Source organism: Arthrobacter sp. FW306-06-A (assembly GCF_021870055.1).
Lineage (GTDB): Bacteria > Actinomycetota > Actinomycetes > Actinomycetales > Micrococcaceae > Arthrobacter.
The window spans coordinates 4,262,995-4,320,665 of sequence record NZ_CP084552.1 but is presented as its reverse complement, the minus strand read 5'-3'; the positions used below and the strand labels follow the sequence as shown (position 1 = coordinate 4,320,665).

The window sequence follows — 57,671 nt, the reverse complement described above, 5'->3', positions numbered from 1 at the left end:
CGCATCCAGGGACGCAAGGTCGCCCGCGGCCGCCAGGTGCGCATCCACCGCTTCCCGGGCGATCAGCAGCCGCATGATTTCGGAAGAGCCTTCGAAAATCCTGTTGATACGCAGGTCCCGCAACTGCTGCTCGGCCGGCACCGCACGTTCGCCGCGCGCAGCGAGCGACTCCGCGGTCTCAAAGCCCCGCCCGCCACGGATCTGGACCAGCTCATCCGCGATGGTGCAGCTGATCTCCGTGGCCCACAGCTTTGCAAGCGCCGCTTCGATCCGCACGTCCTTCTGTCCGGCATCCGCGAGCTCGGCCGAGAGTTCAAAGACCGCGTCCAGGGCAAAGGCCGAGGCCGCGATGAAAGCGATCTTCTTGCCTACGGCTTCGTGTTCGCCCACGGGCCGGCCCCACTGCGTGCGGGCGTTGGACCATTCGCGGGCAATCTTCAGGCTCCACCGCCCGGAGGCCACACAGAGGGCGGGCAGCGCCAGACGGCCGGTATTAAGCGTAGTGAGCGCGATCTTCAGGCCCTGCCCTTCGCGGCCCAATCGATTGGTGGCCGGCACCCGCACCTGGTGGAAGCGGGTCACCCCGTTCTCGATGCCGCGCAGGCCCATGAACGCGTTGCGGTTTTCCACCGTGATGCCCGGCGAGTCCATTTCCACTACGAACGCGCTGATGCCGCCCTTGTGCCTGGTGCCGTCCGGGTCGGTGTGCGCCGGCACCACCGCCATCACCACCACCAGTTCAGCGATCACCCCGTTGGTGGTCCAAAGTTTCACGCCGTCCAAAAGGTACGCGTCGCCGTCGTCCGTTGGCGTTGCGGTGCTGCCCAGGCGGGCGGGATCGCTGCCCACGTCCGGTTCGGTGAGGAGGAACGCGGTGACGGCGCCGGCGGCACAGCGCGGCAGGTACTCGCGCTTCTGTTCCGGCGTACCAAAGACTTTTACCGGCTCCGGCACGCCAATGGACTGGTGGGCAGAGATGAGGGCGCCCAGGCTGGGGTGCACGCTGCCCAGCAGGGCAAGGGCGCGGCCGTAGTACACCAGCGAGAGCCCAAGCCCGCCGTATTCCTCCGGGATCTTCATGCCAAAGACGCCCAGATCCGCCAGGCCCTTGATGTAGTCGTCGGGAATCTTCGCTTCCCGCTCAATGACGCGGCCGGACATCGTTTTGGCGAATTCCGTGAGGCGGCCCATGAACTCCTCGCCCCGTTCCACGGACGCAGGGTCAGCGGCGGGCCAGGGGTGGACCAGATCCAGGTCGAAGCTGCCAAGGTAGAGGCCCTTGGCGAAGCTTGGACGGTCCCAGCCGGATTCACGGGCGGCTTCGGCGACGGCCCGTGCATCTTCAGCGGTGGCCCCGGCGCCGATCTTGCCGGTCGGGACGGGTGTCTCATCAGCCGGGGCGTCCTTGGCCTGGCTGTCAGTGGCGGAGGTCATGGGTCATCTCCTTGGCCGGATGGCCGGTGTAGCCATGGATCCGCCGGGGTTGGAGAACCCTTCAGCTGTCCCTCAAGATTACCCGCGGGTAGGTTCCGGTACTAGGGGACGTTTGGCCCTGGAAATCTCCCGGAAGCTCGACGGCGGAAGCGCGGTGGACCAGCTTGTCCCACCCTGCATTAATCCCGTGGACCAATGCCATGAGCGTATTGATAACCACCATCCAGGTGAGCTTGCCCGCGCCCAGCACCACCAGGGCGATCAGTCCTGCGGTGAGCACGAATGCGGCCAGAATTGCGCCAAACACCAGTGTCCCGATGAAGACCAAAGTGGCTGTTTCCACGGAGCTTAGATCGAACTGCATGAATCCCCCTGCTGCGACGTTGCTTTGCGAAAGACTGCTGTGGCGAGAACCAGTAGCAGAAGCGTAGGGGGACGGGTGCGCGCCCAGCCAGAGCCGGTGGGGCCTATGTGACTCTTGATACGGGATTGAAACACTACCGGCAGGTAGGTCACGGAGCGGTAGCGGCGGCCTGCGTTAACCTTGTAGTTGGCAGTTTTCCGGTCCGTTCTGTTCGGAGCGCCCTGCCCAGACCCCGAACAACTACCAGCCAACAGCCCAAGGAGAGTGTGTGCCCCGCTCCGCCAGGTCATCTGCTGACGCCATCAGCGCCCGGCTCCGGGACCTCGAACTCCTCACAAAGGGACCTGCCTGGGCCCTGACGCGCTCGGCCCCGTGGGTGATCGCGGTACTGCAGGCTTCCTTCACCCGCACACGTCCGCAGGTGCCGCTCGAGGAATTCCATGCCGACGTCGACACCTTCCTTGAGGAGCTCCGGCGCCAGGATCCCGGCCTGGGAGGAGGTGCCAATGGCAAGGCTTTTGGCGATGAGTGGACCCGGCGGCAGTTCCTGACGCGCCGGAACCAGTCCGGCCAGATCGTTTACGAGGCCACCGAGCCTGCCGCCCGTGTGCTCGCCTTCCTCGACAGCCTCTCCAGTGAACGGTCCACTTTGAACGGTTCCCGCCTGGGCACCCTGCTGGGGGACGTGGAAAAGCTCGCCAACGAAACCAACCCGGACCAAAGCGCCCGCCTCGAAGCCTTGGAAGAGGAGATCGAAGAGCGGCAGCAGCTGATCCAGGACATCAGCACCGGCGAGTTCGACGGCCTGCTCGACGACGACGAAGCCCTGGAAGCCGCCGGGAACATTCTGGACCTCGCTGCCAGCCTGCCGGCGGACTACAAGAAGATGCGCGACCGGATCGAGGAACTGGTGGGCGAGCTCCGCAACCAGATCATCGAGGAGTCATTGACCAAGGGCGCCACCATGGCCCAGGTCCTTGAAGCCGACAAGCGGCTGCGCCAGAGCCCCGAGGGCAGGACGTTCCGGTCCTTCACCGCGTTCCTAGAGGACCCGCAGCAGCAGCTTCGCTTCCGCTCCGCAATCGGCGAGGTCCTGAGCCGGCAGTTCGCGGACGACCTCTCACCCGAGGACCGGGAGACCCTGAAGAGCCTGGTGGCCGAGCTCCGCCAGCAGCATAGCCAGATCCAGCGCATCTACGGCAAGCTCAGCGAAAGCCTCAACACGTACGTGCAGAGCGACGACTTCCGCCAGTCGGTCCGGCTGCGGCAGGTCCTGCGCGAAGCCGAGCAGGCCATCCGCTCCCTCCCGTACGAGCGGGAACGCCCCGGCCTTGTTCCGGGGCCGGTCCTGTACAACGCCGGGTTCGAGTCCCTGTCCATGGTCAAGCTCTTCGACCCGGACGAGTTCGCGGCGCCGCCCCGCCTGGCGGACCCCATCGCCTTCACCGACTCGGACCGGGTGCGCTCGCCGCGGACGGGCAAGGCCAAACCGGCGGTGGTCCGGGCGGCCATGGCAGGAGCTGCCACGCTCGCCGATGCCTGGCAGCAGCTGCCGCCCGGGGAGCAGCACATCAATTCCATCCGGGCCCTGTTGTCCGAAGCCCTGCACGCCGGGGCTGACTTTGACCGCGGCGCCTGGGACGGCCTGGACTTCGAACAGATAGACGGCTCCACCCGCAGGGCCTACCTGCCGGTGGTCACGCTCGCAAAGGATTCAGATGACTGAGGTTTCACACGACAACGGGCTCGATGAGGCGGAGGACATCCAGCCAGACGCCGAGCAGGTGCCGGCGGCCGAGCGCCCGTTTACCGTTTCCCCGCGCGACACCTTCGTCGACGGCGCTGCGCTGTTCCCCGGCGACACCGGCGTCCTGTCCATGAAGGTGCGCCAGGCCCTGGTGAAGCTGCTCAAGGGACCGTACATCGACGGCGGCCGGGACGAGAAGCTGTGGACGGTGCTCCTGGACAACCAGGTGATCCTGCGCAGCCGCCTCTCCGAGCTGTTCCTGACCCTGCAGCTGGACCACGAGCGGAAAATCGCGGTTCTTCGCCCCGTTGATCCGGAGGTGATCGGCGGCAGCACCCGGTCCAGCATCCTGCGCCAGCAGCGCGCCCTGAGCCGGGTGGAAACCATCGTGCTGCTCCGCCTGCGCCTGCTGCTGGACCGGCACGTCACCGCCCAGACAGACCCCACGATCACCCGCGAGGAAATCACGGACCTTGTGGCGCACTACCAGCCCGCCGGTCAGCAGGACGCCCTCCGCGACTCCGACGTGGTGACCCGCGCCATCACCAAGCTCCTGGCCCGCCAACTCCTGCTCCCCACGGGCCTGGACGACGTGTACACCATCTCGAACGCCCTGCCCCTGGCCTTGCCGTTCGAAAACATCGGCGACATCCCGGCCCATATCGAAGCCCTGGTAGCCGCCTCGGCCGACCCCACTGGCACAGAAGCGATGCTCGACCTTGAGCCAGATCCTGCGGTTGAGCCTGCCGAAACCGGGGACGACAACGACGACACGGAGGACGCCAAGTGAGCATCGCGAGCATGCTTCCGTTGGGGGATGTCACGAACCCCGGCCAGATGCGCCTTGCGTTGGTGCAGGTGGTCAACTGGGGGACGTTCCATGGGGCCCACACGATGCACGTGGACCGGAACGGGACGCTGCTGACGGGTAATTCGGGCGTGGGTAAGTCCACGCTGTTCGATGCGATGCTGCGGGTTTTCGATGCGCGGCCGCGGTCGAATGAGGCGGCAGCGCAGCGGTCGGGCGGTGCCGTGGAGGACAAGCGGACCACGTTCACGTACATGCGCGGCAAGGTGGGCGACAAGGCCGTGGGCGAGGGGTCGGCGAGTGCCTTCCAGCGCCCCGGTGCCACATGGTCCGCCGTCGCGCTGACGTTCGATAACGCTGCCGGCACGCGGGTGACGGTGTCGGCGCTGTTCGACCTGCCCAAGAACGGCACGGAATCGAGCGTGGGCCGGTTCTACCTGGTGGACAACGTGCCCCTGGACCTGGAGGCGCTGGAGGGCATCGCCGACAAGCGGTTCACCAAGGGTGCGCTGGAGGCGATCTTCCCGCACGCCCAGGTTTTCGACGTGCACAAGGCGTTCGCAGAGCGGTTCCGCCGGCTGCTGGGCATCAACTCGGACCAGGCCCTGCCCCTCCTGCGCGTGATCCAGGCCGGCAAGGGCTTGGGCGGCAGCGTCAACACGTTCTTCCGCGACCAGGTCCTGGACGCGCCCGCAACATTGGCCGCCGCGGATGATGTGGTGGAGGAGTTCAGCAACCTGATGTCCATCCGCCAGCGGCTGGAGGACGTCCGGCAGCAGCGCGACCAGCTGGCGCCGGTGCCGGGGCTGAACCGGGAGTACGCGCAGTCGCTGCTGGACGCGAACCGGCTTCGGGAGCTGGTGGGCGAGGAATTCGAGGCCTACAGGCAGCAGCTCGCCGTCACGGTCCACCAGAAGACCCTGCTCCGCTTCCGCGAGCTCGCCCAGGCGAAAGCCAAGGAACTGGGCGCCGAGCGTACGGTCCGGGACGGACTGGCCAAGGAACTGCGGCAGCTGGAAACCGACTACAACAACCAGGGCGGCAACGCGATCTCGGCGATCGAGCAGTCGCTGGAGAACGCCCGGGTGGGGCTGAAGCTCCGCCAACAGGTGGAGGAGGCGGCCCAGCAGGCACTGGCCGACGCCGGGCTGCAGCTTGAGTGGAGCGCATCCGGCTGGGAGCAGGCCCACGAGCAGGCGGCCGCCCGGTCCGCCGAGCTGAAGGATGATTCGCAGGCCCTGCAGGAACTGCGGTTTGAGGCGTTCGATGCGCACGCCGGCCGGAAACGTGAGCTGGCGGCAGCCGAGCAGGAGCTCGTCTCGCTGAAGACGCGCAAGTCCCTGCTGCCGCCGTCGAGCATTGAAAACCGCGCCGCCATTGCCGCCGCAACAGGCATCCCCGAGGACCGCATGCCGTTCGCCGGCGAGCTCATGGACCTCGCTGAAGGTGAGGAACGGTGGCGCCCCGCGGCCGAGCGCGCGCTCCGCAGCCTGGCCACCACCCTGCTGGTGCCGGGTGAGCACTTCGGCGCCGTGACCCGCTACCTCAACGACCACAATGTGCGCGGCGCCTTGCGTGCAGTGGATGTCTCCAAGCCGCTCGCCGGCGGCGCGCTGGCCGTGGAGGACGCGCGCGACGGCGACCTGCTCAACAAGCTGGACATCCTCGCCTCGGGCACGGCTGCCGAAGCCGGCGAATGGGTGCGCGAACGCATCGCGCTGGACTTCGCTTTCCCCTGCGTGGAGGACCCCGACGAGCTGGCGGCGCTGGACAAGGGCCTGAGCCTGGGCGGGGTGGTCAAGCGCAACCGGCACACGGTGGAGAAGGACGACCGCTTCACCAGCCGCCAGGACTACGTCCTCGGCTTCGACAACGCCGCCAAGCTGGAACTCGTGGCAGCCCAGGTGGAGGACCTTCGGCAGGAAGTGGCCAAGGCCGCCGAGCTGGCGCAGAGCCGCGAGGACTCACACCAGGGCATGAGCCGGCAGCTCGATGCGCTGCGACGGATCGCCGAAGACGACCGCCCCTGGGAACAGGTCTCCGCTGCGGTTGCGGCCGACGAGCTCGCCCGGATCGAGCAGCGGCTCAAGGACGCCCTCGCCGCGCAGGCGGACCTGGAGCCACTCCGCGCCACCATCGAGGAGGTCCGGCAGAAGCACCAGTCCAGCACCGAGTCCGCTGCTGTGCTGCAGAGCGAATACAAGGCACTCGACCGCCAGCTGACGGCTGCGGACACCCTGCTGGAAGCTGCACGCGACCGCCTTGCCCAGGCGCCGCCGTCGGACGCCACCGTCAAGGCCCTGGAACCGTACTTCGCGGAATTCGGCGACGTCACCGAGATGCACGAGCTGGACAACCTGGCCAACCGGGTCCGGACCGCCCTGCTGGGTGAGCTGCACACCGCGGAGTCCCGCGGACAGGCGACGGCCGAGCGGCTCACCCGCATTTTCGAAGGCTTCGTGCGCGAGTGGGGCAGTGCCATTTCGGCGGACCATGGCACCAGCATCGGCGCCGCCAGCGAATTCGAGGCCCGTTACCACGCGATCGTGAACGACGGGCTGCCCGCGCAGGAGGCGGAGTTCCGGCAGTTCTTCAACCAGCGCACGCACGAGTCCTTCAGCACCCTGCTGCACCTGCTGGACGAGGAACGCCGCTCCATCACCAGCCGCATCCTGCCCCTGAACGGCATCCTGTCGCAGGTGAACTTCCACGAGGGCAGCTACCTGGAACTGGACATCAAGCAGACGCTGCCGCCCACGGCCAAGCAGTTCAAGGACGCCATCCAGAACGCCTTGAAGGCGCGTCATACCCGCCCTGCAAAGTCGGAAGCTGGCCGTGCAGAGGGTTCCGGCCCGGAGAGGGACGACGACGGCGAGCTCACCGCCCGCTACAAGACCCTGGAAACCCTGGTCAAGAGGCTCGGCTCGCAGGCGCCCGAGGACCGTCGGTGGCGCGCCGAGGTGCTCGATGTCCGCGGGCACCTGTTCATCCAGTGCAAGGAGCACCGGGAGGTCACCGGCCCGGCCGCCGGAAAGAAGGGCGGCGTCAGGAAGACCGAGGTGTTCATGCACGCCGACACAGGATCCATGTCCGGCGGCGAGCGGCAGCGGTTTACGGCCTTCATCATGGCCGCGGCCCTCAGCTACCAGCTGGGCATCGCGGAGCAGGGCTTCACCACCTACGGCACGGTGATGATGGACGAGGCGTTCGTCCTCGCCTCGGAGGAGTTCGCAGGCGCCGGGATCAAGGCCCTGCACGAATTCGGGTTCCAGCTGCTGCTGGCTGCGCCTGAAAACGTGATCGACCTGTCCCGGCACCTGGGCTCGGTCACGGAGATCCTCCGCGACCGCCGCACCAACCGCTCGGGCATCCTCACCGCGCCGGTGATCCGGCCCCGTCCGGGGGAGGAAGGGGCCTGGCGGTCCGAGGCGAACCCGGTGGACATCGTCCTGCGTTAGCTGCTGCCGGCGCCCGTACTTTATAACAAATCAATGGATATTATCGTTCGGGTGCTGTTGAACGGTGCTGTCCTGGTGCCATCCTGTGGGCGTTAACCACTTGCCTTCATGAAAGGCAGCGCAAATGCGCCCAGCACATCGCGCCTCCACCTTCATGGCGCTCGCCGCGGCTGGGGCCCTCGGCCTCACGGGCTGTGCGGACGGCACGGCCGGCGGCGGAGGTGCCTCGACGGGGTCTGCCGCCGGGACGAGTGCAGCAGGTCCGCCTGCATCAATCATTCCCGCCGCCACCTCGTCTCCCGCTCCCGCCGGGCCGGTGATCTTCACATTCGCAGACGGCCGCCTGTCCTTTGCGCGGCCGGAGGGCTGGGACGTGAAGCATGAACAGGTATCGGCGTCCCCGGCAGTGGAAATCGCGACGGTCTCCGATGCCGGCGGCAAGGAGCAGGTGGCCATCTACTACAGCCAGGTGGGTGACGTCACGGCCGGCAACGTCTCCAGGTTCGTACTCGATACTGACCCGGTGCCGGGGTTGATCGGGGCTGCTGTTCCCACGCCCAGTTCATCGTTCTTTGTTGATCACGCTTTCGGCACTGCCACTTACCACATGGGGCTAACGGCGGGACCGCCGGTGTCGCCGGACGGCAAGGTGCAATATGGCCTCGTGATGCTCGGCGACCGCATCCTGACCGCAGATGTGTTGTTCGCCGGTGCCCCGTTCCCTGACGATGAGGCGGCAAAAGCCTGGTACTGGAGCGGCGAAGGCCAAATGCTGAAGGCCCTGCTGATGAGTTTCTCCTACCGGTGAGCGGCAAGCGGGGAAGCCCTCCCCCTCCCAAGCGTGGGGGAGGGCTCCCATATGACTGCCTACTTGCCCGGCACTCCTATTTCGACTGGACGCGGGCCAGGAACTGCGCGGTGCGGTCCTGCAGGCCCCGGATCTGGCGTTCCACGACGACGGCCGGGTCCGGATTGATCTCGTTGGCCGGCGGTTCCTTGCGGACATTGCCGCAGCACAGGAATTCGGCGCAGATCAGCGTTCCCACGGTGTTGCCGTCACGACCCGACTGGCCGGCGCGCTTGGCGACCCAGAGGAGCACATCCTCCTTTGAGAACACGTCGCGGCAGAGCTCGCACAACACGGAGCGCTTCTTCCGGGCCCCTCCTTCAGGCGCCCGGAGCATGATTCCGGTGAGGCCTTTGGGTCCGGGAACCACCAGGTAGCCGCGCAGCGGCATCTTCTCATCGCGCCAGCCCAGGAACTCCAGGCTGTCCCAGGCGAGGGAGTCAAAGTTCTTGGGCAGCGTGAGCTTTGCAGCTTCCGAGCGGCTGGCGTTGACGAAGGATGAGCGGATCTGTTGAGGCGTGACTGATTGCATGGCTGAACTTTCGTAAAGGGTGGGCGGCCCGGAGCCGGGCCAGGGGTAACGGGGGAGTCAGTCAGTCTCCGCGGTGCAGGCCAAAGCGGCCACCCCGCTTTCCACGGCAGCGGCGGTCCAAGTGACCATCTGCGTGCGCATTGTTCCCGTTGTCCTGTTCCTGTTCAGCATCCCGGTGTCTCTGCCGCCGGTCCGGCAAGGACATCCTGCCAGTTCAGTGGCTTCCTGTCCAAGGACCTGCGCTGGTTTGTGCTCTCCATCACCTTCCCTGCATTAGGCAATGAAAGTGTTGCGTAATAGCCATTTAGATAGGTTAGCCTTACTTAAGTTTTCGTCAGCCTGATTCAAGGAGTCCCGTGACCAGCCCCTCATTCCCCGGCCCCGCACCCACCCGCCGGACGCTCTTCTCTTCCGCCGGCAAGGCTGCGGCGGTGTTAGCCGCCGCAGCCTTCACGCTTTCCGCCTGCAGCACGGGGCCAACCTCCTCAGTTGCGGATGCAGGCAACGCAACCAGCAGCACCGCATTCCCGGTCACCATCAAGCACGTCTACGGCGAGACCACCATCGAGAAGCAGCCCACCCGCGTTGCCACTGTCTCCTGGGTGAACGACGACGTCGCCATCGCCCTGGGTGTTGTCCCGGTGGGCGTTCCAAAAAATGACTGGGGCGGCAACTCCCAGGGCTCGACACCCTGGAAGGACGCGGCCCTCGAAAAGCTGGGCGCCGGCTTCGGCTCGGACAAGGCGCCGGTCCAGTACTCGGAGGCCGACGGCATCAACTTCACTGAGATCGCCAAGCTCAGCCCCGACGTCATCCTCGCCGCCTACTCCGGTCTCACCGAAGAGGACTACAAGAAACTCAGCGGGATTGCCCCCGTGGTGGCCCATCCGGACGTGGCCTATGGAACCTCCTGGCAGGACGCAACCACCATTATCGGCAAGGCACTGGGGAAGGACACCGAGGCTGCCAAGCTCGTCGCCGACACCGAGGCCACTGTCAAGGACAAGGTCTCCGAGTTCCCGCAGCTCCAGGGCAAGAGCTTCATTTACGGAAACCTGGAACCCGCCAAGGGTGATGGCGTCAACGTCTACACCGCCAACGACAACCGCCCCCGCTTCCTCACGGAAATCGGCATGACCCTGGCCCCGGTGGTTGCGGACAAGTCCCAAGGCTCCAAGGAGTTCTACATTCCGTGGTCGGCTGAGAAGGCGAACGAACTCAAGTCGGACATCTTCGTCACCTGGGTTCCCGACGCGTCCACCGCGGACGCCATCAAGGCCGACCCGCTGCTCGGCCAGATTCCTGCCATCAAAAATGGCGCCCTGGTGGCCGATTCGGACAACACCCTCACCCTGTCCATTTCGGCTTCGTCGCCGCTGAGCCTGCCCTGGTCGCTGGATGCGTTCCTGCCACGGCTGGCGGCAGCCGCAGATGCCGTGAAGTAGGGGAATTCCCATGAGTACGACGACGGCGCGCGCCGAAGGGGGAGCGGGAACCCGGGTGCCGGCCCGGGTATCCAGTGGTTCCCTCCGCGGTGATCTTTCGAGAGGGAAACGGACCGCCTGGCTGGGTGCCGCCGTCGTCGTGCTGGTGCTGCTGGCCGGCACATCGCTGGCCGTGGGTGCCCGTGACGTTCCGCTCGGCAGCGTATGGCGTGCCCTCACCGCATTCGACCCCGCCAATGGTGACCATGCCGTGGTCCACGCCCGCATTCCGCGGACTGTCCTGGGCCTGCTGGCCGGCGGCGCGCTGGGCCTGGCCGGGGCCGCGATGCAGGGCGTGGCCCGCAATCCGCTGGCCGACCCCGGCATCATCGGCGTCAATGCCGGCGCCGCCCTGGCAGTGGTCACCGGCATCTACCTCTTTGGTGTCACCACCTTCTCCGGCTACATCTGGTTCGCCTTTCTCGGGGCCTCCGCAGCCGCCGTCGTGGTGTACCTCATCGCCTCATTGGGGAGGGACGGTGCCACACCCGTGAAACTCGCGTTGGCGGGTGCGGCACTCAGCGCCGGGCTGTCCTCGCTCATGAACGTCATCCTGGTCTCCAGCCAGGACACCCTGGACAGGTTCCGCTTCTGGCAAGTGGGCGGCATCGCGGGCCGGGACTGGTCCGTCCTCCTGCCTGGCCTGCCTTTCCTGGCCGCCGGTGCGCTCATCGTGCTGTTGGCCGGGCGCAGCCTCAACAGCCTGGCCCTGGGGGACGATGTGGCCCGCGGACTGGGGCAGCGGGTTGGCCTGTCCCGTGCCGTAACCGCCCTGGGAATCGTCCTGCTGTGCGGCACGGCAACAGCGCTGGCGGGGCCCATCGGGTTCGTGGGTCTGGTAGTGCCCCACGCGGTACGGTTCCTCACCGGCCCGGATTACCGCTGGATCCTGCCCTTCTCCCTGGTCGCCGCCCCCGTGCTGCTCCTGGGCGCGGACGTCATCGGCCGGGTGGTGCTGCTGCCGGGCGAAGTCCCGGCCGGGATCATGACGGCCCTGGTCGGTGCCCCGGTGTTCGTGTGGCTGATCCGCCGCGGGAAAGGAGCCGGGCTGTGAGCCTCACCAAACCCCGCGAGATGGCACTTAACGGCAGTCCTGCGCGCAGACATTGGGGTTATCTGCCATCTCGCGGAGGAAACCGGACCGCGATCCTGGCCGCCGGGGTGATGCTGATGTTTTTCGCATCGGTCCTGCTGGGCAGCTACACGGTGACCATTCCGGATGTCTTCACCATCGTCACCAACCACCTGACCGGCGGACCGAGGATGCCAGGCGCCAGCTTCATCGTGATGGAGAGCAAGCTGCCCCGGGCCGTGATCGGCACCCTGATCGGGATTGCCTTCGGCCTGGCGGGCGCTCTCTTCCAGACCATGCTGCGCAACCCCCTGGCCAGCCCGGATGTCATCGGCATCAGCTCCGGCGCCAGTGCCGCCGCCGTGGTTGCCATCGTCGTATTTGGGGCAGCCGGCGCCGCGGTGTCCGGGGCGGCGCTGGCGGGGGCCCTGGCCGTTGCTGCCCTGATTCACGCAATCTCGAACGGCGGGAAGCGCCGCGGAACCGGTCGGGGCAGCGCTGCGGGAAACCGGCTGGTGCTGGCCGGGGTGGGCATCGCCGCTGCCCTGCAGGCTGTGGTCAGCTTCCTGATGACCCGCGCCGACATCCGCACCGCCGCCGACGCCCTCGTATGGCTCAACGGATCCCTGAACTCCGCCAACTGGGAACGCGCAGGCATCCTGATCCTCGCGCTCGCGGCGCTGGTCCCCGCCGTCGCGCTCATCGCCGGGCCGCTGCGAATCCTTGAGCTCGGTGACGACGCCGCTGCGGGCCTCGGCGTCCGGGTGAACACAGCGCGGCTGGTCTTGGTGTTCGTTGCGGTGTCACTGGCAGCAGTGGCGACGGCGGCAGCCGGGCCGGTCTCATTCGTCGCCTTCCTGGCGGGGCCCATCGCCCGCCGCTTGACCGGGAAAGCCAGCCTGCCGGCGTCGGCCCTTGTGGGTGCACTGATTGTCCTGGCCGCGGACTACTTCGCTGCCAACCTGGCGCCCCTGCTGCTGGACGGCACCGTCCTGCCGGTGGGCGTCATTACCGGTGCGCTCGGCGCCCCGTTCCTGCTGTGGCTCCTGGTCACGGCCAACCGAAAGGATGCCTGACGTGGCAGTTCTCGAAGCCCAGGACCTGACCCTCAAATACGACCAGCGCTGCGTCGTGGACGGGCTCAGCGTCCGGATCCCCGAAGGAAAGGTGACCATGATCGTGGGCGCCAACGCCTGCGGAAAATCCACTCTGCTCCGCGGCCTGTCCCGGCTCCTGAAGCCCGCTGCCGGCACGGTGGCCCTGGACGGCAAGGACATCCACACCCGCCCGGCCCGGGAGCTGGCCCGTACCTTGGGCCTCTTGCCCCAGCACCCCACCGCTCCGGACGGCATCACCGTGCGCGACTTGGTGGGCCGGGGCCGCTACCCGCACCAGGGCTTCTTCCGCAGCTGGAGCGAAAAGGACGACGCCGCGGTGCAGCGCGCGCTGGAAACCACCGGAACGCTGGAGCTTGCCGGGCGCGACGTGGACGAGCTCTCCGGCGGGCAGCGGCAGCGGGCCTGGATCGCGATGGCGCTGGCGCAGGAAACCGAGGTCCTGCTGCTGGACGAGCCCACCACCTACCTCGACCTGGCTCACCAGGTGGAGGTCCTGGACCTGGTGACGGACCTGAACCGCACCCGCGGCACCACAGTGGCCATCGTCCTGCACGACCTCAACCTCGCTGCACGGTACGCGGACAATGTCATCGCCATGAAGGACGGTGCGGTAGTGGCCATGGGTTTACCGGCTGAGGTGGTGACCGAAGGCCTGGTCCGTGACGTGTTCGGTTTGGACAGCAGTGTCATCCCCGATCCCGTTTCCGGTACCCCACTCATCATTCCCATTGGCCGCCACCACGCCACGGCCAACGAACTGGAGCTCATCCCGTGAGAACCCGCGAAACCGCAGCAGCCCAGCCAATCGCCGCGCAGCCGGTGTCGGCCCAGCCCATGAGCCTGGCTTTCGAGGTCACAGTCTCCGCCGTCCGGCAGCTCAGCCCCACGTTCCGGAGGATCACGTTCGGCGGCTACTCGTTGCGGGACTTCGGCGTTCATGGGGAGACGCGGGACCTGCGGATCAAGCTCGTGATTCCGTCGCTGGCCGCGGACGGCACACCCCTGCCGCTCCCAGCCTTCCAGACGAGTGATGCCGGCTGGTACCGGAACTGGCTGGCGATGGATCCGGATCTGCGCGGCTCGATGCGCACCTACACCGTCCGGGAAGCCCGGCTGGACGGGGTGTACCCGGAGATCGACGTCGACTTCGTGATGCACGTGGACGGGGACGAGCTGGCCGGGCCGGCCGCGGGTTGGGCATGGAACGCCCAGCCCGGCGACGCACTGACCATCATCGGCCCCAACAACCGGGCCGCGCACTGCATCACGGCGGAAACCTACTCCGGCATCGAGTGGCGCCCGGGCCTGGCCCAGCGCATCCTGCTCGCCGGCGACGAAACAGCCGTCCCGGCCATCTCCGCCATCCTCGAAACCCTCCCGTCATACATGAGCGGCCACGCGTTCCTGGAGGTTCCACAGGCGGGCGACTTCCTGGAACTCAGCTCTCCGGCCGACATCGAGATCACGTGGCTGGCCCGCGGTGCCGCTATCGGCAGGTCCCGGCCGCACGGTCAGCTGCTGCAGGAGGCGGTCCGCAAAGCCGTCCCCGTGCCCGGCTGGGTGGGCATCAAAGTGGACGACGGCGGCGCAGGGCCCGAGCCCGAAGACGTCAACGTCGATGAAGACATCCTGTGGGAGACACCCGCCCGCCTGGGCACCGAGGGGATCAGCGCCACCAGGAACCCCCACCTGCCGGCCGGCGCACTGCCCTTCTACGCCTGGATCGCGGGCGAAGCCGCCGTCATCAAGGACCTCCGCCGGTACCTTGTCCGGGACGTAGGGATTGACCGAAAGCAGGTGGCGTTCATGGGTTACTGGCGGCAGGGCAAGGCCGAGGGGTAGCCTGTGCCTCCCGCTTGGTGCGGCGGGAGGCACATCCTCTGCGTGCTCGCTCGTTCCTCGCTTAGACGCACGCTGCCGGATGTCCCTCCCGCCGCCCTGGCCGGAACGTTCCCTTACCCTCGGTCTTCCCTGCGACGCCCGCTCACTTTTGGTGGGCCAAACCGAAACGCCCGCTCACTTACTGTTCATCCCGGCGTCGTACTTCCTTTTCCTTCCGCCGTTACGTTGGGGCGGTGCCTGAATCCTTGCTTCCTGATTCCGGGCGGCGGGTGTTTGTTGCCCTTGGGGACTCGTTTACCGAAGGGGTGGGGGACCGGGATGAGCGGTTGCCCAACGGGGTGCGGGGCTGGGCCGACCGGGTGGCCGAGAAACTTGCCAAGGCGCAGCCCGGGTGGAGATACGCCAACCTGGCCATCAGGAGCAAGCGCCTGCGGCACATCATCGTTGAGCAGCTGGAACCCGCACTGCGGATGCGGCCCACACTGGTCACCCTGTACGCCGGCGGCAATGACATCCTGGACCTGAAAACGGACATGCCCGCGCTCATGGAGGCGTACGAGCAGCTGGTCGCGAGACTCGCCGGCACGGGTGCGGTTCTTGTCCTCTTCACCGGTTTCGACGTCAAGGTGTCCGCGCTGCTGGAGCCGCTGAAGAAGCGCAACACCTACTACAACCAGCGGGTTCGGGAGATTGCGGAGAAATACGGGGCCGTACTGGTGGACTACTGGTGCCTGGACGCGTTCCACGACCGCCGGATGTGGGATTCGGACCGGCTCCACATGTCCAGAGCCGGGCACAAATACCTGGCGGGCCAAGTTCTGGACCAGTTGGGCGTTCCGCACAAGATCAAGCCCAAGGACTGGGAACCGCCGCCCAGGCTGGGGCTGCGCGAATGGGAGCGGCGGCAACGGCGCTGGGTCCACGACTGGGTCCTGCCGCTCTTTGGCCGCAAGCTCCGCGGCGTCACGCTGGGGGACACGCTCACCCCGCGCTGGCCGCAGCCGGTGAGGGTGCCGCGGAAAGGCGGACTGAAGAAGCTGGCCGCAGAAGAATACGACGGCGGGACGGCGCCTTAGGCGGTAGGCGCGGGCGGGGTGTCCAGCAGGATTTCGTACCCGGAGGCCACCCGGCCGGCGTGGAACTCCATCACTTCGAAGTCGGCAACACCGTTGGTGTAAAACGGATCCTGCGCCAGGCTCGCATCGAGGGTTTCCCGTTCGGCCTGCGAGAGGAGCAGCCCTCCGGTCCGGGGAATCTTTCGGCCGGCGGCGATGAACACGCCGTCGTCGAACGCCTTCTGCAGCCAGGCGATGTGGGCGTCGTTGTGGAAGTCGACAATCTCCTGGGGCACGCGGTAGGTGAGGGAGACAACATACATGCGGCAAGCCTACCGGGGCCGGAGCGGCTGGTTGAAAGATCAATCGTAGAATGGGGACCATGACCGAACCCCGCTGGCTGACCGCTGACGAACGCCGCGCCTGGCTGGCACTGGTGAGCATCAACACCCTGCTGCCGGCGGCCCTGGACACCAGGCTGCACGCTGCGGGGAAGCTGTCCCTCTTCGACTACACCGTGCTGGCCATGCTCTCCGAAGCGGAGGACCGGTTCCTGCCCATGAGCGAACTCGCTGCCCGCAGCAGCGCGTCGCTGTCCCGCCTTTCGCACGTGGTCACCAAGCTGCAGAAGCGGGGCTGGGTGGAACGCCGTCCGCACCCCTCCGATGCCAGGGTGACCACCGCGCACCTCACCGAGGAAGGCATGGCCACTATCGTGGGGCTGGCTCCAACCCACGTGGAGGACGTCCGGGACCTGTTCCTCGACGCCCTGACTGAGCAGGATGTGCTGGACCTGGCCCGCATCGGCGAAAAAGTGGTGGGCCGGCTGGACACGGACCATTGGATTCTTCGCGAAAAGCCGGCCTGACCCGGGCAGACGCCGGTCGATTGGTTGCTTCTGGCAACGGATGGCAAACTAGCCGCATGGATTTCACTTCCCGGTTCGTGGCACTTGGCGACTCCTTCACGGAGGGTGTTGGTGACGACGATCCCACACGCCCCAACGGTGTCCGCGGCTGGGCAGACCGCGTAGCTGAACAGCTCTGCGCCGCCGATCCCAACTTCGGTTACGCCAATCTCGCCATCCGGGGTAGGAAACTCCGCCAAATCCTGGCAGAGCAGGTGGACGCCGCCGTCGAACTTAACCCCACCCTGGTGACCATCTACGCCGGTGCCAACGACATCCTGCGTCCCAAAGTGGACATCGACGACCTCCTGGCGGAATACAACGACGCCGTCGGAAAGTTGTCTGCAACCGGCGCCACCGTGGTGATGTTCACCGGATTCGATGCCCGGGGTTCAAAGGTTTTCGGCACCATGCGCGGCCGCACGGCCATCTACAACGAGCTGGTCCGGGGGATTGCGGGGGACCATGGCGCCCTGTTGGTGGACTACTGGCGCTTCAGCGAGTACTACGACTGGGGCATGTGGGGGCACGACCGGATGCACATGTCCGCCGCCGGCCACGGCAACATGGCCAAGCGCGTCCTTGAGGTCCTCAAATACGACCACTCCATCGACGTCCCGCCCATGACGCCCGTCCCGGAGCTGAGCCGTTCCGAAGCCATCCGCGCCAACGCCCAGTGGTTCCGTGAGTATGCAGCGCCGTGGGTGGTCCGCCGCGTCACCGGCAAGTCATCCGGGGACAACCTGCAGCCCAAGTACCCGCAGTTCACCCGGCTGTAGCGGGAATACCGGCCAACCGCCCAACCCGCGTCAGGAGGGCTGAAAGCCCGGCGTGGCCAGCATGGAGCCGTCGGCCCGGATGGCCATCACAGCAACATCCCACCCGACCGCGGCGCGGTTCAGCATGCGCGTCCCGCCGGCGACGATTGCGGTGGCCAGGACATCGGCGGTAACGATGTCCGCGGCTGCCACGGTGACCTGGACGAATTCGCCGCCGTTTCCCACCCGCCAGATGTGCTCGCCGCGTTCGGCAGAGCCGGATGTGGCTATTGCCGCGTGGCGGCTGTTCCCGCCCAGCGGATAACCGGTGATCAGGGTGCGGCGGTCCGCGGGATCCACGACGCCGGCCTTCCACGGCTGCGTTCTTTCGGGATGCGGCGAGCCGCTCACCAGGACGTCGCCGCCGGCGTTGAGGCACCAGTCCCGCCGGCCCAGGGCCAGCAGCGACGTTCCTGCCTCGCGGATGGCATGGCCCTTGACGATCCCGGACAGGTCCAGCACGCCGTCAGGCCTTTCCGGGGTGAAGGCGCCTTCCGTGCGGAGCCGCCATTCATGCGCCTCGGCGTACCGTTCGCGCATCTGCGCCGGGGCCTGCGGAAGCTTCAGGTCACCCCGGGCCAGTTTGCTGGCCTCCGAATCGGGGCGGTACAGGCTGAACGTTTCGTCCAGGTCCCGGAAAAGGCATTCGACGACGGCGGTGGCGGCGCCCAGCTCATCGAACCCCGGCTGCCCTTCCGCGGGGGAGTCCACGGGCATGGTGAGCCCGATGACGGTTCCCATGCACTGAAAAGTGCGCGCCTTCAATGTGCTGGTCGCCGTCCGGGGGTCAGAGGTTTGCTGCATCGATGGCTGCCTGGAGTGAGGTCAGGTACGCGTCGCTGGTGATGGTGGCGCCGCTGACGGTTTGGACATTTGCCGACTGTGCCGCGAGGACCTTGCTGCGAAGCAGGGGAGCCGCGCGGTTGCTGATCTGGATGGACTTGCCGTCGGTATTGGTGAGCTGGAGGGCTGTGACATCCGTGATTTTCCCGTTGGCCACCGTGATCTGGACCTGCACGGGACCGAACCGGGTCTGCACCGTGTTGCCCTTGTAGGTGCCGGCGGCCGAGGAGTTCGAGGACCCGGAGGAGCCGGACGACCCTGAGGTACCTGAGGAGCTGGACGGGCCGGCGGCTCCGGAAGTGCCGGCGGTGCCCGAAGACCTGGACGTTCCCGGGCCGGACGAGCCTGTACCCGTCGAACCCGTGGTGCCTGCCGCCGTCGTACTCGATGCGACGGTGCTGATGCCGCCTGCCTGCGTGCCCGTCTGCCAACCCGCCAGGAGGATCCCGGCGGAGGCCAGGGCCGCTGCAATTGTTCCGCGTATTTTCACCAGTCAAACCTTTCGTGATGGATCTGTTCCTCGGGGACGCCGGCCTTCCCGGCGTCCGCTATGACGTTGGCCGCCCACACCGCCGGGCCGCAGACGTAGACGTCCGCATCCGCGATGTCCGGCACGTAGGAGGTGAGGCTGTAACCGCTCCGGACGGCGTCCTCGGGAAGCCACGTGGACGTGGTGCGGGAGCGTTGTCCCGTGAGGTGGAAGAGCCGGACGCCGCGGGCCTGGCAGAGGTCGAGGATCTCGCTGCTGAGATACAGCTCCTGGTCTGTACGGCCGCGGAGCAGGACCGTCGCCTCGCCGGGTGCAAAAGGCGTGGTTTCCAGCAATGCCCGCAGGGGCGTGATGCCAATCCCGGCGCCGATCATCACTACCTTGTTCCTGGTCCGGGCAGCTGTGCTGAGCAGGCCGTAAGGGCCCTCCAGTGCCACTTTGGTTCCCTTCCGCAGCCGGAGGAGCTGGGCGGAGCCATTGCCAAGGTTGCGGACCGTCACCCGCAGGGTCCCCTGGCCGTCCGGGCCGTTGAAGACGGGTTCGGCGGACAGGCTGAAGGGGTGGGGATGCCACCACATGCCCGGGGAGAGGAAGCGCCAGATGAAGAAGCGTCCGCCCGTTCCAGCCAGCTGGTCAAGCTTCCGGCCCCGCATCACAATGTTCACCACGCCTGGTGCCACGGGCTCAACGCGGGCCACGGTCAGCTGGTGCCGTGCCGATGCCAGTACCGGCTCCAGGATGCGGAAGTACACCAGGGCCGTACCGGTGTAGATGCAGATGGCAAGCCAGTACCAGCGCTGCCACGTCCCGGCCGCAAAGAGGCCCCCCACGCTGAACTGGTGCGGGATCGAGGTGGCAACGGCCGCGTACGTCAACAGGTGGACCACGTACCAGAACTCGTAGGGGAAGCGGCGGCGGACAGCCACCAGCGACGTCACCACGACGGCGATAAACAGCGCCATGGAGACGAAGGCCAGCCACATGTCGGGCACCTGCAACCACAGGTTGATGGACTCGCTGACCGGATCCAGTCCTTCTGCCATGCCATACCCGATGGCCAGCAGCACGCCGTGTGCCAGCAGCAGGTAGAGGGAGGGTTTCCCCAGTTTTCGGTGGAACTCCAGCGCGCGGTCGTGACCGATGGTGCGGTCAATGAAGGGGACCCTTGCGGCCAGGAGCAGCATGAGCAGGACCAGGTCCATGCCCGCCAGTCCCGCCACGATCCCTGCCGCCGTGAACAAAGAGGCGGGCGACGTGATGTCGGTGGCCCCGCCGTCGGCAAGCCAAAGGGCGATTGCCGCGGCGACGGACGCCCAGGCGATGACAGTCAGGAGATCCGTCCGCAGCATGCGCTGGCGGTGTTGCCGGGAGAACCAGCCGCGGGCGGGGCTCTTTGTGGTCGGTGATAGCTCCGGGCGGCCGGAGCTGCTTGCAGCCGGTGATGCCGGCAGGAGCTGCGTGTTCATGCATCCAACATGCTGGGCGAAGCTATGCCGCTGCTGTGAAAAGGGGCAACCGCGGGCTGTGACCTTGGACGGCGGCGGCGCCCTTATACACCCGATTGGTCTTTAATTGCGTCAACTCGTAGACTTGGTAGGCGCTAAGTGCGCGGAGCGTGCGCAATTGCTCCGGTTGCCCGGTAATTTTCTCCAGGGTGGCCGGTAGTTAGGGGCTCAAGTTGCGTAACTAACCGTTGCCCGTACATTCTGTGGGTCGCCTTAGCAGCATGGTCCAGCAGCAGATATGCGGATCATTACTTTCAATTCTTGAGGAGAAGTCATGGCAGCACACTGCCAAGTGACCGGGGCCGAGCCGGGCTTTGGGCACAGCATTTCGCACTCGCACCGCCGCAACAAGCGTCGGTTCGATCCGAACATTCAGAAGAAGCGCTACTGGGTTCCGTCCCTGCGCCGTAATGTCACGCTGCAGGTTTCTGCAAAGGGCATCAAGACCATCGACGTACGCGGCATCGACGTTGTCGTCGCCGACATTCTGGCTCGCGGGGTGAAGCTCTAGTGGCTAAGGACAAGGACGTACGTCCCATCATCAAGCTCAAGTCGACCGCGGGCACGGGTTACACCTACGTAACCCGCAAGAACCGTCGTAACGATCCTGACCGCATGGTCCTGAAGAAGTACGACCCCAAGATCCGCCAGCACGTCGAATTCCGAGAGGAGCGCTAAACATGGCTAAGAAGTCCAAGATTGCTCGCAACGAGCAGCGCAAGGTCATCGTTGAGCGTTACGCTGCAAAGCGCCTCGAGCTGAAGAAGACCCTGGTTGACGAAAACGCAACCGACGAAGCACGCGAAGCAGCCCGCCTGGGCCTGCAGAAGCTGCCCCGCAACGCGTCCCCGATCCGTCTGCGTAACCGCGACATCATCGACGGCCGCCCCCGTGGCACCTTCCAGAAGTTCGGCATCTCCCGTGTTCGCTTCCGCGACATGGCACACAAGGGCGAACTCCCGGGCATCACCAAGTCATCCTGGTAATCCAGCACCGCTGATACCAGCTGCTTGAGAAGGGCCGGCAACCTTAGGGTTGCCGGCCCTTCTGCGTTTAAGTTCCTCCCCTGCGCGCTGGGAGCGCCACGTTGGCGCTGTGCCGGAGACCACAGACGGGAATCACGACGGCGGCAGGCAGCCTGGGCGGCACAATGGCCCGTCCTGCCGCGCGATTCCGGGGTTTTCACCGCTTCCGGACGACGGTTTGCGGTGGGCCCCGAGTCCGTGTATTGTTTTCTAAGTCGCCGCGGGGGAGACAGTGAAGAACTGATCACCACGGGCGGCCAAAACCCCCAAAAATCAAAGCCAAAATCTGGTTGCTCTTTAGGGCGCTGGAAACTGGTGGGGAACCGACCTCCACATCGATGAGAATCCTGAAAGACGGATTTGCGTCGGATGCGGGGATCGGGTAAGTTTGAAAAGTTGCTCCGGAGCGATCCTGAACGTTGGTTTGGGTGGTGCCGGGTGTGTCTGTTGTTTGAGAACTCAATAGTGTGCCAAGTTTGTTGATACCGATTATGTAATGTGATTGGTTGATTGTGCTGTGCCGCCACCCCGTGGTGTGCATGGTGTTTTTGGCTGGTTTCAAATTTTGTGCAGCCGTGGTCGCCGTTATTTCCGGTGGTTGTGGTTGTGTCTGTTTGTTTTCAACGGAGAGTTTGATCCTGGCTCAGGATGAACGCTGGCGGCGTGCTTAACACATGCAAGTCGAACGATGATGCCAGCTTGCTGGTGGATTAGTGGCGAACGGGTGAGTAACACGTGAGTAACCTGCCCTTGACTCTGGGATAAGCCTGGGAAACTGGGTCTAATACCGGATATGACTGATCATCGCATGGTGGTTGGTGGAAAGCTTTTGTGGTTTTGGATGGACTCGCGGCCTATCAGCTTGTTGGTGGGGTAATGGCCTACCAAGGCGACGACGGGTAGCCGGCCTGAGAGGGTGACCGGCCACACTGGGACTGAGACACGGCCCAGACTCCTACGGGAGGCAGCAGTGGGGAATATTGCACAATGGGCGAAAGCCTGATGCAGCGACGCCGCGTGAGGGATGACGGCCTTCGGGTTGTAAACCTCTTTCAGTAGGGAAGAAGCGTAAGTGACGGTACCTGCAGAAGAAGCGCCGGCTAACTACGTGCCAGCAGCCGCGGTAATACGTAGGGCGCAAGCGTTATCCGGAATTATTGGGCGTAAAGAGCTCGTAGGCGGTTTGTCGCGTCTGCCGTGAAAGTCCGGGGCTCAACTCCGGATCTGCGGTGGGTACGGGCAGACTAGAGTGATGTAGGGGAGACTGGAATTCCTGGTGTAGCGGTGAAATGCGCAGATATCAGGAGGAACACCGATGGCGAAGGCAGGTCTCTGGGCATTAACTGACGCTGAGGAGCGAAAGCATGGGGAGCGAACAGGATTAGATACCCTGGTAGTCCATGCCGTAAACGTTGGGCACTAGGTGTGGGGGACATTCCACGTTTTCCGCGCCGTAGCTAACGCATTAAGTGCCCCGCCTGGGGAGTACGGCCGCAAGGCTAAAACTCAAAGGAATTGACGGGGGCCCGCACAAGCGGCGGAGCATGCGGATTAATTCGATGCAACGCGAAGAACCTTACCAAGGCTTGACATGAACCAGACCGGGCTGGAAACAGTCCTTCCCCTTTGGGGTTGGTTTACAGGTGGTGCATGGTTGTCGTCAGCTCGTGTCGTGAGATGTTGGGTTAAGTCCCGCAACGAGCGCAACCCTCGTTCCATGTTGCCAGCGGGTAGTGCCGGGGACTCATGGGAGACTGCCGGGGTCAACTCGGAGGAAGGTGGGGACGACGTCAAATCATCATGCCCCTTATGTCTTGGGCTTCACGCATGCTACAATGGCCGGTACAAAGGGTTGCGATACTGTGAGGTGGAGCTAATCCCAAAAAGCCGGTCTCAGTTCGGATTGGGGTCTGCAACTCGACCCCATGAAGTCGGAGTCGCTAGTAATCGCAGATCAGCAACGCTGCGGTGAATACGTTCCCGGGCCTTGTACACACCGCCCGTCAAGTCACGAAAGTTGGTAACACCCGAAGCCGGTGGCCTAACCCCTTGTGGGAGGGAGCTGTCGAAGGTGGGACTGGCGATTGGGACTAAGTCGTAACAAGGTAGCCGTACCGGAAGGTGCGGCTGGATCACCTCCTTTCTAAGGAGCACCTACAATGATCCGTCGCCAATGCATGTTGGTGGTGGGTGTGTTGTCAGGAGTAAAGGCCCGTTGCACGGACGACTGTTCCGTGGCGGGTGCTCAAGGGTGGAATATCAACAAATAGCGGCTGTCTGGTCTTTTGGTCTTCTTTAGTACGAACCCTGGTGGTTCTGGAACGGTGGGCCGGGGGGTTTCCGGGTGGTTTAGTGTTTGGCACACTGTTGGGTCCTGAGGCAACAGGGCCGGGGAGTTTTCCCGGGTTTGTTTGTTTCTGGTTTCCCTGCCATGACGTTCCTGCACGTGTTTGACTCCTTTTTTTGGGGGTTTGTGTGTGGGGTGTGTGGTGTGGGGTTGTTGTTTGAGAACTACATAGTGGACGCGAGCATCTTGTATAAGAAGCAATTTCCAAGATTATGAACCTGGATCTGGTTCGTGTGCCTTTGGGTGCGCGGGACAGTTTCTGTGGTTCTCTCGAAAATGTTTTTGATCTTTGTGGTCAAGTTTTTAAGAGCACACGGTGGATGCCTTGGCATTAGGAGCCGAAGAAGGACGTAGGAATCTGCGATAAGCCTGGGGGAGTCGATAACCGGACTGTGATCCCAGGGTGTCCGAATGGGGAAACCCCGCCAGGGGCGTGAGTTGCCTGGTGACCCGTACCTGAACACATAGGGTGCGTGGGGGGAACGCGGGGAAGTGAAACATCTCAGTACCCGCAGGAAGAGAAAACAATAGTGATTCCGTTAGTAGTGGCGAGCGAACGCGGATCAGGCTAAACCGTTCCATGTGTGATAGCCGGCGGGCGTTGCATGGTCGGGGTTGTGGGACTTTCCATACCAGTTCTGCCGGGCTGGTGGGGTGTGATGTGCGCGCATAGGTGAACGGTTTTGAAAGGCCGGCCAGAGAGGGTGTTAGTCCCGTAACCGTAATGTGTTTGTACCGCCTGTGAGAGTATCCCAAGTAGTACGGGGCCCGAGAAATCCCGTGCGAATCTGTCAGGACCACCTGATAAGCCTAAATACTACCTAATGACCGATAGCGGACCAGTACCGTGAGGGAAAGGTGAAAAGTACCCCGGGAGGGGAGTGAAACAGTACCTGAAACCGTGTGCTTACAATCCGTCGGAGCCAGTCTGATTCTGGTGACGGCGTGCCTTTTGAAGAATGAGCCTGCGAGTTAGTGTTACGTCGCGAGGTTAACCCGTGTGGGGCAGCCGTAGCGAAAGCGAGTCTGAATAGGGCGTGTGAGTGGCGTGATCTAGACCCGAAGCGAAGTGATCTACCCATGGCCAGGTTGAAGCGACGGTAAGACGTCGTGGAGGACCGAACCCACTTCAGTTGAAAATGGAGGGGATGAGCTGTGGGTAGGGGTGAAAGGCCAATCAAACTTCGTGATAGCTGGTTCTCCCCGAAATGCATTTAGGTGCAGCGTTGCGTGTTTCTTGCTGGAGGTAGAGCTACTGGATGGCTAATGGGCCCTACAAGGTTACTGACGTCAGCCAAACTCCGAATGCCGGTAAGTGAGAGCGCAGCAGTGAGACTGTGGGGGATAAGCTTCATAGTCGAGAGGGAAACAGCCCAGACCACCAACTAAGGCCCCTAAGCGTGTGCTAAGTGGGAAAGGATGTGGAGTTGCCCAGACAACCAGGAGGTTGGCTTAGAAGCAGCCACCCTTAAAAGAGTGCGTAATAGCTCACTGGTCAAGTGATTCCGCGCCGACAATGTAGCGGGGCTCAAGTACACCGCCGAAGTTGTGGCATTCACATGTTGTCCTAGCCTTCGTGGTTCAGGAGTGTGGATGGGTAGGGGAGCGTCGTGTGGGCGGTGAAGCTGCGGTGTAAACCAGTGGTGGAGCCTACACGAGTGAGAATGCAGGCATGAGTAGCGAAAGACGGGTGAGAAACCCGTCCGCCGAATGATCAAGGGTTCCAGGGTCAAGCTAATCTGCCCTGGGTAAGTCGGGACCTAAGGCGAGGCCGACAGGCGTAGTCGATGGACAACGGGTTGATATTCCCGTACCGGCGAAAAACCGCCCATGCTGAGCGGGGGATACTAACTGCCCGAAACCTGCCTGACACCCCTTGTGGGTGAAGGGTTTTGGTGGAGCGCAGGACCTGATCCCGGGAGGCAAGCGTATTAACAGGTGTGACGCAGGAAGGTAGCCGAGCCGGGCGATGGTTGTCCCGGTCTAAGGATGTAGGGCGAATGGTAGGCAAATCCGCCATTCATATGGCCTGAGATCTGATGGGACCCCCGTATGGGGGGATTTGGTGATCCTATGCTGCCGAGAAAAGCATCGACGCGAGGTTTTAGCCGCCCGTACCCCAAACCGACACAGGTGATCAGGTAGAGAATACCAAGGCGATCGAGAGAATTATGGTTAAGGAACTCGGCAAAATGCCCCCGTAACTTCGGGAGAAGGGGGGCCCCAACCTTGAACACCACATTGCTGGTGGGAGGGGATCGGGGCCGCAGAGACCAGGGGGAAGCGACTGTTTACTAAAAACACAGGTCCGTGCGAAGTCGCAAGACGATGTATACGGACTGACTCCTGCCCGGTGCTGGAAGGTTAAGAGGACCGGTTAGCCGTAAGGCGAAGCTGAGAATTTAAGCCCCAGTAAACGGCGGTGGTAACTATAACCATCCTAAGGTAGCGAAATTCCTTGTCGGGTAAGTTCCGACCTGCACGAATGGAGTAACGACTTCCCCGCTGTCTCAACCATAAACTCGGCGAAATTGCAGTACGAGTAAAGATGCTCGTTACGCGCAGCAGGACGGAAAGACCCCGAGACCTTTACTATAGTTTGGTATTGGTGTTCGGAGTGGCTTGTGTAGGATAGGTGGGAGACGTTGAAGCCCGGACGCCAGTTCGGGTGGAGTCATCGTTGAAATACCACTCTGGTCACTTTGGACATCTAACTTCGGCCCGTAATCCGGGTCAGGGACAGTGCCTGATGGGTAGTTTAACTGGGGCGGTTGCCTCCTAAAAAGTAACGGAGGCGCCCAAAGGTTCCCTCAGCCTGGTTGGCAATCAGGTGTCGAGTGTAAGTGCACAAGGGAGCTTGACTGTGAGAGAGACATCTCGAGCAGGGACGAAAGTCGGGACTAGTGATCCGGCGGTACATTGTGGAATGGCCGTCGCTCAACGGATAAAAGGTACCTCGGGGATAACAGGCTGATCTTGCCCAAGAGTCCATATCGACGGCATGGTTTGGCACCTCGATGTCGGCTCGTCGCATCCTGGGGCTGGAGTAGGTCCCAAGGGTTGGGCTGTTCGCCCATTAAAGCGGTACGCGAGCTGGGTTTAGAACGTCGTGAGACAGTTCGGTCCCTATCCGCTGCGCGCGCAGGAAATTTGAGAAGGGCTGTCCTTAGTACGAGAGGACCGGGACGGACGAACCTCTGGTGTGTCAGTTGTACTGCCAAGTGCACCGCTGATTAGCTACGTTCGGATGGGATAACCGCTGAAAGCATCTAAGCGGGAAGCTCGCTTCAAGATGAGATTTCCATACACCCTCGGGTGTGAGAGGCCCCCAGCCAGACCACTGGGTTGATAGGCTGGATGTGGAAGCGAGGACTAACGACTCGTGAAGCTGACCGGTACTAATAGGCCAACAACTTACACCACACAGAACATACAAAACTCTGCTTGCGTCCACTATGTGGTTCCCAACCAACAACCCCCAACACCCGGGGTCGATGGCACGGAACCAACAACTACATACAACAACACCACCAATGTTGTAACCACAGTCTTCCCACCCCCGGCAACACCTAAGGGGTTCGGGTGAAAAGGTTACGGCGGTCATAGCGTGGGGGAAACGCCCGGTCCCATTCCGAACCCGGAAGCTAAGACCCACAGCGCCGATGGTACTGCACCCGGGAGGGTGTGGGAGAGTAGGTCACCGCCGGAACATCATTAACTGGTCGAGGCCCCAACCACACGGTTGGGGCCTCCCACATTTAACAACCAAAAAGGGTACCGGGGACGCTTAGACTTACCGGTTATGACCCCCCGAAGCTCCGGCCCCGCGCCCAAGCGCGCCACCATCCTGGACGTGGCGGCGGCAGCAGGCGTATCACGCCAAACCGTGACCCGAGCCATGAACGGTATGACAGGCATCAGCCAGGAGACCAGGGAACGGGTCCAGAAGCTCGCGGCAGAGCTGGGCTACACCCCCAGCCGCTTCGCAAAGGGATTGGTCCAGGGCGCCCGGATCTCTGTCGGCCTCGCCATCCCCGATCTGACCAACCCTTATTTCCCTGCCTTTGCCTCCAGCGTGGTGGAGGCGGCCACCTCCCGCGGGTGGAATGTGGTGGTGGACGACTACGGCCACGGCAGCGGAAGCGCGGTGGACGCTGCCGCCCGGCTGGCACCCCAGGTGGACGCGCTGATTGGCTACCTCGCGCCCCATCCCGACGAAGCCCAGGACATCATGGGCCGCCGCCCCGTCGTCGCACTTGACTCGCCAAACGCGGGCACGGCCGGCGGAATTGCTTTTGATTTCCACCACGCAGCCCGGCTCGGGCTCACGCACCTGGTGTCCCGGGGCTGCCGTAACATCGCCTTCCTGGACTCCGACCAGGGAGGCCCGCCCAGCAGCCGCAGCGCCGCCGCAGCAGCTGTGGCGGCTGGCGCCGGCATGCAGCTCACCCGCCTCCAGGCCGCGCCATCCGCGGACGGGGCGAGGCTGGCCATAGCTGGCCTCGGACCGGCCGGCGGCGGAGGGCCCGACGGCATTCTCGCTTTCAATGACCTCATGGCCGCAGGAGTGCTGAAGGCCCTGCAGGAAGCAGGCGTAGCTGTTCCCGGCGACTGTGCGGTCATGGGCATGGACGGAATACCGCTGGGCGAACTCTTGACGCCCGAGCTGACCACCCTGTCGCTGGACCTCCGCGCGGTGGGCCGGGCCGCCGTCGGACTCCTGGACGGGTTGCTGTCCGGCTCAATCGCGGAGCGCAGCCCTGCCGCCTACCTGACCCTTCAGCACCAGCTGGTTCTCCGGCAATCCGCCTGACCCCTACTCAAATGACGCGCAAAGCGATAAGCTCTTGCTGCGCCTACGTGAACGTTCACGCAGCGGCCCCGGTCAACGTCCCAAGCAAGGAAACCACATGTCTGTGCACCTCCCCGCCGCTACCGCCGGCGTCCACTCCGGCAGGGCAACCGCAGGCGCTTCCCGCAACCTCGAGCTAGGCAGCGAGGACGTCGCCGAACTCGCCTCACTGGAACCAGGCCGGGGCAGCCTTCCCGCGCGGGCCTACCTGGCGTCGGATGCAGCGCGGGTCTCGCTGAACGGTGAGTGGCAGTTCCGGCTGAGCCCGGGAATCCGGACAGCCCCCAAAGACGGATGGCAGCAGGGAAAAGATCTGGATGGCTTCACCACCCTTCCCGTCCCATCCAGCTGGAACATGCACGGCCACGGGTCACCGGCCTACACCAATGTCCAGTTCCCGTTCCCGGTGGAACCGCCCCATGTGCCGGACGCCAACCCGATCGGTGACCACGTGGTGACCTTTCACGCAGGCCCGGAGTTCTTCCCGCATGCGCTCCTGCGGTTCGACGGCATCGACAATGCCGGAACCGTATGGCTGAACGGAGTGGAGCTTGGTACCACCCGGGGTAGCCGGCTGGCCCACGAGTTCGACGTCTCGGGGGTCCTTGTTGAAGGCACCAACACGTTGGCCGTGAGGGTGGCCCAGTTCTCCGCCGCAAGTTACGTGGAGGACCAGGACATGTGGTGGCTCCCCGGGATCTTCCGGGACGTGACACTCCAGGCCCGGCCGGCGGACGGCATCGATGACGTCTTTGTCCACGCAGGCTATGACCCGGGCACGGGCGAAGGCGTGCTCCGCATTGAGGTGACCCGAGCCGGGCAGCCGGTTGACGCCGTCGTACGTGTTCCGGAACTTGGCCTTGAACTGCTGTCGGGCACCGAGCAGCGCATTCCCGCCGTGGAACCCTGGTCCGCGGAAGTCCCCCGCCTCTACGATGCAACGGCCAGCACGCCCGGCGAGACGGTTTCGCTGCAGCTGGGCTTCCGGAGCATCACCATCGAAGACGCCCAGTTCAAGGTGAACGGCCGCCGCATCCTGCTGCGCGGCGTGAACCGCCATGAGCACCATCCCCGGCTGGGCCGTGCCGTGCCCCGGGAGGTCATGGAATCGGAACTGCGGCTGATGAAACAGCACAACATCAATGCCATCCGGACTTCGCACTACCCGCCGCACCCCGATTTCCTGGCGCTGGCGGACCAGCTGGGTTTCTACGTGGTCCTTGAATGCGACCTCGAAACCCATGGCTTCCACAGTGCCGGGTGGGCGCAGAACCCCAGCGATGACCCGCGGTGGGAAGGTGCGCTGCTGGACCGGATGCAGCGGACGGTGGAGCGCGACAAGAACCACCCGTCCGTGATCATGTGGTCGCTGGGCAACGAGGCGGGCACCGGGCGGAACCTCGCGGCCATGTCCCGCTGGACCAAGGACAGGGACCCGTCCCGGCCCATCCACTACGAAGGCGACTGGTCCTCGCCCGATGTGGATGTCTACTCCCGGATGTATGCCAGCCAGGCCGAGACGGCGCTCATCGGCCAGGGCATCGAACCGCCGCTGGAGGACGCCGGACTCGACGCGCGCCGCCGCGCCATGCCGTTCGTGCTGTGCGAATACGTGCACGCCATGGGCAACGGGCCGGGCGGCATGAGCGAGTACCAGGAGCTGTTCGAAAAGTACCCGCGACTCATGGGCGGCTTCGTCTGGGAGTGGCTGGAGCACGGGATCACGGTGCCTTCTCCGGGAGGCGGTGAGCATTTCGCATACGGCGGGGACTTCGGCGAAGAGGTCCACGATGGAAACTTCGTCACCGACGGGCTGGTGGACGCCAACCGGAAACCCCGTCCTGGACTCCTGGACTTCAAGAAGGTGGTTGAACCGCTGCATATCGACGTCTCGCCGTCCTGGACAGGCTTCACTGTCCGGAACGGGCAGGATTTCGCGGACACCTCAGCCTTCCGCTTCCAGTACAAGGTGGAGGCCGGCGGCGTGATACAGCGTGAGGGATCGGTGGCCATCGCCCCGCTGGCACCTCAGTCCCAGGCTGCTGTGGAGTTGCCGGCGGAGGTTGGAGAGTTTGCGGCGGGGCTGTCGGAGGACTCCGACGCCATACTCACCGTCAGTGCCGTGCTGGCCGCAGACACCGCCTGGGCCGGTGACGGCCACGAGATCGCCTGGGGGCAGGGGGCCCGCTTCGCTCCTCCGGGTGCGGGGGTGCCGGCCCGCGACTTCGTGGAGGTGGGAGACGAGGAGCTGCGGCTCGGCACTGCGGTATTCGACCGGGCCACGGGGATGCCCACCTCGATTGCCGGGCTGCCTGTTGAGAAACTCGCCTTGGTCCTGTGGTGGCCGCCGACCGACAACGACCTTGGGCGCGAATGGGGCGGCGCGGACCCCCGCCCGCTTGCCACCCAATGGCAGGACGCAGGACTCCACCGGTTGCACCCCCGCCTGCTGGGAATCAGTGCGGAGTCAACGGACGACGGCGGTGAGCACCTTCGCGTGAGCACGCGCGTCGCCGCGGCGGACAAGCAGTTTGGGGTACTGGTGGACTACCTGTGGACCAGCAGTGACGGTTCGCTGGCACTCCGGACGCAGGTCAAACCTGTAGGAGACTGGGTCAACGCGGGCTTCGACGTCGAGTGGGCCCGGATCGGGCTGGAGCTCATTCTGGGGGCGGAGACAGGCTCTGTGGGATGGCTGGGCCAAGGTCCGCATCAGAGTTACCCGGACACCGGCCAGGGCGCACGTCTGGGATGGTTCGAATCGACTCCCGCCGGCCTGGATGTTGACTACGTCCGCCCCCAAGAGTCGGGCGCCCGGTCCGGCGTGCGGTCCGCCGTCCTGCAGACCGGGGGTAGGCAGCTGCGACTTTCCGGCGAGCCGTTTGCCCTGACGGTTCGGCCCTATGGCCTGGACGTGCTTGCCGCTGCGAACCACAGGCCTGACCTCGCGCCGGACGGCCGCACTTACATTTACTTGGACCACGCCTTGAGGGGCGTGGGGACCGCGGCCTGTGGACCCGGGGTGCTGGAGCCCTACCGACTGAAGCCGCGGGAGGCTGACTTCGAGGTAGTCCTGCGCGTGGAGTAAGAAACCCGTCCGGATGTGACCCACTCCATAGAAGCCGTTCTCCTGCTCTGTTCGCATGCCAGGCCTGGTGTTTGCCGCCGAAAACCCCGCCATTCCGGGGTTTACGGCGGTACCTTGGGTTCTTTCTACCCGATTTGCGGTGGGGGTTGTGTGGGGGTATTGTTTTCTGAGTCGCCGCCGCTGAAGCGGAAAGATAGCGGCCAACCCCCCTTTTTTGAACGGCCTGGAAATGGTTCGCTTTTGTGGCGTGCTGTGTGGGTGGGGGCTGATTCTGGTGGTTTTGGACGCGGGAACGTGGTTTGCAAAGCCGGGCCGGATCGGGTAAGTTTGAAAAGTTGCTCCGGAGCGATCCTGAACGTTGGTTTGGGTGGTGCCGGGTGTGTCTGTTGTTTGAGAACTCAATAGTGTGCCAAGTTTGTTGATACCGATTATGTAATGTGATTGGTTGATTGTGCTGTGCCGCCACCCCGTGGTGTGCATGGTGTTTTTGGCTGGTTTCAAATTTTGTGCAGCCGTGGTCGCCGTTATTTCCGGTGGTTGTGGTTGTGTCTGTTTGTTTTCAACGGAGAGTTTGATCCTGGCTCAGGATGAACGCTGGCGGCGTGCTTAACACATGCAAGTCGAACGATGATGCCAGCTTGCTGGTGGATTAGTGGCGAACGGGTGAGTAACACGTGAGTAACCTGCCCTTGACTCTGGGATAAGCCTGGGAAACTGGGTCTAATACCGGATATGACTGATCATCGCATGGTGGTTGGTGGAAAGCTTTTGTGGTTTTGGATGGACTCGCGGCCTATCAGCTTGTTGGTGGGGTAATGGCCTACCAAGGCGACGACGGGTAGCCGGCCTGAGAGGGTGACCGGCCACACTGGGACTGAGACACGGCCCAGACTCCTACGGGAGGCAGCAGTGGGGAATATTGCACAATGGGCGAAAGCCTGATGCAGCGACGCCGCGTGAGGGATGACGGCCTTCGGGTTGTAAACCTCTTTCAGTAGGGAAGAAGCGTAAGTGACGGTACCTGCAGAAGAAGCGCCGGCTAACTACGTGCCAGCAGCCGCGGTAATACGTAGGGCGCAAGCGTTATCCGGAATTATTGGGCGTAAAGAGCTCGTAGGCGGTTTGTCGCGTCTGCCGTGAAAGTCCGGGGCTCAACTCCGGATCTGCGGTGGGTACGGGCAGACTAGAGTGATGTAGGGGAGACTGGAATTCCTGGTGTAGCGGTGAAATGCGCAGATATCAGGAGGAACACCGATGGCGAAGGCAGGTCTCTGGGCATTAACTGACGCTGAGGAGCGAAAGCATGGGGAGCGAACAGGATTAGATACCCTGGTAGTCCATGCCGTAAACGTTGGGCACTAGGTGTGGGGGACATTCCACGTTTTCCGCGCCGTAGCTAACGCATTAAGTGCCCCGCCTGGGGAGTACGGCCGCAAGGCTAAAACTCAAAGGAATTGACGGGGGCCCGCACAAGCGGCGGAGCATGCGGATTAATTCGATGCAACGCGAAGAACCTTACCAAGGCTTGACATGAACCAGACCGGGCTGGAAACAGTCCTTCCCCTTTGGGGTTGGTTTACAGGTGGTGCATGGTTGTCGTCAGCTCGTGTCGTGAGATGTTGGGTTAAGTCCCGCAACGAGCGCAACCCTCGTTCCATGTTGCCAGCGGGTAGTGCCGGGGACTCATGGGAGACTGCCGGGGTCAACTCGGAGGAAGGTGGGGACGACGTCAAATCATCATGCCCCTTATGTCTTGGGCTTCACGCATGCTACAATGGCCGGTACAAAGGGTTGCGATACTGTGAGGTGGAGCTAATCCCAAAAAGCCGGTCTCAGTTCGGATTGGGGTCTGCAACTCGACCCCATGAAGTCGGAGTCGCTAGTAATCGCAGATCAGCAACGCTGCGGTGAATACGTTCCCGGGCCTTGTACACACCGCCCGTCAAGTCACGAAAGTTGGTAACACCCGAAGCCGGTGGCCTAACCCCTTGTGGGAGGGAGCTGTCGAAGGTGGGACTGGCGATTGGGACTAAGTCGTAACAAGGTAGCCGTACCGGAAGGTGCGGCTGGATCACCTCCTTTCTAAGGAGCACCTACAATGATCCGTCGCCAATGCATGTTGGTGGTGGGTGTGTTGTCAGGAGTAAAGGCCCGTTGCACGGACGACTGTTCCGTGGCGGGTGCTCAAGGGTGGAATATCAACAAATAGCGGCTGTCTGGTCTTTTGGTCTTCTTTAGTACGAACCCTGGTGGTTCTGGAACGGTGGGCCGGGGGGTTTCCGGGTGGTTTAGTGTTTGGCACACTGTTGGGTCCTGAGGCAACAGGGCCGGGGAGTTTTCCCGGGTTTGTTTGTTTCTGGTTTCCCTGCCATGACGTTCCTGCACGTGTTTGACTCCTTTTTTTGGGGGTTTGTGTGTGGGGTGTGTGGTGTGGGGTTGTTGTTTGAGAACTACATAGTGGACGCGAGCATCTTGTATAAGAAGCAATTTCCAAGATTATGAACCTGGATCTGGTTCGTGTGCCTTTGGGTGCGCGGGACAGTTTCTGTGGTTCTCTCGAAAATGTTTTTGATCTTTGTGGTCAAGTTTTTAAGAGCACACGGTGGATGCCTTGGCATTAGGAGCCGAAGAAGGACGTAGGAATCTGCGATAAGCCTGGGGGAGTCGATAACCGGACTGTGATCCCAGGGTGTCCGAATGGGGAAACCCCGCCAGGGGCGTGAGTTGCCTGGTGACCCGTACCTGAACACATAGGGTGCGTGGGGGGAACGCGGGGAAGTGAAACATCTCAGTACCCGCAGGAAGAGAAAACAATAGTGATTCCGTTAGTAGTGGCGAGCGAACGCGGATCAGGCTAAACCGTTCCATGTGTGATAGCCGGCGGGCGTTGCATGGTCGGGGTTGTGGGACTTTCCATACCAGTTCTGCCGGGCTGGTGGGGTGTGATGTGCGCGCATAGGTGAACGGTTTTGAAAGGCCGGCCAGAGAGGGTGTTAGTCCCGTAACCGTAATGTGTTTGTACCGCCTGTGAGAGTATCCCAAGTAGTACGGGGCCCGAGAAATCCCGTGCGAATCTGTCAGGACCACCTGATAAGCCTAAATACTACCTAATGACCGATAGCGGACCAGTACCGTGAGGGAAAGGTGAAAAGTACCCCGGGAGGGGAGTGAAACAGTACCTGAAACCGTGTGCTTACAATCCGTCGGAGCCAGTCTGATTCTGGTGACGGCGTGCCTTTTGAAGAATGAGCCTGCGAGTTAGTGTTACGTCGCGAGGTTAACCCGTGTGGGGCAGCCGTAGCGAAAGCGAGTCTGAATAGGGCGTGTGAGTGGCGTGATCTAGACCCGAAGCGAAGTGATCTACCCATGGCCAGGTTGAAGCGACGGTAAGACGTCGTGGAGGACCGAACCCACTTCAGTTGAAAATGGAGGGGATGAGCTGTGGGTAGGGGTGAAAGGCCAATCAAACTTCGTGATAGCTGGTTCTCCCCGAAATGCATTTAGGTGCAGCGTTGCGTGTTTCTTGCTGGAGGTAGAGCTACTGGATGGCTAATGGGCCCTACAAGGTTACTGACGTCAGCCAAACTCCGAATGCCGGTAAGTGAGAGCGCAGCAGTGAGACTGTGGGGGATAAGCTTCATAGTCGAGAGGGAAACAGCCCAGACCACCAACTAAGGCCCCTAAGCGTGTGCTAAGTGGGAAAGGATGTGGAGTTGCCCAGACAACCAGGAGGTTGGCTTAGAAGCAGCCACCCTTAAAAGAGTGCGTAATAGCTCACTGGTCAAGTGATTCCGCGCCGACAATGTAGCGGGGCTCAAGTACACCGCCGAAGTTGTGGCATTCACATGTTGTCCTAGCCTTCGTGGTTCAGGAGTGTGGATGGGTAGGGGAGCGTCGTGTGGGCGGTGAAGCTGCGGTGTAAACCAGTGGTGGAGCCTACACGAGTGAGAATGCAGGCATGAGTAGCGAAAGACGGGTGAGAAACCCGTCCGCCGAATGATCAAGGGTTCCAGGGTCAAGCTAATCTGCCCTGGGTAAGTCGGGACCTAAGGCGAGGCCGACAGGCGTAGTCGATGGACAACGGGTTGATATTCCCGTACCGGCGAAAAACCGCCCATGCTGAGCGGGGGATACTAACTGCCCGAAACCTGCCTGACACCCCTTGTGGGTGAAGGGTTTTGGTGGAGCGCAGGACCTGATCCCGGGAGGCAAGCGTATTAACAGGTGTGACGCAGGAAGGTAGCCGAGCCGGGCGATGGTTGTCCCGGTCTAAGGATGTAGGGCGAATGGTAGGCAAATCCGCCATTCATATGGCCTGAGATCTGATGGGACCCCCGTATGGGGGGATTTGGTGATCCTATGCTGCCGAGAAAAGCATCGACGCGAGGTTTTAGCCGCCCGTACCCCAAACCGACACAGGTGATCAGGTAGAGAATACCAAGGCGATCGAGAGAATTATGGTTAAGGAACTCGGCAAAATGCCCCCGTAACTTCGGGAGAAGGGGGGCCCCAACCTTGAACACCACATTGCTGGTGGGAGGGGATCGGGGCCGCAGAGACCAGGGGGAAGCGACTGTTTACTAAAAACACAGGTCCGTGCGAAGTCGCAAGACGATGTATACGGACTGACTCCTGCCCGGTGCTGGAAGGTTAAGAGGACCGGTTAGCCGTAAGGCGAAGCTGAGAATTTAAGCCCCAGTAAACGGCGGTGGTAACTATAACCATCCTAAGGTAGCGAAATTCCTTGTCGGGTAAGTTCCGACCTGCACGAATGGAGTAACGACTTCCCCGCTGTCTCAACCATAAACTCGGCGAAATTGCAGTACGAGTAAAGATGCTCGTTACGCGCAGCAGGACGGAAAGACCCCGAGACCTTTACTATAGTTTGGTATTGGTGTTCGGAGTGGCTTGTGTAGGATAGGTGGGAGACGTTGAAGCCCGGACGCCAGTTCGGGTGGAGTCATCGTTGAAATACCACTCTGGTCACTTTGGACATCTAACTTCGGCCCGTAATCCGGGTCAGGGACAGTGCCTGATGGGTAGTTTAACTGGGGCGGTTGCCTCCTAAAAAGTAACGGAGGCGCCCAAAGGTTCCCTCAGCCTGGTTGGCAATCAGGTGTCGAGTGTAAGTGCACAAGGGAGCTTGACTGTGAGAGAGACATCTCGAGCAGGGACGAAAGTCGGGACTAGTGATCCGGCGGTACATTGTGGAATGGCCGTCGCTCAACGGATAAAAGGTACCTCGGGGATAACAGGCTGATCTTGCCCAAGAGTCCATATCGACGGCATGGTTTGGCACCTCGATGTCGGCTCGTCGCATCCTGGGGCTGGAGTAGGTCCCAAGGGTTGGGCTGTTCGCCCATTAAAGCGGTACGCGAGCTGGGTTTAGAACGTCGTGAGACAGTTCGGTCCCTATCCGCTGCGCGCGCAGGAAATTTGAGAAGGGCTGTCCTTAGTACGAGAGGACCGGGACGGACGAACCTCTGGTGTGTCAGTTGTACTGCCAAGTGCACCGCTGATTAGCTACGTTCGGATGGGATAACCGCTGAAAGCATCTAAGCGGGAAGCTCGCTTCAAGATGAGATTTCCATACACCCTCGGGTGTGAGAGGCCCCCAGCCAGACCACTGGGTTGATAGGCCGGATGTGGAAGCGAGGACTAACGACTCGTGAAGCTGACCGGTACTAATAGGCCAACAACTTACACCACACAGAACATACAAAACTCTGCTTGCGTCCACTATGTGGTTCCCAACCAACAACCCCCAACACCCGGGGTCGATGGCACGGAACCAACAACTACATACAACAACACCACCAATGTTGTAACCACAGTCTTCCCACCCCCGGCAACACCCAAGGGGTTCGGGTGAAAAGGTTACGGCGGTCATAGCGTGGGGGAAACGCCCGGTCCCATTCCGAACCCGGAAGCTAAGACCCACAGCGCCGATGGTACTGCACCCGGGAGGGTGTGGGAGAGTAGGTCACCGCCGGAACAACTATTAACTGGTCGAGGCCCCAACCACACGGTTGGGGCCTCCCACATTTAACAACCAAAAAGGGTACCGGGGCCGGCCCCCAGAAACCCGGCTCTTCGCGGTTGATGGGGAATTGAGTTCGTGTCGTTGAAGACAAAGGGGCCCGTGGCCCTGTTGGGATGAGTGTGTCTAAGCATTCAACCTGGAACAGGACCACGAGCCTTGAACGAGCCTACCGGGGTCGCAGCCGATGCTGCCACCATCCTCTTCAACCTGCCCGACTACCGTGTCATCTCCACGACCATGTCCGCTGGCCGCCGTCAGGTCATCGTCGAAACTGACGCGCTACCGGGCTGCCCGAGCTGTGGGGTCATTGCCTCCCGGCGGAAGGAACGCCGCCTTCAACGGCTCCGCGATATTCCCGTCGCCGGGCCGGTGGACGTGCTCTGGTCCAAGTACCGCTGGTACTGCGAAGAGTCAGCGTGCGACCGGCTCTCGTTCTTCGAATCCACGCCGCAAGTGCCGCGCCGTGCCCGGTCGACGAGCCGGCTGCGGGACCAGCTCGTGGACGCGGTCATTCGCTCCGGCAGGGCTTTCTCGGAGACAGCTGCCGGCTTCGCCGTGTCCTGGTGGATGGTCCGGGCTGCGGTGACCGAGGCCTGCCTGCTGCGGCTGCCCGACGTGGACAAGCTCAGTCCGCGGATGCTGGGCATTGATGAACACCGGTTCCGGTCCGTGCGCTACTTCCAGGACCCGACCACGAAGGCGTGGACACGGTTCGAGCCGTGGATGACAACCATCGTGGATCTGGAGACCGGCCAAGTCCTCGGCGTGGTCGACGGCCGAGACCACAAGGGCGTCGGGGACTGGCTGTTCGCCCGGCCCCTGCAGTGGCGGCTGGCCGTGCAGGTCGTCGCAATCGACCCCTCCGCGGCGTTCCGCAAAGCCTTACGGATGTGGCTTCCCCGCACTGCTGTCGCCGTCGATCACTTCCACCTGATCTCGCTGGCCAACCAGGCAATGACTGAGACCAGGCAGAACCTCTCCCAACAGGTCAAGGGCCGCCGCGGCAGGGCCATCGACAAGGCCTGGGCCCACCGCATGCTCCTGCTGCGCGGCGGTGACACCCTCACGTGTAGGGCCGCCCTCCGACTCGAGGAAGTGTTCGCCCTGGACGATCCAACCGGCACCCTCCAGGCCGTCTGGAAGGTCAAGGAACAACTCCGCGCCCTGTTGCGCACCGGCTCCCTGGAGGACGCCGCGGCGGCCAAGCAGGTACTCGAGGAGCTGGTCAAGGAAGCCGCACGGCCGGAGACGAACAGGCTGTACCGTACAGTCTGCCGGTGGTGGAAGGAGATCGAGGTGCTGATCATTACCGGCGCCACGACAGGCAAGGTCGAGGCGAACAACACCGCAATCAAGAACATCAAACGAACCGCCCGCGGGTACCGCAACGCCGCCAACTACAAATCGGTTATTCTCTTGAGAAGTGCCGTCAGGACGGCGGCATGACGCTCATTCCAGGGATCCATTTCCCCACGAACCGCGAAGAGCCAGAAACCCAAGCTCACCTCCGGCGGGTAAAACACCAACCCCCGCTCACCTTTGACGGCTCTTCACGGTTCGTGGTGAATGTTCTGCCGTGAAGGATGTTCATGCCGCTGTTCTGGCGGCACTGCGCAACAGGATACGCGTTTTGTAGTTGCGTGCGTTGGTGAATCCCCGGCCGGTCCTCTTTATGTGCTTGATCGCGGTGTTGTTGGCTTCCACTTTCGCGGTTGTCGCACCGGTGACGATGAGCACTTCGATCTCTTTCCACCAGCGGCAGACCGTCCGCCAGAGCCGGTTGGTTTCGGGCTGCGCGGCTTTGACAACCAGTGTCTGAAGCTGGTCTTTCGCGGCGGCCGCGTGGGCGAGGGACCCGGTGGTCAGCAGGGCGCGGAGCTGTTCCTTGACCAGCCACGCGGCCTGCAACTTCCCGGTGGCGTCGTCGGTGTCGAACACGGTGCTGAGCCTGTTCCGTGCCCGGTCCGAGAGTGTGTCCCCGGCCCGCAGGAGCAGTCGCCGATTTGCCCATACCGGGTCGATGGCGCGTCCCCGCCGGCCATGAACCTGCTGCGTGAGGCGCTGCCGGACTTCGGTGAGCATGTCGTTGCCAAGCTTGACCAGGTGAAATGCATCGACTGAGACAGCGGTGCGTGGCAGCCACATCCGCAGGGCTTTGCGGAAAGCGGCGGATGGGTCGATGGCAACGACCTGCACGCCCAGGCGCCATTCGAGCGGACGGGCGAAAAGCCAGTCCCCGACGCCCTCACTGTCGCGGCCGTCAACGATCCCTAGGACTTGTCCGGTGTCAAGATCGACGATGGTGGTCATCCATGGTTCGTAGCGTTTCCAGGCCTTGGTGGCCGGGTCGCGGAAGAACCGCACGGACCGGTAGCGATGTTCATCGATGCCGAGCATCCGCGGTGCAAGGGCGTCGACATCGGGCAGCGTCAGCGCCGCAGAGTCCAGGGCCCGCTGCACGAGCCACCATGAGACTCCGAAAGAAGCGGCGGCCTCGGCGGCTGCCCTGCCGGATCCGATGACGGCGGCAACCAGGGCCTCACGGAGCCGATGGGTGGACCGTGCCCGGCGCGGGACCTGGGTTGTTTCCTCGGTGAATGTCTGGCGCGGGCACAGGTACTCATCGCAGAAGAATCTCCGCTTGGCCCAGACCACTTCGACCGGCCCGGCGACGGGGATGTCACGCAGGCGTTGTGGCCGGCGGGAATGAACGCGGGTGCTGATGACGCCGCAGGATGGGCAGCCGGCCTCGGCGGTGGCCACGACTTGGATCCGGCGCTGCCCGAAAGCGAGGATCTCAGTATCGGTGACGCGGTAGTCGGGCAGGTTGAAAATTGCGGTGGCAGCATCGGGGCGCGGCGAAGTAGGCTCGATCAAGGCTCGTAGCTCCTGACTTGATGAATGCGTAGAGAACATCCATCACAGCAGGGCTACGAGCCCTTCAGCTTTCAAGACACGAACCTGTTTCACCATCAACCACGAAGAGCCCCTTTGACCGGTAAACGATCAACCCCAGCTCACTTCTGGCGGGTAAGCGATCAACCCCCGCTCACTTCTGGCGGGTAAACGATCAACCCCCGCTCACCTGGTAACGATGCCTTGAGAGCGGGCGCCCAGGGAAAACCTGCCAGACGCGAGCGGGCGTCGGGCGGGAACCTGCCAGACGTGAGCGGGCGTCGGGGGAGAACCTGCCAGAGGTGAGCCGGCGTCGCGGGAGAACACGCCATACCTGAGCGGGCACCGGGGGAGAAACGGGGCTCTGAGCCCAAACCGGTCCCGGCGGGACGCGAATATGGCCCGGAATCGGTGATTAACCTCAAAAAGTCCCGGAAACACGCGGAATTTGCGGATCGGAAGGGCCCAAGCTGGTAAGTTTTCGGACAGTGGCCTGTGCGCATGCCGCGTGCAGGCTCCAGAATCAGAACCGTCCAGGAGGACATAAATGGCTAAGAACCGTAGTGAACTTGTTGCAGAGGTAGCAGGCAAGGCCGGCACCAGCCAGGCTGCCGTTAACTCCGTCCTCGATGCACTGTTCGAGGTTTTCGAGACTTCTGTCGCCGCCGGCGAGAAGATCACCATCCCGGGCTGGCTCGCAGTTGAGCGCACCGACCGTGCAGCCCGCACCGGCCGCAACCCGCAGACCGGCGAGACCATCCAGATTGCAGCAGGCCACAGCGTGAAGCTGACCGCCGGCTCCAAGCTGAAGGCTGCAGTCTCCAAGAAGTAGGCTTCCCCTGCCGGCATATCACCGGCCGGAACAGGAGCGGCAACCGAGAGGTTGCCGCTCCTTGCTTTTTAACCCGGATTCGCGGCCTGGGCGGGCGTGACGGACAATGGAATGGTGTCTTCTGCCGCAAAACCACGTTCCACCCCTCCCCAGACCGATCCCGGCAAGGGAGCTGCGGTCCGGGATGCCGGAACCCGGGGGATTACGCTGCCCTGGCAGCTTGCGGGCCTGGCGGCGCTCTTCCTTGGCCTCGCGGCAGCCCTGATCTTCTCCGGCGCCGCAGCGGCCCGCAGCGTTGCCGATCCCGGGGCACTGGTCCGGTGGGGCCTGCCGATCAGCAAGGCCATCCATAACGTTTCGTTGGCGACCGTCGTCGGGGGCCTGGTCTTCGCCGTCGGCATCCTTCCAAAGAACCTCAACGCCCGGCACCACACTCCGCGAGGCCGGGGAACGGCAGCTTCAGGAGGCAGTGAAGTACCGGAGCACCCCGCCTTCACCCGCGCGCTGGCGATAGCAGCTGTCGCCGGTGCGGTGTGGACCTTGTCCGCCATCGCAGTCCTGGTACTCACGTACGGCGACGTAGCAGGGCAGGGGCTGTCCGGTGATCCCGCCTTCACCCAGGCGCTGGTCTACTTCATGACCGATATTGAAACCGGCCGCGCATGGCTCGCCGTCATCATCATTGCCGCAGTGGTCACCACCGCGCTGTTCGGCGTCCGGTCCCTGGGCGGCCTGGCCCTCACCCTCATTCTGGCCCTGATCGGCCTGGTACCCGCAGCCCTGATCGGCCACTCGTCAAGCTCTTCCGATCACGAAGGTGCCATCAACTCGCTCGGCCTGCACCTTGTGGGCGTGACCACCTGGGTGGGCGGCATCATCATCCTGGCCCTGCTCTCCGGCATCCTGACCGACGCGAAGCCCGGCGCGGCAACTGACATCACCGAACCCACACTCCGGCGCTTCTCCAGCCTGGCCGGGTTCGCTTTCGTACTGGTCTTCGCCTCAGGCATCATCAACGCCAGCATCCGCGTCACCAGCTGGTCCGATCTCTTCGGTTCCGCCTACGGACAGCTGATCCTGGCCAAGACCGCAGCCGCGGTGGTGTTGGGCGGCATCGGCTTCATGCACCGGCAGTGGGTCATTCCGCAACTGGGACGCAAGGGCTCCACCCTGTCCTCCAGGCGCGTCCTGTGGCAGCTCATTGTCGCTGAACTGCTGATCATGGGCGCCACGTCCGGCATCGCCGTGGCCCTGGGCCGCTCAGCCCCGCCACAGCCCACCGAGCCCGCCCCCAACGCGTCACCCGCCTTCATCCTCAGCGGCTACGAGCTGCCGCCCGAACTCACGCCGGAACGCTGGCTCACCGAGTGGCGGCTGGACTGGATCTGGGTGGGCGTTGCCCTGTTCGGGCTGGTGACCTACTTCATGGGCGTCGCCAAGATCCGCAGGCGAGGCGACTCCTGGCCCTGGTTCCGGTCGCTGAACTGGGTCATTGGCCTGGTGGTGCTGACTTACATCACGTCCGGGCCGCCGTCGGTCTATGGCCGCATCCTGTTCTCCGCGCACATGGTGGACCACATGGCGCTGACCATGGTGGCGCCAATCTTCCTGGTGCTGGGCGCTCCGGTGACCCTGGCACTGCGGGCGCTGCCTGCCCGTGGCGACGGCTCCCGCGGCATGCGGGAGTGGCTCCTGGTCTTCGTGCACTCCAAGTTCTCGCAGCTGGTCACGCACCCGCTGTTCGCGGCGGCCAACTTTGCCGGCTCCATCGTGCTGTTCTACTACTCGGACCTGTTCGGCTTCGCCATGCGGGAGCACGTGGGCCATGAACTGATGAACCTGCACTTCCTGCTGACGGGGTACATCTTCGTGCTGACCATGATCGGCACGGACCCGCTTCCCCGCCGCGCCCCGTACCCCATGAGGCTGCTCCTGCTCCTGGCCACCATGGGCTTCCACGCCTTCTTCGGGGTCTCCATCATGGGCGGGACCGGGCTCCTGGCCGCGGACTACTTCGGCAACCTGGGCCGTGCCTGGGGCCCCTCGGCACTGGCGGACCAGCAGGCCGGCGGCGCCGTGGCCTGGGGCATCGGTGAGGTGCCCACGCTGCTGGTGGCGATCGGCGTCGCCATTATGTGGTCCGGGTCGAGCCAGCGGGAGGCGACACGCGTGGACCGCGCGGCGGACAGGAATAATGACGCCGATCTAACCGCTTACAACGATATGTTTGCCAAATTGGCCGAACGCGATGCCAGGCTGGCTGAACGCAACAAGCTGGAAGGACGCTGATGAGCGAAACCGTACGCACGCATGCCCGGGTCCGGGCCTCCGAACTGGTGGGCCGCAACTGGTTGAACACCGGTGGAAAGACCCTTGACCTGGAGGCCCTGCGCGGCAAGATCGTGCTGCTCGATTTCTGGACCTTCTGCTGCATCAACTGCCTGCACGTTCTGGATGAGCTGCGCCCGCTGGAGCAGCAGTACTCCGATGTGCTGGTCACCGTGGGCGTCCACTCGCCCAAGTTCGAGCACGAGGCTGACCCGGTGGCGCTGGCCGCGGCCGTGGAGCGCTACGAGATCCACCACCCCGTGCTGGATGACCCCGAGCTGGACACCTGGAAGGCCTACACGGCCCGCGCCTGGCCCACCCTGGTGGTCATCGACCCGGAGGGCTACATCGTGGCCCACCTCTCCGGTGAGGGCCACGCGGACGGGTTGGCCGTCCTGATCCCCGAACTGATCGCCGAGCACGAAGCCAAGGGCACGCTGCACCGCGGCTCAGGCCCCTACGTGGCGCCCGAAGCGACCTCCGGCACCCTGCGCTTCCCCGGCAAGGCGCTCTTCCTGCCGCCGGGCCGCGGATCCACGGCCTTGGCTGGAACGTCCGACGACGGCACGCCAGCAGGTGCCGCAGCCGCCGTTGCTGCCGACAAGGGCTCCTGGCTGGTCACCGACACCGGGCACCACCGCCTGGTGGAACTAGGCACCGACTTCGAAACCGTCCTGGCCACCTTCGGCTCGGGCACCAAGGGCTACGCCGACGGTCCCGCCGCGGGGGACACCGCCAGCGCCCAGTTCAACGAACCCCAGGGCCTGGTCCTGCTGCCGGAAGACGTGGCAGTCAAGGCGGGCTACGACGTCGTCATTGCCGACTCGGTCAACCACCGCCTGCGCGGACTCTCGCTCACGGACGGCAAGGCCTCCACCCTGGCAGGCAACGGCATCCAGCGGCTGCTGGAAACCGGGCCTGCGCGCGTGGACGAGGAAGGCGCCGGCTTCAGCGGCTCACTGGGCAACGACCCGCTGGACGTTGCGCTGAGCTCGCCCTGGGACGTGGTGTGGTCGCGCAAGCTGAACGCGGTGGTAGTGGCCATGGCCGGCACGCACCAGATCTTCAGCTTTGACCCCGTCGCCGGTGCCGTGTCGATCATCGCCGGCAACGGTCTGGAAGGCCTCCTGGACGGACCGGCGCACGAATCCTGGTTCGCCCAGTCCTCCGGCCTGGCCGAAGACGCCGACGGCAACATCTGGGTTGCGGACTCGGAAACCTCCGCCCTCCGGAAACTGGTCATCGCCGACGGCGGCACCATCACCGTGGAGACCGCTGTGGGCAAGGGCCTGTTCGATTTCGGCTTCCGCGACGGCCCCGCCTCCGAAGCCCGGCTTCAGCACCCGCTCGGCGTCACGGTCCTGCCCGACGGCTCCGTGGCGATTGCCGACACCTACAACGGAGCCGTGCGCCGCTACGACCCCGCGTCCGGCACCGTGTCCACCCTGGCCCGAGGCCTCGCCGAGCCCTCCGACGTGATCGTGGACCACACGCAGTCCGCGGGCTCCGAACCCCTGCTGGTGGTGGTTGAGGCCAACAAGCACCAGCTGGTGTACGTACCGATCCCCAAGGAAGCGCAGCAGGTGGACGAGGGCGCGTCCCAGACCCAGCGGCCCAAGAGCCCCGTGGCGCCCGGCACGCTGGACCTGACCGTCCGCTTCACGGCGCCCACCGGACAGAAGCTCGATGACCGCTGGGGCGACCCCACGCAGCTGAAGATCTCCTCCACCCCGCCCGAGCTGCTGGTCTCCGGCGGCGGAACCTCGGTGGGACTGCTGCGCACCCTGGAGCTGTCCGCGGACGTGCCCGAGGGCGTGCTGCACATCACCGCCCGCGCCGCCGCCTGCGACGGCCCCGAGACCGAGGACGGCGAGATCCCGGACCACGCCGCCTGCCACCTTTACCAGCAGGACTGGGGCATCCCGGTGGTCCTGCAGGCCGACGGTGATACCGAGCTGGTGCTGGACCTGCGCGGCATGGACTGACCGCGTTCTTTCCTGCTGAACTGGCCCAGTTTTCAAGCTTTGAAAGCCTGAAGACGGGGCCAGTTCCGTTTCTGCGGCCCCAAAACCGGGCCAGTGCGCACAGCCCCCTTGCCCACATAGCGCCCGTGATACCTGCCGACAGCCACTGGGGACAGACATTGTGGCGTCATGGACCCATCGGAAATCCTCAAATCCGCCGGAGGAGTGCTGCTGCGGCGCGACGTGGCTGCCGCCGGGGCGACGGAAACAGAGATCAGCCGCGCAGTTCGTGGCGGGCAGGTGGTGCGGTTGGAGCGCGGGCTGCTGGCCGTTCCGGGTGCTGACGCCGAGCTGGTGGGCGCAGGACTGGCCCGCAGCCTGCTGACGTGCGCATCTGCCGCCCCGCATTACGGTCTCTGGCAGCTTCAACCGGCTGCCCGGCCGCACTACTGGCAAAGCAACGGAAGACGTGCCCTCCGTTGTGTCAGCCACCGCCTTCCCCTGACGCAGAGGCCCCGTCATCGGACCCTTGCAGCACTTCCCGACGTCCTGCTTCACGCACTGCTGTGCCTGCCGGAACTCGAGTCGCTGGTCATGGTGGAATGCGCCTACAACAGAGGGGACATTGAGCCGTCCCTGCTGTTGCGCCACCTGAAGGGTAACCGGTCAGGCAAAGCACGCAATGTTGTGTCCAAGGTTGAACGCGGCGCAGACTCTCTCCTGGAAACCTTGGCCCGGGTGCTGTTCCGGGAGGCGGGCATAGCCACCGAGACCCAGGTGTGGATCGAGGGGATCGGCCGCGTGGACTTCCTGCTGGAAGGGTTCCTCATCGTGGAAATTGACGGGCTCGCCTTCCATCTTGATGCCCGTCAATTCAAAAAGGACCGCCGCAGGGACAACATGGCTGTCCGTCACGGACTACCCGTACTCAGGTTCTTCTATGACGACGTGGTCTTCGCCCCGGAATCCGTCCTGGCGCAGGTCCGGGAGGTCCTGGTGCGGGGGTCACTGCGGTGGCCGCAGCCGGACCAGCCCAGTTTTCGGGGCGGTTGGGCTTAGGACACTGAAGAACGCGGCAGGCATGGGTTCAAAACTGGGCCAGTCTGGCACAGCACCCTGAAGCAGGCCTAGAAGCTCAGCTGCGGAGTGACCTTGACCGTGTCACCCGTGACATCCAGGCGGGTGGTGAAGCTGAAGTCCACCTCTGCGTCCAGCGGGTACCAGGCCCCCGTGAACGAGTTCTGCTGCAGCGCTTCCACCTTGGCCTTGCCGTCCAGGGGGGCAACCACCCAGCGGCCGTCGAACGGCTCCACGGAGACGCCCGGGTATTCGGTCACGGTCCACCGGATGCTGCCGTCCTGGACCCGGTTGTTGCTGGCGTAATAGAAGGGACAGTCCGGCTGGAGTTTCTGTTCCTTGACCGCCTCCGCCGCACAGCCGTCCAGGAACTCCCGGATCTTGGCGGCAACGTCGCTTTTCAGCTTGTCCGTGGCCTGGGTCAGCAGGTTGAGCGGGGCCACGGGCGCATCCTTGGAGGTGACCGTGGCGCGGGTGGCGGCAGCGGAGAAGTACTGTCCGTCCAGGGAGGCCTCGTACTGGCCGGGGTAGAACACGGCGAAGGAGTTGCGCCCGTTGGGCATGTTCACCGGAACACCGTTGACCTGGGCCTCGTTGCCGTTGACCACGGTGATGTCCACGGTGGGCAGCCGCGACGGCACGAACGCCCATGTGTTGAAGAACAGCCACTCGGTGCCGGTCTTTTGGAGCAGGAATTCCGTGTGCAGCCGGCTGCCGTCGATCGTGTAGTCCATGGGCACCATCACCTGGTTGCCCGGGCGTTCCTGAGGGTCCCCGATGCTGATGTTGGAGAGCCGGGAAGCGGACGACTGCAGCCCCGGGCCGTCCAGCATCGCGGCGTTGCTGGGCGGAACGGCGGCTTTGAGGAGCCCCAGGGCACGCCCGCCGTCACCGCTCTTCAGCGCGTCCAGGTACTCCCGGACAGGCTGCTGCGGGCTGGCCACGGTGTTGTTCACGACGTTGATGGCCACGATGGCTGCGGCGACGGCAAGCATGAGGCCCAACAGCCATCCGGCCGCGATCCTCACCAACGCTTGACTCATCTGCACGTTCTACACAGTAACGTCAGTGCGGACGCACTCTAAAGTTGGTGTCCCCCTAATCAGACAGGCAACACCTACGTAACGCCCGACGGCGGGGCGCCGGGACAGCGGCAACAGGAGCCCTGGGCATCGGCCAGGGACAGCAGTTGCCGCCTGGGAAACGCGGGTCAGCGACGGCGGCGGCGGGATGACGTGCCGAACACTCCGCGAAGCAATTCGCGGCCCAGCTGCGTACCCATGGACCGTGCCATGCTCTTCAGCCCGCCGCCCAGGGCACCACCGAGGACCCCGCCCAGATCACCCATCATGCCGCCCGGCTCCGGCTCTGGGGACGACGGCTTCCTGGAGCGGGGCGCCTTGGCCCTGGGCTTGGACTCACGTGGCTCGCTGTAATCAGGGGTGCCGTACTGCACGTCGGAATCCTCTGGCGCCGGGACCGGGGCCTGCGGTGGCCTGCTGCTGGGCCGGCCCAGGATTTCCTCCTCGATCCTCCGTGCTTCAGCGTCCACGTCATAAGCGCCAGGAGCAGTTGGGGCACCGGCCGAAGCGCCGCCAGCAGGCTCAGAAGCCGCCGGACCCGTGGGCGCGGCCGCCTTGCCGTTCAGCTTCTCGTATGCGGAAGGGTTGTCCACCGCAGTTCCGTACTTGCCCAGCAGCGCCGAACCGGCCACGGTGCTGCGGACCAGGGCTTCGTCGCTGGGACCCATGACGGATTCGGGGGCGCGCAGCCGGGTGAGGGCCACCGGCGTGGGGGCGCCTTTTTCGTTCATGACGGTGATGACGGCCTCACCGATGCCGGCGGAGGTCAGGGTCTCTTCGAGGTCGTAGTCGCTCACCGGGAACGTGGACACCGTGGCCTTCAGTGCCTTGGCGTCCTCGGGGGTGAACGCGCGCAGGGCGTGCTGCACCCGGTTGGCCAGCTGGCCCAGGACGTCGGCGGGCACGTCCTTGGGCGTCTGGGTGACGAAGAAGATGCCCACGCCCTTGGACCGGATCAGCCGGACGGTGGTGGTGATGGCGTCCAGGAAAGCCTTCGTGGCGCCGTTGAAGAGCAGGTGCGCCTCGTCCAGGAAGAACACGAGCTTGGGCTTGTCCAGGTCGCCGGCCTCGGGGAGGTCCTCGAACAGGTCGGCAAGAAGCCACATCAGGAAGGTGGAGAACAGCATGGGCTTGGTCTGCAGGGTGGGCAGCTCCAGGCACGTGACCACCCCGCGGCCATCGGGGGCGGTGCGCAGCAGCTCCGCGGTGTCGAATTCCGGCTCGCCGAAGAACTTCTCCAGGCCCTGCGCCTCCAGGTTCACGAGCTCCCGCAGGATCACACCGGCCGTCGCCTTGGACAGGCCGCCGAGTTCCTCCAGCTTGTCCTTGCCCTCGTCCGAGGTGAGGAACTGGATGACGGCGCGCAGGTCCTTGAGGTCGATCAGCTCCAGGCCGTTCTTGTCCGCGAAGTAGAACACCAGCTGCAGGCTGGATTCCTGTGTGTCGTTCAGTTCCATGATCCTGGAGAGCAGGATGGGCCCGAATGAGGTGACCGTGGCGCGGACCGGGACGCCGTTGCCGTCGCCGCCCAGCGCCAGGAACTCCACCGGGAACGTCTTGCCCTCCCACGGCTGGCCGATGCTGTCCGTGCGGGCCTTGAGTTTGTCGCTCCCGACGGCGGCCGTCGCCAGGCCGGAGAGGTCACCCTTGATGTCGGCCAGGAACACGGGGACCCCGGCGGTGGAGAGCTGTTCGGCCATCATGTGCAGCGTGACGGTCTTGCCGGTTCCGGTGGCGCCGGCCACCAGCCCGTGCCGGTTCATCATGGCCAGCGGCAGCCGCACCGGCGCGTCCTTGTGCAGTTCGCCGTCGATGATGGCGGCTCCCAGCTCGATGGTGGCGCCTTCCAGGGTGTAGCCCTTCTGGAGGGTGGCAAGCTTCTCTGCTGTGGTTTTGGTGGCCATGGCGCTAGCTTAGCGGCGGCTGCCCTGCCTGCCGGGAGACACCGCCGTCCAATTCTGCGGCGCCAGGTCCTTGGTGAACGCCAGCGGCCCGATGGTCTCCGGATCGGCGTCCACGTCGAACTGCGCCCGGTAGCCGGTGTTCAGGTAGAGGTGCTTGGCCTCGGGCTGCCGCGGACCGGTGGTGAGGTACAGCCGGGTGTAGCCGCGGGCGGCGGCCATGGCCTCGAGTTCGGCCAGCACAAAACGGCCCAAGCCACGACGCCGGTGGGCTGAGTGGGTCCAGATCCGTTTCAGTTCCGCGGTGGTGTCGTCGTACCGGCGGAACGCCCCGCCGGCGATCGACTCGCCGTCCTCCTGGATCACCAGGAGCGCGCCGTTCGGCTCCTCGAATTCCTCCGCCGGGTAGCGGTTCAGTTCCTCTGCGGCAGCGCTGCGCCCGAACAGGTCCCCGTAGCGGGTGTCATATTCGACGGCGAGCTCGTCCAGCAGCGGTCGGACCCGCGGATCGTGCATGGGCAGGCTGAGGACCGTAAGGCTGGCGGGATCGAGGGACCGGGGTTTGAGGTCGGGTTCTGCGGTCACGGATTCACTTCTTTCCAACAGCGGCTGGTTCTGGAGATATTGTCCCGGACGGCGGGGCGGCGGTATCCCGGGCAACGCCGAGGATGGTCCGGGCCAGGGCGTCGTTTTCCCGGAAGGGCGCGGCGTTGGTGTTGGGCCGGGCGAAGGCGCCCGCGCCCCAGCCGGACGTTCCCGGGCCAATGCCGAAGAGGCTGGGTTGGGGTTTGCTGTCGGCTCCCATCAGCCGATGCTCAGGGGAAACCAGCAGCTTTCCGGTGGAGTGGATGCCGTCCGAAGTCAGCAGCTGCTGCTCGCTGCCCAGTCCGCTTTCATACAGCGAGGCAAGCACGGGATTAAGCGACCGGGCCACGGAGGTGGACGGAAGCCGCGCTTCGATCACCGCTTGGGCAGAAACGGAGACGCCTGAATGCGGCGAGGTGGCACGGAAAGTTCCACCCTCCTCGTCAAGAGTGACCTCCAGGCCGGGGCCCAGGAACTGCAGCAGACCGGCCCGGTGCAGCGCCAGCATCTCGCGCAGCCGGTGCGGCGGCGGCCCGGAATCAACAAAGCTGAAGAAGCCATGCCACCAGCCGTGGATGAGCTGCTGCGAGCGTGCGTTCAGCCGCTCCGCCGGAACCACCCGCCCCACCTCCATGTAGACGTGCAGCAGGGCCAGGAACAGGGCAAGGGTTTCCGGATGATTCGGGCTGTCCCGCAGGGCCAGGTCATTTTCGATGTACTCGGCCACTGCATCCTGGACGGCCTGGTGCCCGTCGAAGCGAAGCCCGGCAAAGGGGCGGTCCAGCCGTTCCAGGTCCAGGTGCAGGCCCGCGTCCGGGACAGCGGCGGCCACCAGGTCCGCGCGCTCGCCGCTGTACCAATCGAGGCCGGCGTACCGCGCGGCGAAGGAATCCCAGCCCATGGTTGCCCGCTCGGGGCTGCCGGTCAGGAGTTCCTGGTAGTAGTAATAGCCGGCTTCCTTGGCGATCAGCGGCCAGAGGTGCTCCCGGAAGTCCAGTTCACCGTGCTGCTCCAGCAGGGCCTCCACCGCCGCCGTAAAGAACTGCAACGGCCCGGGTGCCTGTCCCCGCAGGACTGCGGAGATCTTCGAGTGGTACGGCACCCCGCGGCGCGACCCGGCCCACAGCCGTGGTTCCCGTCCCGACGGAACGTAGCGCAGCCCGCCGTCGTTCGTTTCCTGGAACCTGCCGCCGCGGCCTTCCATGAGGAGGACCAGCAGGTCCACGAACGCCAGGCCCATTCCGGCGACGATCACGTCCTGCCCGGGGCCGATGGGGGAGTAATCGACGTCGGTGGTGTAGGCGGGTGCCGCGTGGTATCCGCCGTGCCGGGCGGCGAAGTCCGCGAAGCCGGCGGAGACGGCGTCCGGCTTTGAGTCGGTGTGGCCGAGGGCGGTGACCACGATGTCGGCGTGCAGGGTCCGGCCGTTGGCCAGCGCAACGTCGTGCCCGCCGCCCTCCGGCGCCGTGATGCCGACGGCGGTGGTGCGGTGGACGGTCACGCTGCGGCCCAGGGACCGTGCGGCGCGGCGGAAGAACCATTCGAGGTACTGGCTCTGCAGTTGCCGCGTGGGGAAGGTGGTGCCGGTCAGGGTCCGCAGCTGCTTCCACAGCGGCTGCGGGAAGTCCGGAACGTCGATGATGGAGGCGTCCAGCACGCCGGCGGCCCACTCGGCCAACCCGGGACCGGGGGCGGCGGGGCCGGCGCAGTCCACTGACTCGTCGGTGAACATGGTGATGTCCGCCGCCATCGAGTTGAGCAGGAGGCCGGGGTCCTGGTCGTAGCGCCAGATCCGGCCCGAGCCAGGGATGTGCGGCTCCACCACGTGGATCTGCAGCGGACCGGCGAAGACGTGCGGCCGGTTGGCTGCGATCCGTTCCAGCACGCCCGCCGTGCGCGGTCCGCCGCCGATGAAGACGATGGCCGGGATGGTGGCTGGCATGGGCGCTCCTGACGGCGGGGGTGGATTGGATGCCCATGCTAGGCAGCCGTGACGACGGCGGTCGAGGGCCTGGTCATGCCCGTTAACTCCGCGTCACAGCCGGTTAAACGACGCAAGAAAACGACTCATGACGCCGTGCGAACTCCGGTGAAGATATGCAACCTGCCGCCTTGCTGGCCCGTTCCACGCGGTCCTAGATTTGCAGCCAGCAGCGGGCCGCAAGGGCTCCACATCAGAGGCAACAGCCAAGGGCAACCGCCCGCACAAGGAATTCACGACAAGAATCGAGGTGGCGCATGAGTTCAGCAGCAACCAAGGTGGCGCAGTCACAACAACCGCAGCCCGCGGCGGAAGCGCCGCCAACCGGGCCTGGTGCCCCCGTCCGGCAGGCCACCGACTATTCGTCCTACCGGGTGGTGGCAGCAAAGCATCCGGGGCGCTGGGTGGGGACTACCGTCGTCGCGCTTGGCGTCCTTGCCGTGGCCTGGTCCCTGGCCACCAACCCGCGCTGGGAGTGGGGCGTGGTGGCGCAGTGGTTCACCGCGCAGTCCGTGGTCAACGGGCTGGTGGAAACCCTGAAGCTGACCGCAATCTCCGGGGTCCTGGGCTTCGTGCTGGGCTTCATCCTGGCGCTGATGCGGCTATCTGCGTCGCCGCTGCTGGTCTCGGTGTCCTGGACGTTCTCCTGGATCTTCCGGTCCACGCCGCTGCTGGTTCAGATGCTGCTTTGGTACAACCTGGGCTACCTGTACGAAAAGATCAGCCTTGGCATCCCGTTCACCGATGTCCGGTTCTTCGAGGTGCAGACCACCACGCTGATCAGCCAGTTCGCGGCAGCGGTGCTGGGCCTGACCCTGAACCAGGCGGCGTACTCGGCCGAGATCATCCGCGGCGGCATCCTCTCGGTGGACCAGGGCCAGCTGGAAGCCGCGGCCGCGCTGGGCATCCCGGGCTGGCGCCGCTCCACCCGGATCGTGCTCCCGCAGGCCATGCGGGCCATCCTGCCCACGGCGTTCAACGAGATCATCGGCCTGGTCAAGGGCACCTCGATCGTCTACGTCCTGGCCTACTCGGAACTGTTCTACACGGTGCAGGTCATCTACAACCGCACCCAGCAGGTCCTGCCGCTGCTGCTGGTGGCCACACTCTGGTACATCGTCATCACGTCCGTGCTGAGCGTCTTCCAGTACTACATCGAACGGCACTACTCCAAGGGCGCGGTGCGGAACCTGCCGCTGACGCCCCTGCAGAAGGCCCGCAAATTCTTCGCCACCCACGCGGTGCCCAACCGGAGGAACTTCTGATGACTGAGACCCTTCCCGCCCCCACCGCCACCCGCGGCCTGGTGGAGATCACCGGCGTGCGCAAATCTTTCGGGCCCACCGAAGTCCTCAAGGGCGTCAGCCTCACCGTGGAGCCGGGCGGCGTGGCAGTGATCGTGGGCCCGTCCGGCTCCGGCAAGTCCACCCTGCTGCGCACCATCAACCACCTGGAGAAGGTGGACGGCGGGTACATCGCCATCGACGGGCAGCTGGTGGGCTACGAGGTCCGCGGCGAGCGGCTGCACGAGCTGCGCGAGAAGGACATCCTCAAGCAGCGCACCGAAATCGGCATGGTGTTCCAGAACTTCAACCTGTTCCCGCACCTCACCGCCCTGGAGAACGTGGCGGAAGCCCCGGTCGTAGCGCAGGGACGTTCCAAGGAGGAAGCCCGCCGCCGCGGCCTGGAACTGCTGGACCGGGTGGGCCTCAGGGACCGCGCCGGTGCCTACCCGCGGCAGCTCTCCGGCGGCCAGCAGCAGCGCGTGGCCATCGCCCGCGCCCTGGCCCTGGACCCCAAAATCCTGCTGTTCGACGAGCCCACCTCCGCCCTTGACCCGGAACTGGTCAACGAGGTGCTGGACGTGATCCGCGAACTGGCCAAGTCCGGCACCACCCTGATCATCGTCACCCACGAAATGGGCTTCGCCCGCGACGTGGCGGACACCGTGGTGTTCATGGACCAGGGCCAGATCGTGGAACCGGGCACCCCGCAGGACATTTTCAGCAACCCCCAGGAACCGCGCACCCGGAGCTTCTTCTCCAAGGTCCTGGAACCGGCCTTCAACATCTAAAGGACTTCACCCCATGGCTTTCCCAACCAGCGGCCCACGCCGCAGCCGCGCACTCGCGGTGCTTCCCGCCGCCGTCCTTCTTGGCACCGGACTCCTTGGTACTGCCGCGCTCGCCGGCTGCGCCGACCCGGGCGCATCGGCCGCCGGCAATGCCAGCGGTGCAGCACAGACGACGGCGGCCCGCAACGGCGTGGTCTACAACACTTCGCCGGACCAGCAGCGGATCCGGGCAGAAAAGGACGCCGCGCTCGCCGCCAAGGTCCCCGGGCTGATCAGCAAGGACGGCAAGCTCACCATTGCCACCACGGCCGGCTCCATCCCGCTGTCCTTCCACGCCACGGACGACAAGACGCCCATCGGCTCGGAGCTGGACATCGCCCAGCTGGTGGCGGACAAACTTGGACTGGAGCTGGACGTTCAGGTCACGTCGTGGGAGAACTGGCCGCTGAAGACCCAGTCCGGCGATTTCGAGGCCGTGTTCTCCAACGTGGGCGTGAACAAGGACCGGGTGAAGCTGTTCGACTTCGCCAGCTACCGGGCCGCGTACATGGGCTTCGAGGCCAGGAAGTCCTCCACCTACGACATCAAGGGCGCGGACGACATCTCCGGCCTGAAGATCTCCGTGGGGTCCGGCACCAACCAGGAGAAGATCCTGCTGGCCTGGAACAAGGAACTCGAGGGCAAGGGCAAACCGCCGGCAACGCTTCAGTACTACTCGTCCGACGCCGACACTATCCTGGCGCTGTCCTCCGGCCGGACCGACCTGAACATCGCACCCTACCCGTCCACGGTGTACCGGGAGAACACCCGCGACGACCTGAAGGTGGTGGGCAAGGTGAACGCCGGCTGGCCGTCCGAAACCCTGGTGGCCGCCACCACCCTGCGCGGCAACGGGCTGGCTCCGGTGATTTCCGAGGCACTGAATTCGGTGATCAAGGACGGCTCCTACGGCAAGGTGCTGGAGCGCTGGGGCCTGTCCGAGGAAGCGCTGCCCGAATCCAAGACCATTACGGCGGAAAACTTCGCGGCAACGCAGCCCGCTGCAACTCCCTCAGGGAAGGCATCATGACCGCATCATCCACTGGCACCGCCCTTGAGTCCTTCGACGCCGACTGGCAGGAATGGCATGCAGCCCACGAGCAGCACCGGGCTCACCCGCACGGTTTCCTGGCCGTGACCCACCTGCATTGGCTGGGCGACGAACCCACGCCGCTGGAAGGTGCCCCCGGTACCTGGAGCGTGGAGGCCGACGTCGTCCGCGTGGTTTTGGCGCCGGGTGACATTTTGCAGCAGGACGGCAGGGAGCTGAACACGCCGTCCGGCGCGACCCTGGAGTTCGGGCCGATCGAGGAGCGCGGCGGCATCAACCTGGTTTCCGGCGATTCAGTCATCGAACTGGCCAAGCGCGGCGGTGAGTACATCGTGCGGCCGCGTCATCCGGAAAACCCGCTCCTGCAGGAGTACCAGGGAACGCCCGCCTACTCGCCCGATGCGGCGTACGCGGTCCGCGGAACGTTCGTGCCGTTCGAGGCGCCGCGGCCCACCACCGTGGGTGCCGCCGTCGAAGGCATCCAGCATGTGTACGAGGCCCCGGGCGAGATCCGCTTCAAGCTGGCCGGCCAGGAGCTGGTGCTCACCGCGTTCAACGGCCATGCCCCGGGCTCCTTGTCCGTCCTGTTCACGGACCAGACCTCCGGCAAGACCACCTATGCGGCGAACCGCTCGCTTTCGGTGGTGCCCGGCGCGGACGGCTCCGTGCTGCTGGACTTCAACCGGGCCGTGAACCTGCCCTGCGCCTACACGGACCTGGCCACCTGCCCGCTGCCGCCGGCCGAAAACCGGCTGCCCGTGGCCATCGAGGCCGGCGAGAAGATTCCCTACGAACGTCAGGATCAGCAGTGAGTACTTTTCCCAGGCCGGGTTTCCTGGCCATCGAGCTCGACGGCGCCGGCCGGGACGGTGCGGACATCACCCGGGCGGTTGTGGCGGCCGAGTCGGCGGGCTTCCACGCCGCCACGTTCACCGATGCGCCTGCTCCGGGCCGGACGAACGCTTTGCAGCGCGCCGCGTTCGCCGGGCCCGTGACACGGACCATCGCACTGGTTCCCGAGGTGGACAGTGTCTACACCGAGCCGTTCCACGTCTCCACCCAGCTGGCCAGCCTGGACTATGTCTCCCTGGGCCGGGCCGGGTGGATCGTGGCCGCGGCCGAATCGCCCGAGGCGGCTGCCGCCGTCGGACGCTCCTCCGTAACCGGTGCCGCGCTGGGACAGGAAGCCGCTGCCTCCATCGAGGTGTCCCGGCGGCTGTGGGACTCGTGGGAGGACGACGCCGTGATCCGCGACGTCCCCACCGGGCGGTACATCGACGTGGACAAGCTCCACTATGCCGACTTCGAAACGCCTGCCGGTTTTGCCGGAGCCGGTTACTCCGTGAAGGGGCCGTCCATTATTCCGCGGCCGCTCCAGGGGCAGCTGCCGGTGCTGGTGCCGGCGTCCCTGCTGGGGGAAGTTTCAGCTGAAGCCGTGGATGCGGTGCTGGTCTCCGCGCCCACTGCTGAACTGCTGGCGACCGAGGTCCGGGATGTGCAGGCGCGGGTGGGTGCGGGCGTCGCCATCGTTGCCGAGCTCGACGTCGTCCTGGACACGCGTGGGCAGGCTGCGGGTTCACGGGTCGCAACGTTCGACGGCGGCCGGGCGGCTTTTGCGGGTTCCGCGGCGGGGCTCACGGACTTCCTGGCGTCCCTGCTGGCGGAGGCCGACGGCGTTCGGCTCCACCCGGCGTCGCTCTTTGTCGACCTTGAGGAACTCAGCCGGCTGGTGCTGCCGGAGCTGCGCCGCCGCGGGTTGCTCCGTCCGGTGGTCCAGGACGGGACCTTCCGCGACGTGCTGGGCCTGGAGCGCCCGGCCAGCCGTTACGCATCTGCCACCGCTGCGCCTCATGGCGCGGGAAAGTAAGGGGAAACACCATGACGCAGCACAGCCGTGCTAAATCCGATGTTTTTGTGCCGAGCGGCCAGATCCAGTTCGGCGTCTTCTTCCAGGGCGTTAACTCCGGCACCATCTGGAAGGCGCCGGAATCCGGATCACAGACGGACTTCGAGTCGTTCCGTCGCATCGCGCAGACCGCCGAGCGGGGGCTGTTCGCCGCGTTCTTCCTGGGGGAGGGGCTGCGCCTGCGCGAGCACCTGGGCCGCCCGCACGCCCTGGATGTGGTGGGCCGGCCGGACGCGCAGACCATGCTTGCCGCCCTGGCGTCCGTCACGGAGAACAT

40 protein-coding genes and 6 rRNA genes (2 of these 46 only partly in view) are annotated in these 57,671 nt (G+C 64.4%); 34 read left to right on the top strand and 12 right to left on the bottom strand.

The window, feature by feature from the left end; all coding sequences use genetic code 11:
* A protein-coding gene (locus tag LFT49_RS20160) for an acyl-CoA dehydrogenase family protein (RefSeq protein WP_237429221.1) crosses the window boundary here: on the bottom strand, positions 1 to 1,434 show its 5' portion. The gene continues 567 nt to the left of window position 1, outside the view; 1,434 of the gene's 2,001 nt are visible here — the first part of the coding sequence; it begins with the start codon at positions 1,432 to 1,434; its stop codon lies off the left edge, out of view.
* A 61-nt stretch (positions 1,435 to 1,495) separates the two neighbouring features.
* Positions 1,496 to 1,798, bottom strand: coding sequence for a hypothetical protein (locus LFT49_RS20155; protein ID WP_237429220.1), 303 nt, complete (start codon positions 1,796 to 1,798; stop codon positions 1,496 to 1,498).
* 268 nt (positions 1,799 to 2,066) lie between these two features.
* Between LFT49_RS20155 and LFT49_RS20150 the strand changes: the two genes are divergently transcribed.
* The 4 genes from LFT49_RS20150 (at position 2,067) to LFT49_RS20135 (ending at position 8,619) form a co-directional block, all read left to right on the top strand.
* A complete protein-coding gene (locus LFT49_RS20150) occupies positions 2,067 to 3,524 on the top strand; it encodes a DUF3375 family protein (protein ID WP_237429219.1) in 1,458 nt (485 codons plus the stop codon).
* Positions 3,517 to 4,335 (top strand): DUF4194 domain-containing protein, encoded by an 819-nt coding sequence (locus LFT49_RS20145; protein WP_236800204.1) that lies wholly within the window; start codon positions 3,517 to 3,519, stop codon positions 4,333 to 4,335. Before LFT49_RS20150 ends, LFT49_RS20145 begins: the two co-directional genes overlap by 8 nt.
* Positions 4,332 to 7,811: an ATP-binding protein gene (locus tag LFT49_RS20140; protein ID WP_237429218.1), complete on the top strand. Its 3,480-nt coding sequence runs from the start codon at positions 4,332 to 4,334 to the stop codon at positions 7,809 to 7,811. The genes LFT49_RS20145 and LFT49_RS20140 overlap by 4 nt, the downstream gene beginning before the upstream one ends.
* Before the next feature lie 124 nt (positions 7,812 to 7,935).
* The gene (locus LFT49_RS20135; protein WP_237429217.1) at positions 7,936 to 8,619 is read left to right on the top strand and encodes a hypothetical protein; all 684 of its coding nucleotides are present in this window, start codon (positions 7,936 to 7,938) and stop codon (positions 8,617 to 8,619) included.
* Between the two features lie 76 nt (positions 8,620 to 8,695).
* Here LFT49_RS20135 and LFT49_RS20130 read toward each other — a convergent pair whose 3' ends face one another.
* Entirely contained in the window at positions 8,696 to 9,190 is a 495-nt protein-coding gene (locus LFT49_RS20130; protein WP_237429216.1) for an FBP domain-containing protein, read from the bottom strand.
* 356 nt (positions 9,191 to 9,546) lie between these two features.
* Between LFT49_RS20130 and LFT49_RS20125 the strand changes: the two genes are divergently transcribed.
* The 6 genes from LFT49_RS20125 to LFT49_RS20100 all read left to right on the top strand — a co-directional run bounded on the left by LFT49_RS20125 (position 9,547) and on the right by LFT49_RS20100 (position 15,782).
* Positions 9,547 to 10,635 (top strand): iron-siderophore ABC transporter substrate-binding protein, encoded by a 1,089-nt coding sequence (locus LFT49_RS20125; protein ID WP_237429215.1) that lies wholly within the window; start codon positions 9,547 to 9,549, stop codon positions 10,633 to 10,635.
* A gap of 10 nt (positions 10,636 to 10,645) precedes the next feature.
* Positions 10,646 to 11,728 (top strand): FecCD family ABC transporter permease, encoded by a 1,083-nt coding sequence (locus LFT49_RS20120; protein ID WP_237429214.1) that lies wholly within the window; start codon positions 10,646 to 10,648, stop codon positions 11,726 to 11,728.
* Positions 11,729 to 11,748: 20 nt separating this feature from the next.
* Positions 11,749 to 12,822, top strand: coding sequence for a FecCD family ABC transporter permease (locus LFT49_RS20115; RefSeq protein ID WP_237430564.1), 1,074 nt, complete (start codon positions 11,749 to 11,751; stop codon positions 12,820 to 12,822).
* 1 nt (position 12,823) lies between these two features.
* Positions 12,824 to 13,639, top strand: coding sequence for an ABC transporter ATP-binding protein (locus tag LFT49_RS20110; RefSeq protein WP_237429213.1), 816 nt, complete (start codon positions 12,824 to 12,826; stop codon positions 13,637 to 13,639).
* A 59-nt stretch (positions 13,640 to 13,698) separates the two neighbouring features.
* On the top strand, positions 13,699 to 14,706 hold the full coding sequence (locus tag LFT49_RS20105) for a siderophore-interacting protein (RefSeq protein WP_237430563.1): 1,008 nt from the start codon (positions 13,699 to 13,701) through the stop codon (positions 14,704 to 14,706).
* Positions 14,707 to 14,939: 233 nt separating this feature from the next.
* Positions 14,940 to 15,782 (top strand): SGNH/GDSL hydrolase family protein, encoded by an 843-nt coding sequence (locus tag LFT49_RS20100; RefSeq protein WP_237429212.1) that lies wholly within the window; start codon positions 14,940 to 14,942, stop codon positions 15,780 to 15,782.
* Here the strand turns inward: LFT49_RS20100 and LFT49_RS20095 are convergent.
* The gene (locus LFT49_RS20095) at positions 15,779 to 16,084 is read right to left on the bottom strand and encodes a YciI family protein (protein ID WP_236800196.1); all 306 of its coding nucleotides are present in this window, start codon (positions 16,082 to 16,084) and stop codon (positions 15,779 to 15,781) included. The two genes, LFT49_RS20100 and LFT49_RS20095, sit on opposite strands and share 4 nt — an antisense overlap.
* A 59-nt stretch (positions 16,085 to 16,143) precedes the next feature.
* Between LFT49_RS20095 and LFT49_RS20090 the strand changes: the two genes are divergently transcribed.
* Positions 16,144 to 16,629 (top strand): MarR family winged helix-turn-helix transcriptional regulator, encoded by a 486-nt coding sequence (locus tag LFT49_RS20090; protein WP_236800195.1) that lies wholly within the window; start codon positions 16,144 to 16,146, stop codon positions 16,627 to 16,629.
* 56 nt (positions 16,630 to 16,685) lie between these two features.
* Complete coding sequence (locus LFT49_RS20085; protein ID WP_237429211.1) at positions 16,686 to 17,447, top strand: SGNH/GDSL hydrolase family protein; 762 nt, start codon at positions 16,686 to 16,688, stop codon at positions 17,445 to 17,447.
* Positions 17,448 to 17,477: 30 nt separating this feature from the next.
* On the opposite strand, the gene LFT49_RS20080 is transcribed toward LFT49_RS20085, so the two are convergent.
* The 3 genes from LFT49_RS20080 to LFT49_RS20070 are packed head-to-tail and all read right to left on the bottom strand — an operon-like array spanning position 17,478 to position 20,285.
* Positions 17,478 to 18,227 (bottom strand): FAD:protein FMN transferase, encoded by a 750-nt coding sequence (locus LFT49_RS20080; RefSeq protein WP_236800193.1) that lies wholly within the window; start codon positions 18,225 to 18,227, stop codon positions 17,478 to 17,480.
* Between the two features lie 46 nt (positions 18,228 to 18,273).
* Positions 18,274 to 18,819 (bottom strand): FMN-binding protein, encoded by a 546-nt coding sequence (locus tag LFT49_RS20075; RefSeq protein ID WP_237429210.1) that lies wholly within the window; start codon positions 18,817 to 18,819, stop codon positions 18,274 to 18,276.
* Complete coding sequence (locus LFT49_RS20070; RefSeq protein ID WP_237429209.1) at positions 18,816 to 20,285, bottom strand: ferredoxin reductase family protein; 1,470 nt, start codon at positions 20,283 to 20,285, stop codon at positions 18,816 to 18,818. Before LFT49_RS20070 ends, LFT49_RS20075 begins: the two co-directional genes overlap by 4 nt.
* Positions 20,286 to 20,598: 313 nt before the next feature.
* Here LFT49_RS20070 and rpmB point away from each other — a divergent pair, with 313 nt between their 5' ends.
* The 12 genes from rpmB to LFT49_RS20010 all read left to right on the top strand — a co-directional run bounded on the left by rpmB (position 20,599) and on the right by LFT49_RS20010 (position 39,125).
* Positions 20,599 to 20,835 (top strand): 50S ribosomal protein L28, encoded by a 237-nt coding sequence (gene rpmB / locus LFT49_RS20065; protein ID WP_003798559.1) that lies wholly within the window; start codon positions 20,599 to 20,601, stop codon positions 20,833 to 20,835.
* Complete coding sequence (gene rpmG / locus LFT49_RS20060) at positions 20,835 to 21,002, top strand: 50S ribosomal protein L33 (RefSeq protein ID WP_013602737.1); 168 nt, start codon at positions 20,835 to 20,837, stop codon at positions 21,000 to 21,002. The genes rpmB and rpmG overlap by 1 nt, the downstream gene beginning before the upstream one ends.
* A 2-nt stretch (positions 21,003 to 21,004) precedes the next feature.
* Positions 21,005 to 21,310: a 30S ribosomal protein S14 gene (gene rpsN / locus LFT49_RS20055; protein ID WP_009358853.1), complete on the top strand. Its 306-nt coding sequence runs from the start codon at positions 21,005 to 21,007 to the stop codon at positions 21,308 to 21,310.
* 659 nt (positions 21,311 to 21,969) lie between these two features.
* Positions 21,970 to 23,492, top strand: a 16S ribosomal RNA gene (locus tag LFT49_RS20050).
* Positions 23,493 to 23,989: 497 nt separating this feature from the next.
* Positions 23,990 to 27,119: ribosomal RNA gene (locus LFT49_RS20045) — 23S ribosomal RNA — on the top strand.
* A 169-nt stretch (positions 27,120 to 27,288) separates the two neighbouring features.
* Positions 27,289 to 27,405: ribosomal RNA gene (gene rrf, locus LFT49_RS20040) — 5S ribosomal RNA — on the top strand.
* Together the 16S, 23S and 5S rRNA genes form the textbook arrangement of a ribosomal RNA operon.
* A 93-nt stretch (positions 27,406 to 27,498) precedes the next feature.
* Complete coding sequence (locus LFT49_RS20035; protein ID WP_237429208.1) at positions 27,499 to 28,509, top strand: LacI family DNA-binding transcriptional regulator; 1,011 nt, start codon at positions 27,499 to 27,501, stop codon at positions 28,507 to 28,509.
* Between the two features lie 97 nt (positions 28,510 to 28,606).
* Positions 28,607 to 31,636, top strand: a complete 3,030-nt coding sequence (locus tag LFT49_RS20030; RefSeq protein ID WP_237429207.1) for a glycoside hydrolase family 2 TIM barrel-domain containing protein — start codon at positions 28,607 to 28,609, stop codon at positions 31,634 to 31,636.
* Positions 31,637 to 32,195: 559 nt separating this feature from the next.
* Positions 32,196 to 33,718, top strand: a 16S ribosomal RNA gene (locus LFT49_RS20025).
* A gap of 497 nt (positions 33,719 to 34,215) precedes the next feature.
* Positions 34,216 to 37,345, top strand: a 23S ribosomal RNA gene (locus LFT49_RS20020).
* Between the two features lie 169 nt (positions 37,346 to 37,514).
* Positions 37,515 to 37,631 (top strand): 5S ribosomal RNA (rrf, locus tag LFT49_RS20015).
* Between the two features lie 204 nt (positions 37,632 to 37,835).
* On the top strand, positions 37,836 to 39,125 hold the full coding sequence (locus LFT49_RS20010; RefSeq protein ID WP_237429206.1) for an ISL3 family transposase: 1,290 nt from the start codon (positions 37,836 to 37,838) through the stop codon (positions 39,123 to 39,125).
* A 141-nt stretch (positions 39,126 to 39,266) separates the two neighbouring features.
* On the opposite strand, the gene LFT49_RS20005 is transcribed toward LFT49_RS20010, so the two are convergent.
* Positions 39,267 to 40,556 (bottom strand): ISL3 family transposase, encoded by a 1,290-nt coding sequence (locus LFT49_RS20005; protein WP_237428630.1) that lies wholly within the window; start codon positions 40,554 to 40,556, stop codon positions 39,267 to 39,269.
* Between the two features lie 565 nt (positions 40,557 to 41,121).
* Here LFT49_RS20005 and LFT49_RS20000 point away from each other — a divergent pair.
* The 4 genes from LFT49_RS20000 (at position 41,122) to LFT49_RS19985 (ending at position 46,757) form a co-directional block, all read left to right on the top strand.
* Entirely contained in the window at positions 41,122 to 41,406 is a 285-nt protein-coding gene (locus LFT49_RS20000) for an HU family DNA-binding protein (RefSeq protein WP_011693739.1), read from the top strand.
* A gap of 111 nt (positions 41,407 to 41,517) precedes the next feature.
* Positions 41,518 to 43,695 carry a cytochrome c oxidase assembly protein gene (locus LFT49_RS19995; RefSeq protein WP_237429205.1) on the top strand — a complete coding sequence of 726 codons (2,178 nt, stop codon included), beginning with the start codon at positions 41,518 to 41,520 and terminating at the stop codon, positions 43,693 to 43,695.
* Positions 43,695 to 45,719, top strand: a complete 2,025-nt coding sequence (locus tag LFT49_RS19990; protein WP_237429204.1) for an NHL domain-containing thioredoxin family protein — start codon at positions 43,695 to 43,697, stop codon at positions 45,717 to 45,719. Before LFT49_RS19995 ends, LFT49_RS19990 begins: the two co-directional genes overlap by 1 nt.
* 168 nt (positions 45,720 to 45,887) lie before the next feature.
* Positions 45,888 to 46,757 carry a type IV toxin-antitoxin system AbiEi family antitoxin domain-containing protein gene (locus LFT49_RS19985; protein WP_237429203.1) on the top strand — a complete coding sequence of 290 codons (870 nt, stop codon included), beginning with the start codon at positions 45,888 to 45,890 and terminating at the stop codon, positions 46,755 to 46,757.
* 68 nt (positions 46,758 to 46,825) lie between these two features.
* Here LFT49_RS19985 and LFT49_RS19980 read toward each other — a convergent pair whose 3' ends face one another.
* The 4 genes from LFT49_RS19980 to LFT49_RS19965 all read right to left on the bottom strand — a co-directional run bounded on the left by LFT49_RS19980 (position 46,826) and on the right by LFT49_RS19965 (position 52,285).
* Positions 46,826 to 47,818, bottom strand: a complete 993-nt coding sequence (locus LFT49_RS19980) for a hypothetical protein (RefSeq protein WP_237429202.1) — start codon at positions 47,816 to 47,818, stop codon at positions 46,826 to 46,828.
* A 167-nt stretch (positions 47,819 to 47,985) separates the two neighbouring features.
* A complete protein-coding gene (locus LFT49_RS19975) occupies positions 47,986 to 49,761 on the bottom strand; it encodes a helicase HerA-like domain-containing protein (RefSeq protein ID WP_237429201.1) in 1,776 nt (591 codons plus the stop codon).
* A gap of 9 nt (positions 49,762 to 49,770) precedes the next feature.
* The gene (locus tag LFT49_RS19970) at positions 49,771 to 50,343 is read right to left on the bottom strand and encodes a GNAT family N-acetyltransferase (RefSeq protein ID WP_237429200.1); all 573 of its coding nucleotides are present in this window, start codon (positions 50,341 to 50,343) and stop codon (positions 49,771 to 49,773) included.
* A gap of 4 nt (positions 50,344 to 50,347) precedes the next feature.
* Positions 50,348 to 52,285 carry an FAD/NAD(P)-binding protein gene (locus LFT49_RS19965; protein ID WP_237429199.1) on the bottom strand — a complete coding sequence of 646 codons (1,938 nt, stop codon included), beginning with the start codon at positions 52,283 to 52,285 and terminating at the stop codon, positions 50,348 to 50,350.
* 296 nt (positions 52,286 to 52,581) lie between these two features.
* On the opposite strand from LFT49_RS19965, the gene LFT49_RS19960 reads away from it, so the two are divergent.
* The 6 genes in view from LFT49_RS19960 to LFT49_RS19935 are tightly spaced (at most 13 nt apart) and all read left to right on the top strand, a layout consistent with a single transcriptional unit that may run on beyond the window.
* A complete protein-coding gene (locus LFT49_RS19960) occupies positions 52,582 to 53,589 on the top strand; it encodes an amino acid ABC transporter permease (RefSeq protein ID WP_237429198.1) in 1,008 nt (335 codons plus the stop codon).
* On the top strand, positions 53,589 to 54,398 hold the full coding sequence (locus LFT49_RS19955; protein ID WP_272912531.1) for an amino acid ABC transporter ATP-binding protein: 810 nt from the start codon (positions 53,589 to 53,591) through the stop codon (positions 54,396 to 54,398). Before LFT49_RS19960 ends, LFT49_RS19955 begins: the two co-directional genes overlap by 1 nt.
* A 13-nt stretch (positions 54,399 to 54,411) precedes the next feature.
* Positions 54,412 to 55,467 (top strand): ABC transporter substrate-binding protein, encoded by a 1,056-nt coding sequence (locus LFT49_RS19950; RefSeq protein WP_237429197.1) that lies wholly within the window; start codon positions 54,412 to 54,414, stop codon positions 55,465 to 55,467.
* Positions 55,464 to 56,300 (top strand): DUF1684 domain-containing protein, encoded by an 837-nt coding sequence (locus LFT49_RS19945; RefSeq protein WP_237429196.1) that lies wholly within the window; start codon positions 55,464 to 55,466, stop codon positions 56,298 to 56,300. The genes LFT49_RS19950 and LFT49_RS19945 overlap by 4 nt, the downstream gene beginning before the upstream one ends.
* Positions 56,297 to 57,355 carry an LLM class flavin-dependent oxidoreductase gene (locus tag LFT49_RS19940; RefSeq protein ID WP_237429195.1) on the top strand — a complete coding sequence of 353 codons (1,059 nt, stop codon included), beginning with the start codon at positions 56,297 to 56,299 and terminating at the stop codon, positions 57,353 to 57,355. Before LFT49_RS19945 ends, LFT49_RS19940 begins: the two co-directional genes overlap by 4 nt.
* Positions 57,356 to 57,366: 11 nt before the next feature.
* Positions 57,367 to 57,671, top strand: partial view of an NtaA/DmoA family FMN-dependent monooxygenase gene (locus LFT49_RS19935; RefSeq protein ID WP_237429194.1) — the beginning only. 1,069 nt of this gene lie beyond the right edge of the window; only the first 305 of its 1,374 coding nucleotides appear in the window; it begins with the start codon at positions 57,367 to 57,369; its stop codon lies off the right edge, out of view.

Coding starts and splice junctions, on each gene's coding strand:
- LFT49_RS20155 (WP_237429220.1), bottom strand. CDS start 1,798: ATGCAGTTCGATCTAAGCTCCGTGGAAACAGCCACTTTGGTCTTCATC.
- LFT49_RS20145 (WP_236800204.1), top strand. CDS start 3,517: ATGACTGAGGTTTCACACGACAACGGGCTCGATGAGGCGGAGGACATC.
- LFT49_RS20135 (WP_237429217.1), top strand. CDS start 7,936: ATGCGCCCAGCACATCGCGCCTCCACCTTCATGGCGCTCGCCGCGGCT.
- LFT49_RS20130 (WP_237429216.1), bottom strand. CDS start 9,190: ATGCAATCAGTCACGCCTCAACAGATCCGCTCATCCTTCGTCAACGCC.
- LFT49_RS20120 (WP_237429214.1), top strand. CDS start 10,646: ATGAGTACGACGACGGCGCGCGCCGAAGGGGGAGCGGGAACCCGGGTG.
- LFT49_RS20115 (WP_237430564.1), top strand. CDS start 11,749: ATGGCACTTAACGGCAGTCCTGCGCGCAGACATTGGGGTTATCTGCCA.
- LFT49_RS20105 (WP_237430563.1), top strand. CDS start 13,699: ATGAGCCTGGCTTTCGAGGTCACAGTCTCCGCCGTCCGGCAGCTCAGC.
- LFT49_RS20095 (WP_236800196.1), bottom strand. CDS start 16,084: ATGTATGTTGTCTCCCTCACCTACCGCGTGCCCCAGGAGATTGTCGAC.
- LFT49_RS20090 (WP_236800195.1), top strand. CDS start 16,144: ATGACCGAACCCCGCTGGCTGACCGCTGACGAACGCCGCGCCTGGCTG.
- LFT49_RS20085 (WP_237429211.1), top strand. CDS start 16,686: ATGGATTTCACTTCCCGGTTCGTGGCACTTGGCGACTCCTTCACGGAG.
- LFT49_RS20080 (WP_236800193.1), bottom strand. CDS start 18,227: ATGGGAACCGTCATCGGGCTCACCATGCCCGTGGACTCCCCCGCGGAA.
- LFT49_RS20070 (WP_237429209.1), bottom strand. CDS start 20,285: ATGAACACGCAGCTCCTGCCGGCATCACCGGCTGCAAGCAGCTCCGGC.
- rpmB (WP_003798559.1), top strand. CDS start 20,599: ATGGCAGCACACTGCCAAGTGACCGGGGCCGAGCCGGGCTTTGGGCAC.
- rpsN (WP_009358853.1), top strand. CDS start 21,005: ATGGCTAAGAAGTCCAAGATTGCTCGCAACGAGCAGCGCAAGGTCATC.
- LFT49_RS20035 (WP_237429208.1), top strand. CDS start 27,499: ATGACCCCCCGAAGCTCCGGCCCCGCGCCCAAGCGCGCCACCATCCTG.
- LFT49_RS20030 (WP_237429207.1), top strand. CDS start 28,607: ATGTCTGTGCACCTCCCCGCCGCTACCGCCGGCGTCCACTCCGGCAGG.
- LFT49_RS20000 (WP_011693739.1), top strand. CDS start 41,122: ATGGCTAAGAACCGTAGTGAACTTGTTGCAGAGGTAGCAGGCAAGGCC.
- LFT49_RS19995 (WP_237429205.1), top strand. CDS start 41,518: ATGGTGTCTTCTGCCGCAAAACCACGTTCCACCCCTCCCCAGACCGAT.
- LFT49_RS19990 (WP_237429204.1), top strand. CDS start 43,695: ATGAGCGAAACCGTACGCACGCATGCCCGGGTCCGGGCCTCCGAACTG.
- LFT49_RS19985 (WP_237429203.1), top strand. CDS start 45,888: ATGGACCCATCGGAAATCCTCAAATCCGCCGGAGGAGTGCTGCTGCGG.
- LFT49_RS19980 (WP_237429202.1), bottom strand. CDS start 47,818: ATGAGTCAAGCGTTGGTGAGGATCGCGGCCGGATGGCTGTTGGGCCTC.
- LFT49_RS19975 (WP_237429201.1), bottom strand. CDS start 49,761: ATGGCCACCAAAACCACAGCAGAGAAGCTTGCCACCCTCCAGAAGGGC.
- LFT49_RS19965 (WP_237429199.1), bottom strand. CDS start 52,285: ATGCCAGCCACCATCCCGGCCATCGTCTTCATCGGCGGCGGACCGCGC.
- LFT49_RS19960 (WP_237429198.1), top strand. CDS start 52,582: ATGAGTTCAGCAGCAACCAAGGTGGCGCAGTCACAACAACCGCAGCCC.
- LFT49_RS19955 (WP_272912531.1), top strand. CDS start 53,589: ATGACTGAGACCCTTCCCGCCCCCACCGCCACCCGCGGCCTGGTGGAG.
- LFT49_RS19950 (WP_237429197.1), top strand. CDS start 54,412: ATGGCTTTCCCAACCAGCGGCCCACGCCGCAGCCGCGCACTCGCGGTG.
- LFT49_RS19945 (WP_237429196.1), top strand. CDS start 55,464: ATGACCGCATCATCCACTGGCACCGCCCTTGAGTCCTTCGACGCCGAC.